The following is a 57,036-nucleotide window of genomic DNA, read 5'->3' on the forward strand; positions in this document are numbered from 1 at the left end:
AGCACTGGTCAACACAGTCTTCAATGGCTGGTTCTCCCCTGCATGCTCGGGCATCTCCCCGGACAGTCCCTTCGCCACCGCAGCAAGCAACGCGTGTGTCGATTACGATCCCGAGGCCGCGAAGAAGCTTCTCGAAGACGCCGGAGTCGACCTTCCGCTCAAGGTGAATATGAAGGTCTCGAACACCCAGGACACGCTTCGCTTCGCTCAAGCCGTGCAGGCAGCCACCAAAGAAGCCGGATTCGACATCACAGTCCAGCCGATGGAATATACGGCGCTGCTCGATGCCCAGGACCGTGGCGACTACGAGCTCCTCCAACTGGGCTGGTCAGGTCGCGTCGACCCGCACGGAAACCTCTACACCTTCCATTACCCAGGTGCTGGCAACAACGTCACCGGAGTCGACGACGACAAACTCAGCAATCTGCTTACCCGAGCCAGTGAAGCCACAGACATGGATGAGCGCAAGAAGCTCTACGGTGAGGCCTCACAGCGGACCGGCGAGCTCAATTCAATCATCTATCTCTACCGCCAGAAGAACCTCACCGCCTTCACCGACAACGTGTCAGGCATAGATGTGTTCTCCGACGGTGTTGTCCATCTCTCCGAAGCCGGATTTCTGAAGAAGGACGCTCAGTGATGACCCGATTCGTGCTCACCAAAATATTCCACGCCATCATCACATTCGTGCTCTCAGGCATCGTCATCTTCTTCGGTGTCCGCATGCTTCCCGGCGACCCGGCACTGGCCATGGCCGGTGAAGAGGCGACCCCCGAGCGGCTCGACGCTATCCGTGCAGACCTCGGTCTCGACCAGCCTCTGATCGTCCAATTCCTCAAGTTCCTGGGCGACATCATCACCGGCGACCTCGGCGAATCCACACGGACAGGTCTGGCCGTGACCGAGATGATCGCGACCACACTGCCGGTGACATTGTGGCTGTCGCTCTACGCGATCATCGTCGCCGTCATCGTCGGCATCACCCTCGGCATGGTGGCAGAACGCTTCCGCGGGAAATGGCCGGAGCTGGGCAGCAATTTCATCGCTCTCCTCGGACTCTCGGTCCCAAACTTCTGGCTCGGGCTCCTGGCGATCATGGGTCTGGCCGTCATCCTCGGCTGGTTCCCCGCCTCGGGGTACGTCGACGTCCTCTCCGATCCGATCCGCGGCATCTACTACCTCACGTTGCCGGCGGTGATCCTGGGCACCAGCCTGGCTGCGGTCATCACTCGGCAGACGCGGGCGTCGATGATCGAAAGCATGGGCACCGATTACGTGCGCATGGCGCGAGCAAAGGGGTTGTCCAGACCACGGGTCCTCTTCCGCTACGGATTGCGCAACTCACTCATCGTCCTCGTCACGATCATCGGTCTGCAATTGGGTGGTCTGATTTCCGGCGCCGTGGTCACAGAGAGGATCTTCGCTCTGCCGGGCCTCGGCAAGCTCACACTCGATGCGGTCTTCTCTCGCGACTATCCGGTCATCCAGGCCGTCGTCCTGGTCATCACCGCCTCCTACATTCTCATCAACCTGGCCGTCGACATCCTCTATTCGGTCATCAACCCACAGATCCGAGTCAGCGAGGACGCCTCATGACCACGCCCATCGTCACGAACTCCGACAAGAACGCGCAAGGGCTCGACCCTGAATTCCAGACCTCGAACAACCGCGCCTGGTGGCTGCTGCGCTCAATCCTGTCCAACCCGATGGGACTCATCGGCTCCGTTATGGTCGCCATCGTCGTACTCATCGGACTTTTCGCACCTCTCATCGCCCCCTATGGGTTCGCACAGACGAACTTTCAGGCACCCTTCCAGGTTCCGGGCACGATCGGCTACGTCTTCGGCACCGACGACCTGGGACGTGACATCCTCTCCAGGCTCGCCTTCGGAGTTCGCGCCTCCCTGCAGGTCGGACTCCTTGCCGTTGCATTGGCCGTCATCGTCGGTACGCCCCTGGGCCTGCTGGCGGGATATTTCAGAGGTCTCGACGCGATCATCTCTAGGCTGACTGATGTCACCCTGGCGTTCCCGTTCCTCATCATCGCCGTCGGACTCGCCGCCATTTCCGGGCCCAGCCTGGCCAATGCGGCGATCGCCCTCGGCATCTCTCAGGTTCCTACTATGATCCGCGTCGTCAGAGGCGAGACGATGCGGCTGAAATCGGCCGACTTCGTCAAGGCAGCAATCGCCACCGACGCCTCGAAGACACGTATTCTGGGCATGCACATCCTGCCCAATATCGCCTCGGCGATCATCGTGCAGGCCACTGTCATCATCCCCACCGCCGTGATCGGAGAATCAATCCTCTCCTTCCTCGGCCTGGGCATCCAGCCACCCTCACCCAGCTTGGGAATCATGCTCTCCGACGCGCAGCAGTACATCTTCCGCGCACCGTCGACCGCACTGTTCCCCGGTCTTGCGATCTTGGTCATCTGCTTGGCCTTCAACCTCTTCGGGGACGCCCTGCGCGACGCCCTCGACCCCAACTCGAAGAAGGGACACTGATATGTCGTTCACCCCACCCGCCACCTTCACCACCCGGCCCACCCTGGAGGGACATTTCGGGATGGCCGCCTCCACACATTGGCTGGCGACAGCGGCATCGCAGGCTGTCCTGGAACGCGGCGGCAACGCCTTCGACGCAGCCGTGGCAGGAGCCTTCCTCCTCCACGTCGTCGAACCTCATCTCAACGGCCCAGGCGGTGACATGACAGGGGTCTTTGCCACCGCCGAAGACCCCGCGAATCCGCAGATCATGATGGGCCAAGGCCCAGCACCAGCTGCTGCCACCATCGACCACTACCGCGGTGAAGGGCTCGACATGGTCCCCGGAGCCGGAGCGCTCGCCGCAGCAGTCCCCGGAGCCGTCGACTCCTGGCTCAACCTGCTCGAACACCACGGCACCTGGGAACTCGCCGACGTCCTCGACTTCGCCATCGACTATGCCGAGAACGGCCACCCAGTCCTCGGCCGGGTCGTAGGCACCATCGAACGCGTCCAAGAGCTGTTCACCGACCACTGGCCCACGTCCGCAGCTCAGTGGATGCCGGAGGGAACAATCCCGAAAACCGGTGACCTCGTCTACAACCGTCCCTATGCCGAGGTCCTGAGGAGACTCATCAATGCAGGCGAGGGCGTGGAAGGTCGTGCCGCCAGAGTTGCCGCGGCACGTCGGGAATGGAAGTCCGGCTTCGTCGCCGAGGCGATCGCACAGTTCATCTCGGCCCCGCACCGGCACTCGACCGGCGGTGACCACACGGGTGTGATGACGGCCGCCGACTTCGCCGGATTCGACGCCCACTTCGAAGATCCGGTGACGATCGACTTCCGTGGCTATTCGATTGCGAAGATCCGGGCCTGGGGCCAGGGTCCTGTGCTGCTGCAGACTCTGAAGATCCTCGACGGATTCGACGACGAGCGACTCGACCCCTCGACAGAGATCGGTGCGCACACGATCCTCGAAGCACTCAAACTGGCGATGGCCGACCGAGACACCTACTACGGTGACGCAGACGTCGACCTCGATTGGCTGCTCAGCGAAGACTACGCGGCCAGCCGCCGCGAACTCATCACCGAGAAGGCTTCACTCGAATTCCGACCTGGCGCCGATCGGACAGGTGCTGTCCCGACCTTCACCCCGCCACTCGTGCTCGAGGGCGCGGACAAGGAGGCCATGGCCAAGGCCGGCATCGGCGAACCCACCGTGCAGAAGAACGGTGTCAACAACGGCGACACCTGCCACATCGACGTCGTCGACCGCTGGGGAAACATCATCTCAGCCACACCCTCGGGCGGGTGGCTGCAGTCCTCGCCGGTCGTCCCGGAACTTGGATTCTGCTTGGGCACCCGCCTGCAGATGATGTGGCTCGACGAGACGGCACCCTCGGCTCTGACCCCGGGCAAGCGCCCCCGCACCACGCTGACTCCGACTCTGATCTCGAAGGACGGGCAACCGGTCATCGCACTCGGTTCACCAGGCGGTGACCAGCAGGAACAGTGGCAGCTGCTGCTCATCCTGCGGATGCTCATCGGCGGATACGCACCGCAGCAGGCGATCGACGCGCCCGCACTGCACACGACCGCTCTGGCCGGGTCGTTCTGGCCACGCACCTGGGTGCCAGGTGGAGCAGTCGTCGAGGACCGCCTCGGCGAGGACGTCATCAACGGACTTATCAGCCGCGGTCACGTGGTGACCAAAGCCGGCGATTGGGAACTGGGCAGGCTCTCCTGCGTCACCCGCGACCCTGCCACCGGCCGAGTCACCGCCGGGGCGAACCCGCGCGGTGCCCAGGGATATGCGGCGGGACGATGATGAGCACCGAGACCAGCAGCAGCGTGGAACTCGCAGAATTCGTCCTCGAGGTCTCCGGCCTCGAAGTCTCCTATGAGGCCCCTGTACTCCACGATGTCGGGTTCACTCTGGCGCCGGGGGAGCGATTGGCCCTCGTCGGGCAGTCGGGATCAGGTAAGTCCACGACGATCAGCGCGATCCTCGGGCTCCTACCGGGAGCAGGGCACGTCAGCTCCGGATCCGTGAAGTACCGCGGTGAGGAGCTCGTCCGGGCAGACGGGCAGCGCCTCCAGACTCTGCGCGGTCGTTCGATCGCGTTGGTGCCGCAGGACCCCATGGCCAGCCTCAATCCGAGCATGCGCGTGGGCGACCAGATCGCCGACGCTCTGCGCACGTATGGAATGTCGAATTCCGCCGAGGTGACTCGCAACGTCGTACGACTGATGACCGAAGCGGGAATCCCGGAAGCGGAGAACCGGAGACGGTCCTATCCGCACGAATTCTCCGGCGGTATGCGACAGCGGATTCTCATCGCGATCGCCTTGTCCGGGGAGCCCGACCTCATCATCGCCGACGAACCGACTTCCGCTCTCGACGTGACGGTGCAGAAGCAGATCCTCGATCATCTGCAGAAACTCGTCACCGAGCGGGGGACCTCGCTGCTCTTCGTCACCCACGACTTGGGTGTCGCAGGCGAGCGGACCGACACCATTCTCGTGATGAATGACGGTCGAGTGGTGGAACGGGGAACACCGCAGCAGGTGCTGGGTAACCCGCAGGACGATTACACGAAAGCCCTGGTCAAAGCCGCCCCCAGCATTGTTGTCGATCGAGAGTCGAGCCCTGTCCACGGGACTGTGGGATCAACTCCGGACGCACGAATCGGCGAAGGCAGTCCCGAGGGTGGGGCCACCTCGGCGAATGTGCTCGAGATCAACGATCTGCACAAAATCTACAAGCTGCGCGGCCGCGGCAGAGAGGTGCACGCGCTCAACGGGGTGAGCTTCACGGCCAAGCGCGGGCAGACGACCGCAGTGATCGGCGAATCCGGATCCGGAAAGTCGACGATCGCGAAGATCGTGCTCGGCCTCGAGAAGGCCACCAGCGGGGAGGTCCTTGCCGGAGGCCGCAACGTCGATGCCACCTCGCGGGCCGAACGGAGTACTCTGCGCCGGTTCAGTCAGCCGGTGTTCCAAGATCCGTTCTCCTCCCTTAACCCGATGTGGGGTATCGAGCGGATCATCCGTGAGCCTCTCGACGTGTTCAAGATCGGCACCCAGGCCGAGCGGAGACGGAAGGTCGCCGAGGTGCTCGATCAGGTGGCTCTGCCAGCGTCGATGCTCGAGCGTCGACCTGCTGACCTCTCCGGTGGCCAGCGACAGAGGATCGCGATCGCCCGGGCACTGATCAGCGAGCCGGAGCTGCTCATCTGTGATGAGGCGGTGTCGGCTCTCGACGTCCTCGTGCAGGAGCAGATCCTCGAACTTCTGCGTGAGCTGCAGTCAGGACTCGGTGTGAGCTGCCTGTTCATCACGCACGATCTTGCAGTTGTCGCGAACTTGGCAGACGATGTTGTAGTGATGAAGAACGGAGAGGTCGTCGAGGCAGGCGCGACGAGAGAGGTCATTGATCGTCCCGCCGCGGAGTACACGCAGAAGCTGTTGGCCGCCGTGCCCGGTTCCGGTCTGCTCAATGCCTGAACCTGGTTCTTCACAGCGGCCGAGTTCGACCCTGAAGTCGAGCGCGGCTTCGACCTCGAACAGCATCGCCGTCGGGGCGCATATCCGCCACGACATCATCAAGGGCGTGCACCCACCCGGTGGCAAGCTCCGCGAAGCGGCGCTGGCGAAGCAGTATGACGTCTCACGGATCCCGATTAGAGAGGCGCTTCGTTCCCTCGAGTCAGAAGGGCTCGTCGAGTCACGGCCCTACAGTGGCAGCATGGTCGCCCCGTCACCGGTCGAGGACGCCGAGGATCTGTTCGAAATCCGCATCGTCTTAGAATCCGCGACTGCCAAACGGGCGGCGAAGCGCGCCGCGCTACAGAGCAACGGTGAGGCCCCGGATGAGCGGTGGCGGGCGATCCGCAAGGAGATCAACGAGATCCTCGACGCCGGTGACATCGTCATCGGGGAGGAGCGCTACGAAGACCTCGCGGTGCTCAACATGCGCTTCCACTTCGCCATCGCCGAACTCAGCGGCAGCCTCTCCTTCGTCAGCCTGCTGCGCCAGATCTCGGGCAAGATCGAATGGCTCTACTCACTCAATGTCACCCGTCGCGGACCGCAGGCCTGGCCCGAGCATCGCGACATCATCGCCGCCATCGACGCGGGCCAGGAAACGAAGGCCGCCGAGGTGATGGGACAGCACGTGCGCCGCAGTCGCGACTCGTACTTCGCCATGATGGCCGAGTCGCCCTCCTAGTCGGGTCGGCCGCCGTCGTAGCAGAGCGGTCTTAGGTGTAAGGGGGCTCAGACCTCGACGATCATCTCGATCTCGACCGGAACATCCAGCGGCAGGACCGCCACACCCACAGCGCTGCGGGCATGGACTCCGACGTCGCCGAAGACCTCGCCGAGGAGCTCGCTGGCACCATTGATCACCTGCGGCTGAGCAGTGAAGTCCGGTGTGCTGGCGACGAAGCCCGTGACCTTGACGATGCGTTTGATCGCAGACAGATCACCGGTGATCGCGCGGATGGCGGCCAGTGCGTTGAGGGTGCACTGGCGGGCCGCGGCCTGGGCGTCTTCGAGACTGACCTCGGCACCGACCTTGCCCGTGTGGATCGGCTGCCCGTTCTGCACGGGAAGCTGGCCCGAGGTGTAGATGAATTGACCTGTACGCACGGCGGGAACATAGGCGGCCACGGGCGCGGCAACATCGGGGATCGCCAGTCCGCGCTGGTCGAGGCGTGCTTCGGGTGTGATTGTCGATTCGCTGCTCATCTGAGGACTCCTGTCGTCATGAATTCGTCGAGGCGTTCACGGTAGCCGGTGGTGTCGATCGCGGCTTCGGACAGCCATTGGGCTGAGTAGTACTTGTCGAGATAGCGCTCGCCGGGGTCGCAGATCAGCGACACCAGGCTTCCCGTCTGTCCGGCCGCTTTCATCTGCGACACGATGCGGAATGCGGCCCACAGGCCGGTGCCCGTCGACGCCCCGGCACGGCGCCCCATCAGTGTCTCGAGCAGCTGGATGGATGCGATGGCGGCAGCGTCGGGAACGTGCATCATCCGGTCGATGCTCGACGCGATGAAGCTCGCCTCGACCCGCTGTCGTCCGATGCCCTCGATCCGAGACCCCTGATCAGTCGTCGCTGCTGGATCATGGTCGCGCCAGCCGGCGAAGAAGGCCGAATTGTCCGGATCGGCCACGCAGATGCCGGTGGCCCGACCGGTGTAGCGAACATACCTGGCCAGGGTCGCCGAGGTGCCGCCCGTGCCGGCGGTGGCGATGATCCAGGAGGGTTCGGGATGAGTCTCACTCGACATCTGATCGAAGATCGACTCGGCGATATTGTTGTTGCCGCGCCAGTCCGTGGCTCGTTCGGCATAGGTGAACTGGTCCATGTAATGACCGCCGGACTCCGCAGCCAGATCAGCAGCGACCTCGTAGACCTCATTGGCGTTGTCGACGAAATGGCAGGTGCCGCCGTAGAACTCGATGAGGGAGATCTTCTGAGCACTCGTCGATCGAGCCATGACAGCGATGAACGGGACGCCGATGAGTTGAGCGAAATACGCCTCAGAGACCGCAGTCGATCCGCTCGAGGCCTCCACGACCGGGCGACCAGGGCGAATCCAGCCGTTGCACAGTGCGTGGAGGAAGAGCGAGCGAGCCAAGCGGTGTTTGAGTGACCCGGTGGGATGGCTCGACTCGTCTTTGAGATAGAGGTCGATTCCCCAGTCGGAAGGCAGCGGCACATGCAGCAGGTGCGTGTCCGAGGATCTGTTGGCATCTGACTTCACCGCTCTGATGGCGCCGGCCAGCCACCGGCGAGCTTGCGGATCGTAGCGGTCGATGTCGTCGTCGACAGCGGCGAACGCGTGATCGTGGGTGTCGGTCATGACTGTCCTTCCGGAGCTTTGCCTTGGAGCTCGTTGATGTAGTTGTAGATCGTGTAGCGGGTGACGTCCAACGCCGAGGCGACTCCGGCCACGGCTTCTTTGACTTGGAAGACTCCACGGCGGTCGAGTTCAGCGACGACCTCGAGCTTGTGGGACTTCTTCATCAGTTCGACGGGGACATCGGCACTCTCGATCACCTCGGCGACGATCTGAGACGTCAGTTCGCTGACCGTGTGGGGGAAGACCTCACCGGTATCGGGTTCATCGCTGGTCTCGGCGACCGCAGGTGGAGTCGAGAGCAGCGAGCCGAGCAGCTCGTGGGCGACTCTGACGTTGGTGACGTCGATGTTGAGACACAGGGCAGCCATCGGAGTGCCCGATTCCGGCTCCCGAATGATGATCGTGCTCGACCGCCCGGTGCGACCGCCGGGCAGCGACGTCGGATAGCCGATGACATCGCCCTGCGCCCCGCTGAGCACGTGCTGCAGGAGCAGGTTGGTCGGCGGAGCGCCCACCTCACGGCCGGTGACTCCGCCCGCGATGGCGAAGACCGAGTTATCGAGGTTAGTGAGGTCGTGGACGACGACCTCGCAGCCCTCGCCCAGGGCCCGAGCAAGAGGCTCGCTGATCCCCGCCAGCAGGTCGAGGGTCTCCCGAACCTTCTGGTCAAAGCGATCCGAATTGAGCGCTGTCACTGGTGTTCTCCTCTGCGCGGTGAGCAAATTTCAACTTCTAGTGGAAGTCTTGCACATCACTTCATTATGTGCGAATGTGGATTCGCTCACTTAGATTTCCACACACAGTTGAAATCTTCAAATTATTAGGAGAACTATGTCAGCGCTTGGCAATGACGCCACGGCCTCAGGCAATCTCAAGAGGACCATTGGGATTCCCGGAGCCCTCGGAATCACGTTCAACCAGATCGTCGGCGGCGGAGTCATCGCCCTCACGGGCACGGCCATCGCCGTCACCGGAGGCGGGACGCCGCTGGCCTATATCCTCGCCACGGCAGTGGTCATGCTGGTCACCGCGCCCATCGCGGCCTTGGGTGCCGCGATGCCGACGACAGGCGGGGCCTTCACCTATGCCTCCAGGCTGATCCATCCGGTCGCGGGGTTCGCAAATATGTGGCTGTGGACTCTGGGTAACCTGTCCATCAGCATCTACGGTCTGGCGGCAGGGCAGTACCTGCATTCGCTCGTTCCGGCCATTGACCCGGTGGTCATCGCACTGGCGATGCTCGCGATCTTCTTCGTGGTCAATCTGCTGGGAGCCTCTGCCTCGTCCTTCGTCGGAATCATCATCGGGGTGCTGATGATGTCCGCCTTCGCGCTGTTCGTCGTCGTGGGCATGTTCCATGTCGAGTGGACGGTCTTCGCCGAGCCGATGCCTCATGGTGCGCTCGAACTGTTCAAGGCCGCGGCACTGCTCTCGTTCGCGACCCGCGGCGGGCAGGTGATCGCCGAGATGGGCGATGAGCTGAAGAATCCCGGTCGGGCGATTCCGATCGCGGCCCTCGGCGGGACACTGCTCTCGGGCCTGCTCTACGTGGTGCTGGCGATCCCGGCCACCGGAGTACTGCCCATCGACCAGGTTGCCGGGCAGCCGATGACTCTCGTCGCCGAGCACATCCTCAATCCGGCAGGGCTTGGCTTCTTCATCTTCGGGGGAGCCGTCCTCGCCCTCGTCGGGTCGCTGAACTCGAACATGCTGTGGGGTACGAAGGCGATCCTCGCGGCGGTCGAGGCCGGATGGTTTCCCGGCTGGCTCGGTTCCGTCAACCGTCGCTTCGGCACCCCGCATTGGCTGCTGACTCTGTGTTCCTCATCGGAGTGGCCCCGATCCTGCTGTCACTGGACATGGCGAACATCGCCAATGCCGCCTCGGCGCTGCAGCAGATCAACGCGGTGATCATCCTCATCGCCTCCATCCGACTGCGGAAGCTGTTTCCGCAGCTGCACGCGGCATCGACCTTCACCATCAACCTCGGCGTGCACAAGATCCTGCTCGTCGTCGGCATCGCTGTCTCATGCCTGCAGTTCGTCCTGCTGACCTCGGATCTCACCGGCACGGTGATCCTCTCTGCCCTGATCTGGGTCGGCGCGGGAGCCGGCTGGTGTGCCTGGCGCTACCCGCGACTATCGCGTGGACCTGAATTGTCGTCCGCACCCTACAGGCCCCTCGCCGAGGTGGGTGATGGTTCGCCCGAGCGCTGAGCGACCGTGTATCCCGAACGAACGCACTAACTCGAATTCCGATGGAAGGACAACACAATATGTCAGCAATCACCGTCTACGGCACCGAATGGTGCTCGGACTGCATGCGCAGCAAGCGCTACTTCACCACCCACAACGTCGGCTTCGACTTCATCGACGTCGAGGCTGACCCCGGGGCAGAAGAAGAGGTGCGCAGGCTGCAGGGAGGCGAGCGGAGGATTCCCACCGTGGTCTTCGCAGATGGCACTCACCTCATCGAACCGACCCACCAGGAGATCGGGGAGAAGCTGGGCATCATTCCCTGGGCACACCGTGAAGAGTACGACCTCGTGGTCATCGGGGGAGGCCCGACGGGGCTGACAGCCGCGATCTACGCCGGACGGCAAGGGCTGTCCACGCTCGTCGTCGATTCGGCCAGCTTCGGCGGTCAGGCGGCAACGACGAAGCGCATCGACAACTATCCGGGCTTCCCCGACGGCATCGGCGGCGGGAGCCTGGCTGAAACCTTCTTGACGCACGCCGAGGGGGAGAACACGGAGCTGCTCTCGGCGACCACTGTCCTCGAACTGCTGGAAGCGGGCGACGAACGGGTCGAACTCGCCTTGTCGAACGGGCAGCAGATCCGAGCCAGAAGCGTCATTGTGGCAACTGGGACGACCTATCGCACTCTCGGCGCACCGGGGGAGGAGCCTCTGTTGGGGAGCCGAATCCACTTCTGCTCGACGTGCGACGGACCGGCGTACAAGGGTCGGTCGACGCTTGTCGTCGTCGGCGGGGGAAACAGCGCCTGCGAGGAGGCTCTCTACCTTGCGACGCTGGTCGACGAGGTGGTCATGCTGCAGAACCTGCCCGAGCTGACCGCCGACATCGTTCTGCGTGAACGGGTGCTGGCCGACCCTAAGATCACCGTCGTCACCGACACCGCGATCACCGGATTCGCCGAGGTGGATTCCTCGGCCCCCGGGACCGCTTCGGTTGGGGCTGCCACGGTAGAGGCCGCCTCGGTGAGCGTGGATTTCGTCCACGGACCCGAACGCCTCGCGGCGCGCGTGAGCGCCGATGCGGTCTTCGAGTTCATCGGGCTGCGGGCCAATAGTGCGAACTTCACTTCGAGCCTCGAAGTGGACGGGCAGGGCTATATCCTCACCGGAGCCGACCATGGAACATCCATGGATCGTGTCTACGCCGCAGGTGATGTTCGCGCCGGCAGCACGAAGCAGCTCGTCGCGGCCGCCGGTGACGCCGTCTCCTGCTTCCTGGCCATCCGGGACCGTGTCCTCGCGGAGAAGGAGCGAAGCCTCGAGTTGGCCTAAGCGGCGAGACCCTGCCGGAACTGCTCGGATTCGGCGGCTGTAGTCCGACTCAGCAACATTGCGGGCACTGAGCAACCTTTAGCGAGGTTGCTCAGCGCCCGCAAAGTTGCCGGGGCAGTTCTGGAACGGGGAACTTCACCCTTCCGCGAGCATCTTCTCGAGCTTGTCATAGCCCTCGCGAATTCCGTGCTCCATCCCGGAGGCGACCATTCCGTCGCGCGATTCGAGTGAGTCGAAGACCGATGTCGACTGCAGGCGGGTCCGCCCATCGCCGAGGTCGGTGAGCGTGAGGATCTCGAGGTTCACGGCATCCGGGAAGCCTTCGAAGGTAAAGGTCTGGACGATGCGCTCGTTCTCCCGCACCTCGTGGAAGGAGCCGAAGAATCCGTACTCACCGTTGTCGTCGGTCGAGACGAAGCTCCACTTCCCGCCGGTCTGCGCGTCCCATTCGCGAATCGTGTTCGTGATCGTGTCGGGTCCGGACCATTTCACGAAGAGCTCAGGATCGGTGTGGGCCCGGAACACCTTGTCCGGAGTGGCCTTGAAGTCACGAGTGATCGAGACGGTCTGAATTCCCTCGGGGACGTCGAGCTGCAGAGTCGAATAGTCGGTGTCATTGGTGGTGGTCATGTCATGCTCCTTTGCTTGATTCTTGTGCGGATCCCCTCGCCGAGGTGGCTGTGAGGTCCGTGTTCTCTGAGTCCTCGTCCGCGTTCATCTCATCGAGTACGGCGTCGAGGCGTTGGTAGCGTTCTTCGGCCTGTTGTCTGTATCTCTCGATCCATTTCGTCATCAGATCGAACACATTGTCTTCGAGGTGGACTGGTCTGCGTTGGGCGTCACGGGTGCGAGTGACCAGACCGGAGTCCTCGAGCACCTTGAGGTGTTTCGACACGGCCTGAACGCTGACTTCGTAGGGTTCGGCGAGTTCGTTGACCGTGGCGTCGGCGATGGACAGCCTGGCGACCATGTCTCGTCGAGTCGGGTCGGCCAGGGCTGCGAACACCTTTGTCAGCTGATCTGCCACTGGACCTCCGTTCTGTATTCAACTTTGTGGTTGATTACAAATCTAGGCCTGGTTCGATTCTTTGTCAACCGTTGGGTTGAATAAATTTGCGCCCGCGCCCGCACTCGTAGTCGTAGTCTCAGCTTCTGCGTAGGCGATCCTCGCCTGCATGCGTGGCATTGCCGCTGTGAGCCAGCCGCAGATCCCGATCGACAGCCCGCTGCTGATCCAAAAGACGCCGGGCAGCCCCATGGTTTCGACGCCGAGGGCGGCAAGTGCTGCGCCGAGCGGAAGGGCTCCCCAGCTGACGACGCGGGAGGCGGAGTAGACCCTGCCGATGAGGTGGTTGGGTGTCGTCTGCTGTCGGATGACGGCGACGAGGATCCTCCAGATCGTTGAGCCTGCTCCAGCTGTGACGAGCCCGACGATGATGATCGGCAGGGGCGCGCCGAGCGCGGCCGGGAGCACGAGGCCGAGCGTGCCGATTGCATCGATGAAGAGCAGCGCGGACGTCGAGAATCTCGCCTGCAGTCGCTCGGTGAGGGCTGAGGAGATGATGCCGCCGATCGCCATTGCGGTGAGCAGCCAGCCGTAGGCAGCACTGCTGAGGTTGAGCGGGCCAGGAGTGACTGCATAAAGGACGAATGTTGCGGTCCATGCGCCCCAGACTAAGCTCATGGCCGCGGTCAGCAGTGTGAGCTCGCGTTGCAGGCGATGCCTCCAGAGGAAACGCATGCCTTCCCTGACCCTCTGCAGGCCGCGCTGATTCGAGGTGTCTCGCGCGGATTTTGAACGTGAGCTTCCGGGCGTGCGGCCACTGTCGGTGTCATGGTTGGCGTTGCAGTCGCCCGGTGCGCGGCGGTGCATCGAGCGGATCAGACCGATGCCGGCGATTGCAGCGAGTGCATACAGTCCGCCGCCCGATGCTGCGGCGAGGAGTCCGGTGGCGCCGAGGAGCAGGCCTGCAAGGGGTGGACCGGCGAGCTGATTCGCGATGTTGATGGTCGCTTCGATGCGTGAGTTCGCGCCGGTGAGCTTGGTTCGCGAGACCGTGCGGGGAATGCCGGCGATGAGGGATGTGTCGACCAGGGTCTCCGCCAGGCCGTAGACGAAGGCCGCTGCGAAGACGGCGATCGTGACTGAGGAGTCGAAGGCGATGGTGGCCGACAGTCCGACAAGTGCGAGCGCACGCAATCCGTTGACCGCGGCAAGCAGCCGTTGGGGTGAGAGGCGGTCGACGAGCCATCCTGCGTGCAGTCCGAAGACTGGCCACGCGATGGTTGCGACCGTCGTTACGAGTGCGACTTCGCCCGGTCCTGCGCCCGCAGCAAGAGAGATGAGGGGCAGTGCCGTGAGGGTGATGCCGTCGCCGAGGTTCGACAGGCCTGCCCCGGTCCACAGCCAGCGGAATGGTGAGTTCATGATGATCAACCCTTAACCGGTGAACAATAGTTAGGAGGTCAAGTCTTATGCGTGAAATCTCACCTGTCAATAGAAGTTAGGTGGTAAAGTGAGATAATGGATTTTGAACACGTCGGCAATGCGCACTGCTTGGAACTCGCCAACTCGATCCCCGACCGGCAGGAGACCGGTGAACGAGATTGGCTGAGGTCCGCAGAGATCGCAGGCGAATGGGCCCGATCGCTTGACCTCGCTCTGGCATCTCCGCCGTCGAGCCGAGAGCTCGCAGACCTGCGCGCCTTCAGGGAAGACGTCTTCGCGACATTCACGGCGATCGCCTCGGGGGCGGAGGTGCCGCAGCACGGTCTGGACTCCATTGCCGCTGCGCAGGCCCGGGGCCTGAAAGTTCGGGGATATCGGCCGTCGGGGCGAGCGATCGTCCGTGCCTGGCCACAGACGTGGGGTGTGCCGGACCTTATTGCTCGCTTCGCGGATTCGGCGCTGACAGAGCTGACCGGCGATCGACTTGATCGGGTCAAGTCGTGTCCGAGCTGCGGATGGCTCTTCTTCGACACATCACGCAATCGCAGTCGACGCTGGTGTTCGATGCAGACCTGCGGAGGTCGCGACAAGGCGCTGCGGCACTACCGGAAGACTCGCGACTGACAAGGGTTCGCCACTGACAAGGGCTGTTGGCCTTGGCGTGAGATCGTGCTCCTATCCGAAAATCCTTCCCGCCGGCTCCTCCAATCGCCCCTGGTTGTCGTATGGTCGCAATAGCGACAGTGCCGGATCAGGTCTGGCGGTCATCCCCGATGATCGATGGCCCCGGTACTCATTGGCAGGAAAGACGACGAAGTCTGGAGAATGACAATGGCAACTTTGCGACAGCAGCTGTTCCGAGTGAAACCGGTCCCGCAGCAGGGCGAGAGTCCGGAGAGCGACCTCAAACGTACGATCGGCCTGTTCTCTCTGACCATGATCGGCGTCGGATCGACCATCGGCACCGGCATCTTCTTCATCCTCTCCGAGTCGGTGCCCGTGGCCGGACCCGCAGTGATCTGGTCCTTCGTCATCGCCGGCCTCGTCGCCGGCCTCGCGGTCATCTGCTATGCGGAGCTGGCCGGCAGTGTGCCGGTGTCTGGGTCCTCCTACTCCTACGCCTATGCGACGCTCGGCGAGCTGCCAGCCATGGGAGTCGCGGCCTGTCTCCTCCTCGAATACGGGGTCGCGGGTGCCGCGGTCGCCGTCGGCTGGTCACAGTACGTCAACCAGCTGCTGTTCAACCTCTTCGGCTTCGAGATCCCCCACGCCCTGGCCTACGCGCCGGAAGAAGGCGGGATCGTCAACCTGCCCGCGATCCTGCTGCTGGTCATGTGCTGCTTCCTGCTGGTCCGCGGCACCGGGGAATCGGTCGTCATCAACACCGTCATGGTGTGCACGAAGATCGGCGTCCTCCTGTTCTTCGTACTTGTCGGAGTCACCGGCTGGAACGTCGACAACTTCGCCGACTTCGCGCCCTTCGGATTCTCCGGGGTGGTGGCAGGCTCGGGCCTCATCTTCTTCAGCTACGTCGGCATGGATGCAGTCGCCACGGCCGGCGATGAGACGAAGAACCCGAAGAAGACCATGCCCCGGGCGCTCATCGCCGCCCTCATCATCGTCACCACTGTCTACGTTCTGGTCGCCGTCGCGGCTCTGTCGGCTCAGCCCTGGCAGGAGTTCGAGGGGCAGACGGCCGGGCTGTCGGCGATTCTTGAGAACATCGTCGGCGCCCAGTGGCCAGGCACCGTCGTCGCCGCCGGTGCCGTGATCTCGATCTTCTCCGTCACGCTCGTCTCGATCTACGGCCAGACCCGCATCCTGTTCACGATGTCACGCGACGGAATGATGCCCAAGCTCTTCGGCGAGGTCAATCCCCGTACGCTCACCCCGGTCAAGGGCACGATCGTCGTGACCGTGGTCATCGCCATCCTGGCCGGGTTCATTCCGCTGAACTTCCTCGCCGAGATGACGAGCATCGGCACCCTCGTGGCCTTCGTCGTCGTGTCCATGGCCGTCATCATCCTGCGTGTGCGCGAACCCAATCTGGAGCGCGGCTTCAAGGTGCCCTTCTACCCGGTCCTGCCGGTGCTCGCGATCATCGGCTGCCTGTGGATCATCAGCAACCTGCAGGTCATCACGATCGTCGTCTTCCTCATCTGGACGGCGGTCATCCTCGGCCTGTACTTCATCTTCGGTCGCAAGTCCTCGGTGCTCGGCAAGCAGCGGGCAGAACAAGAACGCATTGGCGGATCCGATCCTGCGGGAGGGAAACTATGAGTATCGTCGTCGGCATCGCACCAAGTCAGGACAATAGGCCAGCCGTGGAGCTGGGGATCGTACTCGCACGGTCATACGGACACAGACTGGTGGCTGTAGCCATCGACTCCGCCGCCTGGCCGATGAGTCCCGCACTCTTCGAAAGCGAATACCAGAAGAAGCTGCGCAACGTCGCCGAGGCTGCCCTGGACGAGGTGCGGGCGCTCCTTCCCGATGACATCGAGTCCGAATGCCTCGTCCACAGTGCCCGTTCATCGCGACGGGGACTGCTCGAGATGTGCCAGAAGGAGAATGCGTTCCGCCTCGTCGTGGGTCCCGCCGCTGACGGGAAGCCGGGACGGATCGCCTTGGGCTCCGTCTCCACCGGGCTGCTGCACAGCGCCAGCCTGCCCGTGGCACTTGCCCCGGTCGGATACCGGGTTGTCCCGGAGGCTCGCCTGCGCAGGCTCACTGCCGCGTACAGCGGATCGTCGACCTCGGCGGACCTCATCCTCGGGGCCGCAGTGGTCTCTGCCGAATCCGGTGTGCCTTTCCGCATCGCCTCGTTCGCACCCCGGTCGCGGGTGATTTCGGCAGCCGGTGTGGGACTCGATGTCGAGTCCAGCGTGATCGATGAGTGGGCCAATGTGATCCGGCGAGACACCGACGAGATCCTGTGCTCGATCGATCGTCTCCAGATCAAGCCCGGCGAGACCGATGTCGCCATCGGGACAGGATCGGACTGGGAGAGCGCACTGTCCGCGGTCGAGTGGGAGGATCCCGAGATCATGATGCTCGGTTCCTCCGGCCTCGGGGCGCTCAAGCGGGTGTCATTGGGCAGCCACGCGATGCGGATTCTGCAGCACTCACCGGTGCCCATCGTCGTCGTGCCCCGCCGGGCGAAGTCTGATTACACCTCGGTGGCCGTCTGAGTTCCGGAGACAGCGGCCGTCTGACGGCTGGGGGAGTCGGGGCAGGGCGCTGAATTCAATTTTTGGGTTATCGGCCACAGCCAGCCCCCGGCGCTATCGCCCCACAGGCATAGGGCCGCATGGTGGTCGCATCGCGCTGTGATGGCTTACCGGCATGCTCATAAAAGCCAGCCGAGCCGATACTTCTGCTCCCCGCCACCAGTGAATACATTCCTATTAATGTTGCTTAACACGCTTTGACCGCTCTCTAATTGGATTGCCCCACGCCGCAATGAAGCGAATTCGTAGTGCCGACCAGAGTAGGTACGAGCACCGCGCTTCTTTGCGTTCTGGTAGTGAACAAAGGAGCGGATCAGAGTGGCTGAAAAGATCGAAGTGCTATTAGATGTCAAGACAAAATTGGGTGAAGGTCCGGTATGGGATGCGGCTTCACAGCGGCTGCACTGGGTCGACAGCGCAGATGGAAGAATCTTTCGTTCCACGGCACAAGGGACAGAGCTGAGAGCGTGGGAGGTCGGAGAGCCCATTGGTTCAATTGCCGTTGGTGCCGATAACAGCTACTTTCTCGCAGCACTTCAGAGCGGGCTGTATCGCATTGATGTGGAGAGCGGCGCCAAAGAACTTCTCGTGGATCCTGAACCCGATCAGCCGAAGAACCGACTCAATGACGGAAAGGTGGACCGTCAAGGTCGGTTTGTATTCGGTTCTATGGACACGCTCGAAGAAGAGCCGAGCGGCAAGCTCTACTCATATGACGTGGATGGCTGTCTCTCTGTCCTGGATACGGGGATCATCTGTTCGAACGGACCTTGTTTCAGTCCTGATGGGACAATTCTTTATTTCTCCGACACCTGGACAGGCGAGATTTGGGCCTATGACTACGACGCCTCGAGTGGGGGAGCGTCTTTGCGACGTACGTTCACGAAAGTGGACACCAGTGGCGGCGGGGCTGCTGACGGGGCCACTGTCGATTCTGAAGGCTATCTTTGGCAGGCGCTGGTCTACAGCGGAACTATCGTTCGCTACTCGCCAGACGGAAAAATCGACCGACTACTCGAGATGCCGGTACTTAAAGCGACCAGTCTTACCTTCGGCGGCCCCAACCTGGACGTTTTGTACGTCACTTCCATGTCTAAGCCGCCGCTTCCGCGCTTCCCCGAAGATGGGCAACTGCGAGGATCTCTTTTTGCAGTGACAGGTCTGGGAGTCACCGGTGTTGCCGAGCCCCGGTACGGAAAGTGAGGACCGCCAGATGAAATCAGGTCTCTTCAAATCCCTTGGCTCCATACACCGATACTCGTGGATCTCCCTTCTTGTGTGCTGGGTGATCTGGATTATCAACGCTTACGATCGTGAGATTATCCTGCGCCTGGGGCCGTCTATTTCAGAATCCCTTGACCTATCTCCCGACACGTGGGGGATCATTGCCTCTCTAATCATGCTCTCGCTGGCAATTATGCCGATCCCTGGTTCGGCCTTGAGCGATAAGTACGGCGGTGGAGAGAAGCGCGCGAAGTTTCAAGTGCCGCTCGTGATCGGCATGGCCGTCCTGTCTTTTATCTCGGGGCTAAAACTCATCAGCAGCAATATTGTGTTGTTTTTGGCGCTCAGGTTTGGAGTCAACCTTGGTGCAGGTTGGGGCGAGCCAGTTGGTGTCAGTAATACTGCAGAATGGTGGCCGAAGGAGAAGCGCGGGTTTGCGCTTGGTGCTCACCACACTGGCTACCCAATAGGCTCCCTGCTTTCGGGGGTTATGGCGGCGGCCGTACTTAGCTGGTTCGGTGCCGACGGATGGTCGTATGCCTTCTTCCTTGCTGTATTCATTGCTGTGCCTGTGATGCTCTTTTGGTCGAAATACTCGACGAAGGACAAGATCGTAGCTCTCTACCAGGATTTCGATGCCAAGGGACTGACTCGACCTGATGCGATTGAGAACCTGGAGGGCCGCGCCAAGGGTCTGCTAAGAAAAACTGTGATGACTCCCGCAATCACAATTACCGCGGTGACAACGATGCTTACGCAGATCGTGTACATGGGAGTGAATACCGTGCTGCCTCCGTACCTGTACAACATCGTGGGACTTTCTCTCGCAGAATCCGCGGGATTGAGCGTCGTGTTCGCCTTGACAGGAATATTCGGGCAGATTATCTGGCCGAGTCTGTCCGACAAGATCGGGCGGAAACCTACTATTATCATCTGCGGAATTTGGATGTCGGTGAGCGTAGCCGCACTGTATTTCGCGACAACATCACTGCTGGTTGTGATCGTTCAGTTGATCTTCGGCTTAGTAGCAAATGCTGTGTGGCCAATCTATTATGCTGCAGCGTCAGATTCTGCTCCCGACGGAGGCACTTCAACCGCCAACGGTGTCATTACAACGGCCATGTTTATCGGCGGAGGGATCGCCCCCGTGCTCATCGGTCGTCTCGTCACCATTGGAGGCGGATGGGAAGCTAGCGCGGGGTATGTGTATTGTTTCCTGACCATGGCTGGGTTCGCGCTTTTGGGGGCCGTGGTTCAGATGTTCGTCAGGCAGCCCGGCAGACTTCGGGTCTGAAAGCACCTGTTTTTAGACGCATGAAGCCACAGTTCTGACGCGACACTTGTGCGGGAGTGTGCTCGGAAAGCATCGTCCATAAACTTAACGTTGCTTAACGATGCCGAGTGGGAGTCCAATGGCTGTGTTCAGTCTGCACAGGGACGTGGAGGAATCAGGTGTCAATGATGCAAGAGGTAGAGCACGGCGAGTTGTCTCGTCCTCGTGTTTCAGCAGCCCAAGTCGCGCGTGCCTGTGGAGTATCGACTGCGACAGTCAGCTACGTCTTCAATGGAAAGACGGGCGTGTCATCAGCTGTTCGCCGGCAGATCATCGAGAAGGCAAACGAACTCGGATACAGGTCACCGCTGACATCGGCGATGCACAATCGGTCGTTGACGCGTGTGATCGGACTGATTGTTCCTTCGATGGTGAACTACATGCACATGCATTGGGCGCAGGCCATTATCGAGGCGGCAGCGGAGGAAGGGTACGACGTCTTCGTTTCCACCACCGGAGACGATCCGGAACGATTGGACCACGTTGCGTCGACATTGTCAGCCCGTAATGTCGACGGCGTTATCTCCACTGGCGGTATGCGACTCGACGCGCGATCGTACGGGACTTTGAATAGCGCCAGGATCCCGGTAGTCAATCTCTCTCGTAAGGTCGAGCATGCCAGCGCAAGCTTCATCGGCATTGACGATGCCTTGGCCGCGCGCGAACTTATGACACATGTCCTGGGACACGGGGTTACGAGGATCGCAACGGTCATCGGCCCACGTTTCTCTACAGCTTCGGCCGACCGAGAAAAAGCGTTCATAGAGACAGCGGCTGAACATGGAATCTCCATCCCCGGTGATTGGAAGGTGAGCACTCGATTGCACCGGAACGGCGGAAGGATTGCGGCGGAGGAGCTACTTGGCGATCCAGACAACCGGCCAGAGGCCATCGTGTGCGGTTCCGACGAGGTGGCGCTGGGCGTCATCGAACACTCGGTTGTCAATGGAATCAGCATTCCCGATGATCTCATCGTTGTCGGAAGCGATGGTCTTGCCCGCTCCCGATCACCGCTGATGGGGATGACGACAATTGTTCAACCAGTCGCGGAGATGGCGAAGGCGGCGTTCTCCGTACTGCTCGACCATATCGAGGACCCAGGTGCGCCAACTCGTGAAGTGATCTGTCGCCACCAAATTCACACAGGAACCAGCTGTGGTTGCCACCCCGATTCATTCAATGCTCTAAGTACAACCAGAGATTGAGCGTCTAGTTCCAAGAACTGCCAGTGTGCTCACTCTCGAAATATTAAGGAAAACCATGTCGAAATCAGCGACGCTGCGGTCGCCGGAAGTGTTGAATCGAGTGATCTTCGCTCGGCTCATGCCATTGCTCATTGCCGCTTATATTTTGGCTTTTCTCGATCGAAGCAACATCGGAATGGCCAAAGAACGGCTGGAAATTGATCTGGGAATCTCCGCCACGGCATACGGCATTGGTGCTGGGCTATTTTTCCTAACCTACGCGGTATGCGAGATCCCTTCGAACATGATCATGCACAAGGTCGGTGCTCGATGGTGGATCATGCGCATCATGATCACTTGGGGCTTGATCTCAGCGGCGATGATGTTCGTCCAAGGTGAGTGGTCTTTCTACATTTTGCGTATGTTGCTCGGCGTCGCCGAAGCTGGGCTTTTTCCCGGCGTCATGTATTACCTGACTAAATGGTTCACCGTCAAAGACCGGGCCAAGGCCAATGGTGCGTTCCTGTTGGGAGTCTCGATTGCCAACATAGTTGGGGCTCCTATCGGCGGCGTGCTTCTGACGATGGACGGTTTTCTAGGCTTGCACGGCTGGCAGTGGATGTTCCTCATCGAAGGCGTGCCTGCATGCTTCCTGGCGCTCCTGGTTTGGAAATTCTTACCAGACAGCCCGAAGCAGGCCAAGTTTCTCAGTGCCGAAGAAGCTGAATGGCTCGAAAGTACCATTGACGCGGAAGAACAAGCCGGAGCCTCAGGGGCATCAAATCATCGTCTCGCTGATATCGTTCGCGATCCGCAGATACTTCTGGTCGTCGGCGTCTATTTCGGGCACCAGCTCGCCGTTTATGCGCTCAACTTCTTCCTTCCTTCGATCATCGGCGGCTGGGGCGAGTTGAGCTCAATCCAGATCGGGCTGTTGACCGCGATCCCGTGGGTGTTCTCCGCGGTCGGTGCATTGCTGTTACCGCGTTTCGCCAAAACAGCCAGCACCTCGAAGAAGATCGCTCTGGGTTCCATGATCGGAATCATCGTAGGGTTCATCATCGGTGCACTAGGTGGGCCAGTGCTTGGTCTTATCGGCTTCTGCTTGGCGGCATTTAACTTTTTCGCGCTCCAGCCGATTCTGTTCACGTACCCGGCGACGCGACTTTCCGGAGTCGGATTGGCTGCCGGACTTGCGCTCGTCAATACGGTTGGGCTCCTCGGAGGATTCCTTGGGCCATACATCATGGGCTTCATGGAAGACGTCACCGGATCAGGCGTTTCAGGGCTGTGGCTGATCGTCGGAGTTTGCATAATCGGTGCCTTCCTCATCCCGTTCCTCAAGCAAGGGCACGAGTCCAATGCCGAGGAAGCACAGAATTCCGGCTCCACTCAACCTCCTACAAACTCGGAAAAATGAAATGAAAGGCAGAAGTATGAGCATGCTCGGAGTCGAAGGTAGACGCGTTCTGATCACTGCAGGGGCTGCTGGAATCGGTCGGGCCATCGCCCAACGATTCACAGAGGCTGGTGCAGAAGTATGGGTGACCGACATTGTGGAATCCGCAGTCGATTCTGCCCGAAGCGATGGGATGAAAGCTTCCGTGTCGAATGCGTCTGATGAAGGGCAGGTCGCAGATTTTGCTGCTGAAATTGAGAAAGAGTGGGGGACTCTCGACGTCCTCGTCAATAACGCTGGGATTGCAGGGCCCACAGGTGCCATCGAAAATCTAGAGTCGAAAGCGTGGCTGGCGACCTTTGATGTGAACATCCACAGCCAGTTCTATTGCGTCAAATATTTTCTGCCTTTACTGCGAACCAGCTCATCTGCCGCGATCGTCAATTTGTCCTCGGCTGCAGGGCGGCTGGGCATGGCTGGCCGCAGTCCCTATTCAGCAACAAAGTGGGCAGTAGTCGGGTTGACGAAGACCCTCGCAATCGAACTCGGTGGTGAGAACATCCGCTGCAACGCAATATGTCCTGGTGCAGTTGGTGGACCTCGGATCGAGGGGGTTATCGAGTCCAAAGCCGAAATGCTGGGGAAGGCCGTCGAAGAAGTTACTGGTCTATACACGGGCCAGTCCTCGCTGAACAAACTCGCAGACGCCAACGACATTGGAAACATGGCTGTATTCCTGGCTTCCGACATGGCCTCTCATGTCAACGGCCAGGCCATGGCAGTCGACGGTAATACAGAAAAGCTCTACTGAGAATTAGGGGACACACTTATGGCACAGACACGAAAAGTCATCATCACCTCGGCGGTTACAGGAGCCATCCACACGCCAACGATGTCGCCTCATCTGCCGATCACTCAGGACGAAATCGCCGACGCGGCGATCGGTGCTGCAGAGGCGGGCGCAGCGATCCTTCACCTGCATACCCGGGACCCTGAAGATGGTCGACCTTCCCAGAACCCGGAGCATTTCGAGCCCGTCCTGCAGAAAGTTGCGAGCAACACGGATGCGGTCGTCAATATCACCACTGGCGGGTCGCCGCATATGAGCGTCGAAGAGCGAATGCAGCCGGTCACAACTTTCAAGCCGGAACTCGCAAGCCTCAATATGGGCTCGATGAACTTCGGGCTCTTCCCAATGCTCGATAAATACTCAACGTTCAAGAACGACTGGGAACGCGAGCACCTTGAAAACTCCCGGGACCTCGTTTTCAAGAACACATTCGCTGATATCGAACGGATCCTCGAGATTGGGAATTCAAATGGCACCCGCTTCGAATTCGAGTGCTATGACATCTCGCATCTATACAATCTGGCCCACTTCCAAGCGCGAGGTCTGGCCAAAGGCCCTCTCTTCGTGCAGTCGGTGTTTGGTCTGCTCGGCGGGATCGGCGGACATCCGGAGGACCTTATGCATATGCACCGCACAGCAGAGCGACTCCTCGAAGACTTTCAATGGTCGATCCTCGGTGCTGGTAAGAACCAGCAGCCCTTAGCAACTATGGGGGCAACTATGGGTTCACACATTCGTGTCGGGCTGGAAGATTCCCTCTGGATCGGCCCGGGAAAGCTTGCGGAATCGAATGCGGCTCAAGTGACAAAGATGCGCACGATCGTCGAAGAGCTGGGGATGGAGGTTGCGACTCCAGACGAGGCTCGGGCGATGCTCGGGCTTAAAGGTGCAGATCACGTGTCGTTCTAAGGGGCGCCAGAATTCGGTGTGCGGCTGATAGTCGTCAATTCTGGCTCTCAACCGCACGCCGATCTGACGCGTGGGCCTTGTGCTTGAGTCCGCCGAGCGCCCGCAATTCCGCAGTGCGGAAGAGATTGTGCGATGGTCCACAAAACTGATGTCCAATACTTGAACGATTCCAACCTAGGATGTGAGACGCCGCTAGCGTGGGCCCACAGGCTCACATAGCGCGTCCGTCCAACGACGGCCGGATGCGGAAGCCTGGTGAACAAGGAAGGAACCGTATGGAATTGCTGCGTTTGGGCCCCATCGGGCACGAGATCCCGGTCGTGCGTGACAACGACGTCCACTACGATCTGCGCCCCCTGACCACCGACATCACTCCAGAGTTCTTTGCCGACGACGGCATCGGACGAGTCCGCACCGCACTGGACGAAGGCAGCCTCGAACCCCTCGAGGGAGCGGCGGATCTGCGCATCGGAGCGCCTGTCGCTCGTCCCTCGGCAGTAGTGTGCGTGGGCATGAATTACGCGGCGCATGCTCGAGAGGCAGGGGCAGAGCCGCCCGCGGCGCCCGTCGTCTTCTTCAAGATGCCATCGACGATCGCCGGTCCCTACGATGCGCTCGAGTTGCCGCCCTACGCCACGAAGGCCGACTGGGAAGTCGAGCTGGGACTGGTCATCGGCAGCCGAGCCTTCAGAGTCGCCTCGGCGGAGGACGCGTATTCGCACGTGGCCGGCTATATGCTGGCCAACGACCTGTCCGAACGCAGGTTCCAGATCGAGGAATCCGGCGGTCAGTGGTCGAAGGGGAAGAACCTCCCCGGCTTCACCCCTCTGGGCCCGTGGATCAGGCCCGCCGCCGAGGTGGATCCCGGATCCCTGCGACTGCGCAGTTGGGTCAATGGTGAAGTCCGCCAGGATTCGTCGACGCGTGACCTGATCTTCGACGTCGGGCAGATCATCTATCAACTCAGCCAGACGATGCCCTTCGAGCCCGGGGATGTGATCCTCACCGGAACGCCGCAGGGCGTGGCAATGTCGGGGAAGTTCCCGTTCCTGGCTGCCGATGATGTCGTCGAGATGGAGATCGAGGGCCTCGGTCGACACCGTCAGGCCGTGACCGTCACTCAGTGACGGAAGCGTAATACCGCCGAGGTGGTCGCGGGCTCCAGGGTCGAGTCACGGAGTCAGAGCCGAGTCACAGAAGTGGGGCGGTACTCCCGATCGGGAGTACCGCCCCACTTCGATTACTGCCTAGAGCTGTGGGAATCAGCGCTGCTGGTCGAAGCCGCCCTGTTCCTGACCGCCCTGCTGGCCGCCGAAGTCGCCGCCGCCCTGCTGGCCGCCCTGATCTCCGCCTCCGAAGCCGCCGCCCTGCTGGTCGCCGCCACCCTGGCCGCCTTCGCTGCGCTCGTTGTCGCCGCCGCCGAAGCCGCCCTGTTCCTGGCCGCCCTGGGACTGCTGTCCGCCCTGGCTGCCTTCGTTGTCGCCACCGAAGCCACCCTGCTCGGACTGCTGGCCGCCACGCTCGTTGTCGCCGCCGCCGAATCCGCCGGACTCCTGGCCACCCTGCTGGCCACCTTCGCTGCGCTCGTTGTCGCCGCCGAAGCCGCCCTGCTGCTGGTCGTTGTCGCCGCCGAAGCCGCCCTGGTCGCCGCCCTGCTGCTGGTTACCCTGCTGCTGGCCACCCTGCTGTTCCTGGCCGCCACCGAAGCCGCCGCCCTGCTGCTCCTGGTCGCCGCCGCCGAAGTTCTCGTTGTCCTGTCCAAAGTTTTCCGACATGTTTAGCTCCTTGGTTGATGACATACGGCCGCGTCCTGCGGCTTGGTTGCCAGTCTTAAACATCAACAGTCCTGACACAAGAGGGAACAAGGAAAATTGCGTGAAATTGGCTCAAGTCTCAGAGGCTGTTCATTTCCTGCCGATCTTCACAGCAAGCTCTGAGAAAACAGTCGCGGTGAATGACGTTTCAACAAGATAGGGTCATCGCTTCCGCCTCCCGCCACCGACCCGACGGCGTCCAGACCTTCCGAAATGTCGCCGTTGATTGTGCTGACCTGGCACTATTGCAGAGAGACAGAAACCCGCATCGACTAGTGCAGCAATAAGTGGTGCGGGAGAAACCGGCACCGGCCAGCAGGCAGGTCCGGGAACAGCCAGGTCCGAGCCCAGATCGCTTGGAGACCAGACTGGCCCGAGCCCGATCGACGAACAGGAGCATCGACATGACAGCACGTCGTCTTCCACTGAGCGGTGTGCGAGTCCTCGAACTCGGCAACTACATCGCGGCGCCCACCACAGGGCGCATGCTTGCCGACTTCGGTGCGGAGGTCATCAAGATCGAGCGCCCCGAGAGCGGCGACGAACTCCGCAACTGGCGCCTCAAGCAGGGCACCACCTCGATGCTCTATCGCACCATCAACCGCAATAAGAAGTCCGTTGTCCTCGACCTCCGCTCGGAGGAAGGCAGAGCCTCGGCCCTTGAGCTCGTGCGCCGCAGTGATATCGTGCTGGAGAACTTCCGCCCCGGAACCATTGAGAAATGGGGTCTTGGGCCTGAGGTCCTCGAAGAGGCCAACCCCGACATCATCCTGGTTCGCATCTCCGCCTTCGGCCAGACCGGTCCCATGTCCGAACGTCCCGGTTTCGCCGCCGTCGCCGAAGGCTACTCCGGCTTCCGCGAGCTCGTCGGTGACCCCGACCGGCCCCCGGTGCGCGTGGGCATCTCGATCGGTGACTCCATCGCCGGCATGCAGGCCGCCTTCGGCGCCGTGATGATGCTCTTCGATCGTCAGCGCCAGAAGATCACCGGGGCCGCCGAGGCTGTCGTCGGCTCCGATCACAGCTTCGAAGGCCGGGGTTCCCTGGCTGATCGCACGGTCGACGTCGCGCTGAATGAGGCCATGTTCTCCGTCATGGAGTCCCTTGTCCCTGACTACTCCGCCTTCGGCGAGACTCGCACGCGCACCGGCGGACGGATGGAGGGCATCGCCCCGTCGAACGGCTACCTCTGCGCCGGCGGAAAGTCCGTGGTCATCGCCGGCAACGGCGACGGAATCTACAAACGCCTGATGGATGCCGTTGACCGCCCGGACCTTGGTGAAGACCCCGACCTGCAGACCAATGCCGGACGGTGGGAGCGACGAGAGGAACTCGATGAGGCCATCGGAGCCTGGTGCGCGAAGCGCGATGTCGCCGAGGTGGTCGAGACTCTGGATGCCGCGGGCGTTCCCGCCGGGCCGATCTACACCGCCGAAGACCTCGTGGCCGATGAGCAGCTGGCAGCGCGCGGCATGATCCAGCACCTCGACGTCTCGACCGGCGAAGAGACGCTCAGTGATGTCGCTTTCCCGGGAATCACCCCGGTCATCGGCGGCTCATCGATCCCGATCGACCACCTCGGCCCGGATCTGGGCGAGCACACCGACGAAGTGCTCGAGCAGCTCGGCGGGAAACTGCCCGAGCGCGACTGAACAGTCACGACAGTCTGCTGAGCAATCACGACAGTCGTGGTCGACGCCTCAGACCGGGACCAAATACGTGCCTCCGAACTGCCGAGAACATAAGTCCCATTAAACGGGAGTGACCGTCTTCACTTCACGTCCGCTTCTCACATAGCGAACAATTTCCGTCCGCGCTCACCACAGGGGGCCGACGAAAGGCTATGTTGATGGCAGGCGGCAGCACGCAATGGTGCGTGAGGCCGATCTCTTCCCGCTGTCCGGGAATGAGGCAGGTCAAAGAAGGAGCTCTCACCATGGTTCGGCCCACATCGGTCACGATTCTCGACACAACGCTGCGCGACGGTCTCCAGATCGAGGACGCCATCGTTCCCACCGACGCCAAGGTCGCACTCGGCGAGCAGCTCATCGCCGCAGGACTCAAGGAGATCGAGGTCGGATCGTTCGTCAATCCGAAGAAGGTCCCACAGATGGCCGACACCGGAGAGGTCCTGCAGCGCCTCCAGGCCCACGAGGCCGAAGGCGTCGACTTCTTCACACTCGTCTTCAACCTCAAGGGCGCCCAGCGAGCCGTCGATGCCGGGGCGAAGAACATCAAACTCGTCCTCTCCGCCTCCGAAGGTCACTCGCAGGCGAACTCCGACGCCCCGATCGCCCAGGCCACACAGCGTCTCCTCGAAGCTGCTGACTTCGCCCGTGACAACGGCGTGCGCTTCGACATCGCCACCGCGGTCAGCTTCATCTGCCCCTTCGACGGCATCACCGATGCCGACCACCTCGTCGAGGTCCTGCGTCCCTTCGTCGATGCCGGAGCACACGGGGTCGGGGTCGCAGACACCATCGGAAACGCCAACCCATCGCTGGTGGCCAGGAATACCTCGGCGGTCATCGAAGCCTTCCCGGGCAAACCGGTCAACCTGCACCTGCACGACACCTACAACTTCGGGATGGCCAACGTCATCGCCGCACTCGACCTCGGGATCTCGAACTTCGACGCGGCCATGGGCGGCCTCGGCGGCTGCCCCTTCGCCCCGGGCGCGGCCGGAAACATCGGCACCGACGACCTCGTCCACCTCCTGCACCGCGAAGGCGTGAACACCGGCGTCGACGTCGAGGCACTCTCGGCAATCCGGGAGCCGTTGACCTCTGCCGTCGGCCACGAACTGACCTCCAGCCTCTCCGCGATCCCCGCCGTCCCGGCGGCCTACCATGCTTGAGCAGGGCGAATCCTCGACTGTGGGCGCGGAGGAGTTGCCGCTGGCGGGCATCCGCGTCATCGAGTTCTCCCACATGGTCATGGGACCCAGCTGCGGGATGATCCTTGCCGACCTCGGCGCCGAAGTGATCAAGGTCGAACCGCGCGGCGCCGGGGACAAGACCCGATACCTGCCCGGTTCGGGTTCGGGGCTCTTCCCCGCCTTCAACCGCAACAAGCAGTCCGTGCAACTCGATATCGCCGAGGCGGCCGACCGTGACGTCGCCCTGTCCCTCATCGATTCCGCCGATGTTCTCCTCGAGAACTTCCGAGTCGGGAAGATGGAATCCATGGGCTACGGCTACGAGGAACTCGCGCAGCGCAATCCGCGCCTCATCTACTGCTCCCTCAAGGGATTCCTGTCCGGACCCTATGGTCAACGCACTGCCCTCGACGAGGTCGTGCAGATGCTCGGCGGCCTGGCGTATATGACCGGCCCACCCGGACAGCCGCTTCGCGCCGGAGCCAGCGTCAACGACATCATGGGCGGCATGTTCGGCGTCATCGGCGTGCTCTCTGCACTGCGTGTGCGCGAACGTACCGGAGAAGGGCAGGTCATCAATTCCGCCCTGTTCGAGAACAACGCCTTCCTCGTCGGCACGCACATGGCGCAGGCTCAGATCAGCGGGGAACCGCTGCGGCCGATGCCCACCCGCCGGGCCACCTGGGCCGTCTACGACATCTTCCGCGACAAGCACGATGACCAGATCTTCGTCGCCGCCGTCAGCGACGGGCAATGGCATGACCTCTGCGACGAGTTCGACTTAAGCCAGCTCGCCGGCGATCCCGAGCTCGAGACGAACCAGGGACGAGTCGACCAGCGCGATCGCATCCACCGCGAACTGCAGGCGGCACTGTCCCGACTCGACCTCGCCGAGATCGAGGAGAAGTGCACCCGCCGCGGACTGCCGGTCGCCCCGGTCAACACCCCGGCCGACCTCACCACCGACGCCCACCTCGTCGCCTCCGGGGCCCTGGCCAGCACCGGCCTGCCCAGCGGCGACCAGGTCGACGTGCCGCTGCTGCCGCTGACCTTCGGCGGCCGTCGACTCGGACTGCGCAGCGATGTACCCACACCCGGCGAGCACAACAACCGCTACCGCGACGGACCAGCTGACACCTCGGCGACGGACGCCGGCCTCGAGTCGGATCCGAGAGACGAACCCGTCGACGCCGAAGTCGGCGAATCGAAGACACAGTCTCAGTAACACCCCGGTGCCCGGGCTCGCCCCAGGCCTCAGCAGCACTCCCGCTGTCACCAGCACAGTCATTCCACCACAGCAGATATCAGTTGCATTCGAAGGAGAAGCAATGCGGTCAACGGCGATCACAGGACAAGGACGGGCCACCTCGGCGAGGCAGAAGGGGAGAGCATTGAAACCGGCTTTCAAAGTCGGTGCGGTGCTTGCCTCGCTGGCGCTCGTGGCCACGGGATGCGGGAACAAGGCTCAGCCTCCGGGGGAGGGCAGCGACTACCCGAAGGGCCCGGTCACGGTCAACGTCCCGTCGGAACCCGGCTCCGGTTGGGACACCACCGCGCGTGCCCTCGTCGAAGCCCTGCAGAAGGAAGAGATCGTCTCCACCCCGTTGCCGGTCCAGAACAAGCCCGGCGGCACGGGCTGCACCTGGATGACATCGATGATGCAGCAGGAGAAGGGCAAGGACGACCAGATCGCGATCACCTCTCTGGCCAGCCAGACGATGAAGGCTCGCGGACTCTGCGAATTCGGTCCCGAGGACACCACCCTCATCGCTACGATGTACGTCGAGGACTTCATGGTCGTCACACCCGACAAGGGCGACATCAAATCGGTCGAAGACCTGGTCAAGGCGCTGAAGAAGGACCCGCAGAAGGTCACTGTGGCCGCCTCAGGCGATGACACGTTGCCCTTCGCACTCTTCGCCAAGGAAGCCGGAGTCGACCCGGCCGACATCAACTTCGTCAACTACGAAGGCGGCGGCGAGCAGACCACCGCCATGCTCAACGGAGATGCGAAGGTCGCCATCGCCGGGCTGAGCGAATTCCGCTCGGTACTGGAATCCGGTGACATCAAACCGCTCGTGACCTTCGCCAAGAAACCGCTGCAGGCCCCGTACGACTCGGTTCCCACCGCAGCGGATGCCGGCTATGACGTGACCCTGGGCAACTGGCGTGGAGTCTACGGACCGGCCGAAATGCCACAGGATGCCGTCGACTATTGGGCCAAGACCCTCGAAGAGGTCAGCGAGACGAAGACCTGGAAGGACACCCTGGAGAAGAACCAGTGGGCTCCGGAGTTCCTCACCGGCGACGAGGCCAAGAAGTACGCCGAAGACGCTGCAGCCACCGTTGAGGAGGGCGTCAAAGAGACCGATCTGGGCAACAGCAAATGAGAACGCTGACTCCGGCGCTGAGGGGTGATGTCATCACCGGCATCGCCGTCACTCTCGTCGGCGCGGTCTACTACATCGCGACGTTCTGGGTCCAGGAGACGAAGAACATCGTCACCCCGCGGACCTTCCCCGCGATCGTGGGCATTGCGCTCATCGTGCTCGGCCTCTTCCTCATCGGTCAAGCCGTGTACCGGAGCCGGAAACTCGCCGAGGTGGTCCCCGCTGGGGCCGCCTCGGCGAGTGGCGGTGCCGAGGCTGAGGTGGCCGCCAGCGGTGCGTCGGATGGCGTTGAGGGGGTCAGCGGTGCGACGGATGGCGTTGTGGAAGACGAGCCCGCGGGGGTCGTTCTCGAAGCTCCCGAGGAACCGAAGTCGAAGCAGGTCGTGCTGCAGTTCGCCCTCTTCTTCATCTACCTCGGAATCCTCATCCCGGTCGGCTTCCTGCTCTCCACAGCAGCCTTCCTGATGACGATGACCAGCATCTATGCCCCGAACAGGTGGATTCGCAACCTCATATTCTCGGTGCTCTTCTCCGTCATCATCTACGTCGCGTTCGTCTACGGGCTGGCCGTGTACCTGCCCGTCGGAATCCTGGGCTAGGGGCCGAGCATGGACACACTCATCGATCTGGGCGGCGGCTTCGCCTCGGCGCTCGAACCCTTAAGCCTCGCCTTCGCCCTCCTCGGCGTCCTACTGGGCACCGTCGTCGGCGTGCTGCCGGGCATCGGCCCGATCTCCGCGATCGCAATCCTCATCCCGGTGTCCTTCGGGATGGAACCGGTGCACGGACTCATCCTGCTCTGCGGCATCTACTACGGGTCGATGTACGGCGGCTCGATCACCGCCACACTCATCAAAACCCCTGGTGAGATTGCCAGTGCGGTGACCGCCATCGAAGGCTACGAAATGGCTCGCCGAGGTCGGGGCAAGGCCGCGCTCGCGACCGCCGCGATCGGGTCCTTCCTCGCCGGCACCCTGGCGATCATCGGGCTGACGTTCCTGTCACCTGTGCTGGTGCAATTGGCGAATGTCTTCGGCTCCACCGAATACTTCCTGCTCATGGCCACAGCACTCCTGTTGGCCTCGACGATGTCGTCGGGCTCGCGGGCGAAAGCCCTCATCTCGATCTTCATCGGACTGGCTGTCGGCCTCGTCGGTCTCGACTTCCAGACGGGCCTGCCGCGCCAGACCTTCGGCATGAGTCTGCTCTCCGACGGCATCGACTTCACGATCTTCGCCATGGCGCTCTTCGCGATCCCAGAGGCGATCCGCAACCTCGCACTGGGACGCGGCGCCAAAGATGTGATCCAGAGCTTCGGGGACGACAAATGGATGTCGAAGCAGGACTGGCAGCGTTCGGCCATGCCCTGGGCCCGCGGCTCGGTGCTCGGCTTCATCATCGGCATCCTGCCCGGAGTCGGCCCGTCCCTGGCCTCGTTCATGTCCTACATCATGGAGAAACGGATTTCGAAGCGGAAGTCCGAATTCGGCCATGGCGCCATCGAAGGCGTCGCCGGACCCGAGGCCGCGAACAACGCCGGAGTCGGCGGTGCCATGATTCCGCTCTTCAGTCTGGGCATTCCGGGATCGGCGACCACGGCCCTGCTGCTCTTCGTCTTCACCATGTACGGGCTGCAGCCGGGACCACTGATCTTCCGCGACGAGTCGGGTCTGATCTGGACGATCATTGCCAGCATGTACATCGGCAACGTAGCCCTGATCATCCTCAACCTGCCGCTCGTCGGTGTCTTCGTCAAGCTGTTGAAGATGCCCAAGGAGATCCTATTCTCAGCGATTCTCGTGCTCGTGGCCATCGGCGCCTATGCGATCGAGTTCAGCCTCTTCGGACTCATGCTCCTCGGCATCTTCGGAGTCATCGGCTATCTCATGGACAAGGGCGGAATCCCGCTGGCACCGTCCATCCTGGCACTCGTTCTGGTGCCGCTGCTGGAAGACAACTTCCGGCGCATGCTCCAGATCTCGGGCGGATCGTTCATGCCGCTGCTGACTCGGCCCGTGTCGCTGTCGATCATCGTGCTCATGGTCCTGGGTATCGTCGGACCGATCATCTTCCGCTGGTGGGTGCGTCGCCGCCAGCTGCTCGCCGATGTGAGTGTGGGATGAAGGAGAACCATATGACCGAAACGACTGACACCTCAGGCACTTCCGGTGCGTCTGCCGCGTCTGGTGGCACCACCTCGTCTGGCACCGCCTCGGCGAAGGAGATCGGCGTCATCGACCGCAGCGCCGCGATCCTCACCGCGCTGCAGGACACTCCGTTGACCGCTGCCGAGGTGTGCCGTCGGCTGGGGTATTCCAAGTCCACGACCTACCGCTTGCTGGCAGATCTGCGCACGCACCGTTTCATCGTCCGCGACAATAACGGGCTGCTGCGCCTAGGGCCGTTCCCCGGCAGACGCAGCATCGCAACGACGAATTCCGTGCTCGAGCATCTGCGCACCCTGACGAGTGAATCGGTGCAGCTGTGGGTTCGTGTCGGCGAGGACCGGGTGTGCGTGCGCAATGTTGAAGCCGACCACGAACTCCGCGTCTCCCGCAGCGTCGGCACCGTCCTCCCGCTCGTCGACGGCGGATCTGGCGCGCTGGCACTGTGCGGGCCAGGCAACCCGCAGGAGTTCTACGCCACGAAACAGGCTCGGGTGAAGGGAACCGCCTCGGCGAGTGTGGCCTTCACCGTAGGGGGTGCCATCCTCGCGCTCTGCGTGTCCTACCCGCTGACCCGGGAGCCAGACAACGTCGCGGGAGCTTACCGAACCGTGCTGGGCCAGGCCGCGGTCGAGCTCAAGGCGCTGCTCGATGACAGCGAAGAGTTCGCAGTGCTCCGGGATATCGCGCGGTTGGCGCTAGGGGCACGTCGGTCTGAATGAGGGGTGGTCCGGGCATGAGGTGCTGCTCGGCCCTTCGCCCATGTTCATGGACGCCTATGGCGAGTCCGGCGTCTGAGACTGCGCGGCGTGATCAGGCCGGGGGCTGGCCGAGGTAGAAGCCGGTGGTGCGCTCGGCCGCCGCAGCGGCATCGGCCTCAGGTGTTCCCTCTTTTGCCGATGCTTCGCCCCAGCGCCTGCTGGATTCGCGGACGAGCGTCTCTCCCGCTTCCGACTGGATGAAGGCCTCTTCGTCTTCGGGTCTGCCCGTTCCTGCCATCAGGTGCAGGGCGAGACCGAGGAACGCTAGGTCCCAACCCACCCCCGTGGCGCCGGGGCCGAACTGGGTCCAGAAATCTGAACCGGCCTCGGCCGAATGGGAGTGCTCCAGCGTCATGCGGGCACGGTCGCCATCCTCTTCGACTCTCACGGTGACCTGACTCGAGTCTCCTCCGAACTCCCAGGTGATGCTGTAGGACTGCGGCGGCTCGCAGGCGGTCACCGTGCCGGAGGCGTTGCCCTCGATGTCGTAGCGGCCGCCGAGCTCGAGGTTCCCGCTGACGGGTGCGAACCAGCGTTCCAGCCGCTCGGAATTCGTGCACGCGTCCCAGAGGTCATCGACCGTGGTCGGGTATGACTGGCTGATCGACTGGACCGTGTGCTGGGTGCCGTTGTCGAGTTCGATGGACAGGCCCCGATCGACGTTCTCGGCCTGTGCTGCGATGATCTCATTCTGGTCGGTCATGATCTCTCCTCTGGGGTGGCGGGTGGAGTTGTCGAATCGGTGGATCGACCCGGTGGATCGGTCAGTCGTCTCTGCCTCTTGCCGCGCGCGATCTCGGTCGACAATGCGTCGAGCTTCGGCGCCCAGAATCGTTTGAAAGGATCCATCCATTGGTCGACGGCCTTGAGCGGCGTCGGATCTAAGGAATACAAGCGTCTCGTGCCTTCGGCTCGCTGGGTGGCGAACCCGGCTTCGCGGAGCAGCTTGAGATGCTGCGACACGGCCGGCTGGCTGATGCCGAACTCCTCTCCGACCGCGCTGACGACATCGCCTGCGCTCAGTTCGCCTTCCCTGAGGAGTTCGATGATTCTCCTCCGGACGGGATCGCCGAGGATGTCGAAAGCGTGCATATCTGAATTATAAGCATGCGTCAATATAAGTCAATGGTGATTTATGGAACCAAGGGTCTGTGGAGAGGGCCCGCTGTGGAGTCGCGGTGGATGACGTGGGTCTCGACTGATTGCTGGAGTGCATCGGATTCTTCGGCCGAAGCGGCCGCAGTGTGAATTCCTTCTGCGTGAAGGATTCGGCCATCGCCTCGTGAGTCGGATGGTTCGAGGGCGCGAGTGAGCAGGCGCATGCAGGCGCGGCCGAACTCGCGGGGCCGCAGATCAACAGCAGTCACCGGCGGATCCATATAGCCGAGAACGGGCGAGTCGACGGCGGCTGCGACGAGGAGGTCAGAACCCAACGTGCGCCCGTGGTTGGCGGCAGAGGTGACGACAGTGAGAACAGATCCGTCGGTCAGGGCCAGGATCGCATCGACTTCCCCGGAATCGAGCAGCCTTTTCGTTGCGCGCCGGGTCGTTTCTGCCATGCCCTCGAGGGAAGCGGACTCGATACGTGCGTCGACGCCGTGGTCACCGCACCACTGCCGGTAGGCATCCTCGATTGCCATTGACCAGGACATGCGCTCCTCAGGGGAGATGATGGCAGGAGAGTGGGCGCCTGCTGCGGCGAAGGCGTCGAGGATCTCCTCTGTCGATCCGGCATGATCCGAGGTCACGGTGCCGGCCACTTGGGCAGACTCCTGTGGCATCTCTTCTCCGCTGATGACGGGCAGCCCGAGTTCGAGCAGGCGCGGGATGACGGGATCGTCGAGGGTCGGATCGAGGATGATGATCCCGTCGGCACGCAGCCGGGCGACCGACTCAGCAGAATGCGGGACGAATGTGACCGTGTGGTCGGAGAGCTCGGCCTCATCGATGATGCCGAAGGTCGCCTCCATGTAGTAACTGAGGACGCTGACGTCCTTCGGCAGATACACGGCGACAATGCCCGTCCGAGCCGAGCGGAGATTCTGCGCCGTCCGATTCGGGAAGTACCCGAGCTCGGCGGCAATCGCGAGCACCCTCGAACGGGTCGATTCGGAAACGCCGGGACGCCCGGAGAGCGCAAACGACGCCGCTGACCGGGACACCTGCGCTCGGTCAGCAACCTGCTGCAGGGTCACGGGCCGCGAAGTCGTCATGAGCCGACCGTAGCAGAGTCTTCTACTGCTGTTGCGCATGTCACTAAACCGATTTAGTATTGAGATCCGAAGCGCCGCAATTCGCAGTCCCGCACCACCCGCAGTCCCGCACCCAGCACCACCCATGAAGCAGAACGACTCAAAGGAGAGCATCGTGTCTCAGGAATCGCCCCCGCAGCTGAGAAGAGCTCTCGGCCTCGTCGGACTCACCCTCTTCGGGCTGTCCTATATGGCCGTAGCCACCGTGTTCACCACCTACGGGATCGTCAACCAGGTCACCGACGGGCGCCTGCCGCTGGCCTATGTCGTCGCCCTCATCACCATGATCTTCACCGCCCTGAGCTACGCCGCAATGGTGCACCGATTCCCAGTGGCGGGCTCGGCCTACACCTTCGTCCAGCAGTCATTCGGCGGCACGGCCGGATTCCTCACCGGCTGGCTGCTTCTGCTCGACTACCTCTTCATCCCGATGATCAACTTCATGATCCTCGGCCTCTACGTCGGCACTCAGTTCCCGAGCATCCCGACTCAGGTGTTCTCCCTGGCCGCCGTGATCATCGTCTACGTGTTCAACGTGCTCGGCATCAAACTCGCCAACCGCTTCAACATCGCCACCATCGCGATCTCCGTGGCCACGGTCATCGTCTTCGCGATCCTCGCACTCAAGATGGCGATCAGCGATCCCAACGCTCCCGGTCTCCTCGAGCCCTTCACCATCGGAGCCGAGGGCTTCAGCCCGATCCTCACCGGCGCCGGCATCCTCGCGCTGTCGTTCCTCGGGTTCGACGCCGTATCGACGCTGTCCGAAGAAGCCAAGCATCCCAAGCGGGACATTCCGCGCGCCATCCTCCTCACCACGCTGCTCGGCGGAGGAATCTTCATCATCGTCTCCTGGGTGGGTGCGCTCGCCTATCATCCCGACGATTGGACCAGCGTCCCGCAGCAACTCCTCGACGCGGCCGGCGTCGTCCTCGCCGACCACGTGGGCGGTCAGGTGCTGGCGGTCGTGATGGTCATCTCCTCGATCGCTGGATGCCTGGGATCTGGACTGGCCGGCCAGGTCTCGGTCTCGCGAATCCTGTACTCCATGGGCCGCGACGGCACCCTGCCGCGAGTGCTCGGCAAACTGTCCGCGCGGTTCAAGACACCAGCAGTCGCAACCACCGCAGTCTCCATCGTTGCTCTGTCCTGCCTGTTCCTATCCCTCGACCAGGCGGCCTTCATGATCAGTTTCGGCGCACTCGCCGCCTTCAGCATGGTCAACTTGTCCGTCGTCCGCGCCTATATCTTCCCAGCATCCGGCGAGGCACACCGGAGCCCCTGGGGCATCATCCGCTACGGAGTCATGCCGCTCATCGGCTTCGGACTCAGCATCTGGCTGTGGACCTCGCTGGAGCCCTTCACCTGGGTGATCGGTGCCGTCTGGGCCGTGATCGGTGTCGCCATCCTGCTCGCCAGGACCCGCTTCTTCCGCCGACCCGTCCCGACCTTGAACTTCACCGAAGACGACCCGAGCGACACCGAACCAGCAGTGACGAAACAGGAGCAGAAGTGAGCGCAGGAACCATTCCGGAGATCATCGTCCGCGCGAACAACGTGCACACGATGAACTCGAATGCAGGCAACGACAGCGAGAACGACACACCCGAGGGTGTCTCAGCGATTGCCGTGTCAGGCGGACTGATCACGGCGATGGGCGCACGATCCGAGATCGAGGCTCTGGCCACCTCGGCGACTGAGGTCATCGATGTTCCGGGTACGATCGTGCCCGCCTTCACCGATGCGCATGCTCACCCGATCATGAGCCTGTCGATGACCAGGGGCGTCGACCTCTCCGCCTGCCGGAACCAGGACCAGGTCGCCGAGGCTCTCCGCGAGGAAGCTGCCGACCGGGGCCCGGATGAGTGGGTGCTGGGCTGGGGGCTCGACCCCAATGTCTTCGCTGATGAGGCCATCACTAATGCCGTCATCCATCGTGCTCTCGGCACAGAGACGAAAGCTTTCCTGTCCCTTTTCGACGCCCACTCGGCAATCGCCTCCGAGCCCGCACTGGCAGAAGCGGGCATCTTCGAGGCGCGCACCTATCCCGGGAACTCCTCGGTCGTCGTCGATGAGTCGGGACGGCCCACCGGACACCTGCTGGAATTCGCGGCAATGGAGGAGATCCGCTCGATCATCCCCGCACTGAGCTTCAAGGAGCAGGTCGATGCCCTGATCGACCTGCTCAACGCGATGGCGGCTCAGGGCATCGCCGCCATGCACGTCATGGACATGAACGACCCCGAAACCGTCGACCTGCTCACCGCCGCCGAGGCGCGAGGACCGCTGCCGGTGAAACTCAGGTTCTCGCCCTGGTGCGCTCCGACGACGACCGACGCTGAAGTCGCCGAGCTCGTCGAGTCCCAGAGCCAAGGCGGCGACCGATGGCACATCGGGGGAGTGAAGCTCTTCATCGACGGCACGGTCGAAGGCGGAACCGCCTGGCTCGAAACGCCGGACTCGAAAGGTGAGTCGACCACCTCGGCATGGGCCGCCATCGGTGACTACGCGACTCGTGTGCGCGAACTCAACGCAGCGGGAGTGCCTACCGCGACCCACGCGATCGGGGAACGAGGCATCCGTGAGGTCGTCGAGACCCTGGCCGCGCTGCCCGACACCGGAGTGCAGCACCGGGTTGAGCACATCGAATCCGTGGCCAAGGACGTCATCGACCAGCTGGGTGCGGCGGGAATCGCGGCGAGCATGCAGCCGACCCACTGCACCCATTACACGGCGGCAGACGGCAGCGACGATTGGTCGCAGCGCCTGGGCGAGGTGCGCGCCGCGCGTGCGTGGTGCACCCGCGACGTCATCGACGCCGGGGGAGTGCTGGCGCTGGGCTCCGACTACCCGGTCGCCCCGTTCTCAGCACTGCCGATCATGGCTGATGCCCAGCTGCGCCGCCCGGTCGAGGATGCCGACGTTGCGCCTGTGCTGCCGGAGCAGGGACTGAGCCCCGCCGAGGCGCTGGCCGGGTACACGACCGAGCCCTACGCTGCGATCGGAGAAGTGGGAGGCTTCCTTGCCGTGGGGCGAGCGGCGACCTTCACCGTCCTCGACGTCGATCCGCTCGCGGCCGCACCGGAGGATCTGGGGCAGGGGCAGGTGCTGCTGACGGTCTCCGATGGGATCATCACTCACCGCAGGAGGTGATTGGGACGAGTTCGCGCTGGTCAACGAGGTGAGCTTCCGTAAAGTGGTGGTGGAGGACATACCTAATCCTCGGGCGACGAAGAAGGAGACCCACCTTGCCACGCACCGTCTACTACACCGCAACGACCCTTGACGGCTACATTGCGGACCCGAGCGATTCCCTCGAGTGGCTGCTGAGGCAGCCCAACGATGAGTCGGACGACAACTTCTTCGCCGGCATCGGGGCGACGGTCATGGGTGCGACGACCTATGAATGGCTGCTGCGCAATCACGAGGGTAAGTGGCCGTATTCCATACCAACGTGGGTGATGACCCATCGAGATCTGCCGAAGCCGTCGAAGGACGAAGGCTCTGAGGATCCGGACATCCGTTTTGCCAAAGGCTCGGTCGCCGACCACTACGTGGAGATGTGCATGGCCACAGGAGACCACGACCTGTGGATCATGGGCGGTGGTGGCGTAGCCGGGCAGTTCGTCGACGAGGGACTCCTCGACGAGATCATCACCTGGACGGCACCGGTGACCTTAGGATCGGGGCGCCCACTGCTTCCGCGCCGACTCGACCTTGAGCTCCTCGACGTCGATTGGAAGGGACCGTTCGTGGTCTCCCGGCACAAGGTGGTCGGGGCACTGGCAGAGGACCAATAGGGGGCGGTTCCGCGTAGTCAACGATGTTCGAGACTGAGAAGCGGACCTCCCAATGTTCGGGAGATCCGCTTCTCAGCCGAGTGCATTTATCAGGGACCGAAGGTCAGCCGACCTGCAGCTCTCCCATTTCGTCCCAGCCGTCTCCGTCGATCTGGCGCGAGATGATCTTCGGCGTTGAGGCAAGAGCGCTGTTCATCGGCCCGCCGTCTGCGGTCGCCTTCTGGAAATGATCGGACTTCACGTGCGCTTCGGCGGCGTCGTCATCGAAGGCTTCGACGAGGACGTACTCATTGGGGTCATCGAGACTCCGTGACCAGTCGAACCATTTGTTTCCCGGTTCTGCTCGGGTCGCCTCGGTGAATTCCTTGGTGATCTGTGGCCATTCTTCGGCCTTCTCGGGCTTGACCTGGAACTTGACGACGATGAAAATCATGTGGATCCTTTCGTAGCTGATTGGGTTGGCGGTGTCTTCGCCAGCTCTGGTGTTGGTGTGGGCGCGGAGTGGTTTATGAGAACTGCATGCCGCCGTCGACGAGCATGGTCTGGCCGGTGATGTAATCCGAGTCCTCGCTGGACAGGAACGACACGAGGTTCGCGACATCCTCGGGAACCGATACACGTCCGAGGAGAATGTCTCCTGCGTACTTCTTGATCGCTTCCCCTTTGGCCAGTCCCTCCTGTTCTCCGAGTTTCTCATCGATGAGGTCCCACATCGAGGTTCCCACAATGCCTGGTCCGTAGGCGTTGACGGTGATCCCGTGTTTCGCCCACTCCATCGCGGCACCCTGAGTCAGCCCACGCACAGCCCACTTCGTGGCTGAATAGGGCGAGAGCAGTGCGAACGGGCGGAAGGCGACGATCGACGCCGCGCCGATGATCTTTCCGCCGTTGCCCTGTGCGATCATCTGCTTGGCAGCGGCCTGGTAGGACAGAAACACACCGGTGATGTTGACGTTGAGGATCTTCTCGAAATCCTCTTTCGAGTAGTCGATCAGGGGTTCGACCTGAGCGATGCCGGCATTGGCCACGAAGACGTCGAGCTTCCCGCCCACCTCGACGGCCTTCTTGACCAGTGCTTCGACCGAGGCCTCATCGGTGACGTCGACCTCGGTTCCGGTGGCCTTGCCACCGGCGGCTTCGATGGTCGCTACCGTCTCCTGCACCCCCTCCTGCATTACGGGTAGGTCTGCCACGATGACGTGGTGGCCGTCGGCGCCGAGGCGCTGTGCAATGCCCTGTCCGATTCCTCGTGCTGATCCCGTGACGACAGCGACGCTGGTGGTCGTGCTCATGGTTGTACTCCTTCGTGTCTCGTCGTTGAGTGAGTACGCTCATTCTGTGCGCGAGGGACCCCCGGAAAATACGGTCCTTCTCATGTGGCGAGAAACTGAGCTCGCCGAGGTGGGTCTCGGCTTCTCAGCGGGAGCCGCCGCGCAGGTACCGCGAGCACAGCCCCGCGTGCTCACGCAGCGCGGTGTCGAATGCCTTCGCTCGTCCCGTCGCCTTGGTCGAAGGGGTGCTGATCGCGATGGCTCCGACCTGCATGCCTGTGCCGTTGTGGACTGGCACCGCCGCGCAGGTCTGGCGCGGCAGGAACTCGTCGTGTTCCCAGGCGATCCCGCGTGTGGCCACCTCGTCGAGGTGGGTGTCGAGCAGGTCCCGGCGCACGATCGTGTGTGGGGTGAGCACGGGCATTCCGCGGGCGTCGAGATACTCGGTGCGCTGCGTCTCCGGCATGGCAGAGAGCAGGATCTTGCCGAAGGCGGTGGCATGTGCGGCCTCGTTGAAGCCGAACCGAAGCGGGCGGAGGCGGGGGTGCTTCTCGCAGTCGGAGGAGTAGGTCAGCAGAATGTCCGACCCTCGGTAGATCGCAAAATAGGCGGCCGTGCCCAGGCTGCGATGCAGTTCATCGGTGATCTGACGGATGGGCTGCGGAGCGATGAGGCGCTGTTGGAATGAGAGCCCGAGCTCAAAGCACTTCGGCCCGAGCTCGAAGCTCTTTTCGTCCTTGAGGTAGACGAGGTAGCTGCTGTCCTCGAGCTCGTGGAGCAGACGATAAACAGTGGGGAGAGGGATCTCGAGACGATCGGCCACGGCCTTCGCTGAAACACTTCCCGAGGAGGACACCGCCTCGAGCACGGAGAAGACTCGGTTGATGACGGTGCTGTTCGACATTCGCGCTCCCATGTTTATCGTCTCGTGAGAATAAGGATAGTGCCCGGTGGTCCAGATCACATAGGTTGCTTATGACCGGTTCGGCAATGGTGCCCGGGACCCCCGGGGCATCAGCAGAGGAGCAAAGGAGCACCCACATGGCATTCCCCGCCAAATTTCCGTCGCTGAACGCGATGGAGATGACCGATGAGGCCCGACAGACTCTTGTCAGAGTGCTGCGCGTGGCATTTCCACACGAGAATTTTCCCGATGGCCCCTACGAGCGGACTGCCGATAAGATCCTCGTCGAAGCCGACGCCGAGACCTGGTTTCGGGTGGCTCTCATCCAAGGGCTGCAGTCGCTCGACCAGCTCTCCGACAAGAGCTTCTGCTCATTGGACGATGACGAAGCCCTGCGGGTGCTGCGCCGCGTCGAAGGCACAGAGTTTTTCGGATTCGTCCGACGCACCGCAGCGCTGAGCCTCTACGACGATGAAGAGGTATGGGAGATCCTGGGCTACCAAGGACCATCGTTCGACCAGGGCGGCTACGTCAATCGAGGATTCAACGATCTCGACTGGCTGCCCGAACCGCGCATCCTCTATCCGGAGGGAGAGGAGCTGCCGGAACTGGGTCCCGGCGCTCACGTGGGACCGCAGATTGTCAACGCGGCCGACACATCGACGAATCAGCCCAGTGCCGAGCAGGCAGACATGGGCGAGGTGAAGAAGTGATGGCAGCGAAGCCAGCGTCCGGTGGCAGCGTCACCGGCTACAGCATTGACCAGACCGAAGAAGCGGTCGTCATCATCGGGTCCGGTGCCGGTGGCGGCACACTCGCCTATGAGCTGACCGCCAAGGGCATCCCGGTCGTCGTCCTCGAAGCAGGTCCCTATCTGGGACACGACGACTACGTCAACAACGAATGGGAAGCGTTCAACCAGATGGCCTGGCTGGATCCGCGGACGACGACCGGATCATGGCAAGTCTCCAGGGACTTCCCCAACCTGCCCGCATGGATCGTCAAGGCGGTGGGCGGGACGACCACCCATTGGTCCGGAGCCACCCCGCGTTTCAAGAACCATGAGTTCCGTGCCCGCAGTGCCTATGGACGCATCGAGGGAGCCAATCTCCTCGACTGGCCGATCACCCTCGACGAGATGGCTCCTTATTACGACCGAGCTGAGAAGTCGATGGGCTCGACTCACGTCCACGGTCGACCACCGCTGCCGGCGAACAACAACTACAAGGTCTTCGCCAACGGTGCGAAAGAGGTCGGGTACCGCTACTACGCGACTGGCCCCTATGCCACCAATGCCGAGGAATACGACGGCCGTCCCGCTTCGATCCAGGATGGCTTCAACTTCCAGGGGGACAAGAACAAGTCGAAATGGTCGACCCTGGTCAGGGAGATACCACGAGCAGCGGAGACGGGTCTGCTCGATCTGCGACCCGATTCTCAGGCTGTCCAGATCACCCATGATTCAGAAGGCAACGCCGACGCCGTCCTCTACCTCGACGGGGACGGCAATCTGCAGCGTCAGGCCGCGAAACTGGTGTGCGTGGCCGGCAACTCGATCGAAACTCCCAGGCTGCTGCTCCTCTCAGGCACACCGAGTTTCCCAGACGGGCTCGCGAACTCCTCGGGCCAGGTGGGACGCAACTACATGCGCCATCTCACCGGGACAGTGTGGGGCCACTTCGACAAGCCGGTGCGCATGTACCGCGGTGAGACCATGGCAGGCGTCATCGCCGACGAGTCGATCCACGATCCCGACCGTGGATTCGCAGGCGGCTACTACATGGAGACGATCTCACTGGGCCCGGCCTTCATGTCGGCATTCGTCGAACCCGGCGCCTGGGGCCCTGACTTCGCCGCACTCATGGACCGCTACCTCAACACGGCGGGCATGTGGATCGTCGGGGAGGACCTGCCGCAGGAGTCCAACCGGATCACACTGAACACCACGGTCAAGGACCAGCACGGTCTGCCCGTCCCGAACGTCCACTACGACGATCACGCGAATGATCTGGCGATGCGCGAACACGGATACGCTGCAGGTGAAAGCGTCTACAAGGCGGTCGGGGCCCAGACCTCTCACCGCACGCCGCCGTATCCGTCGACGCACAATCTGGGCACTGCGAGAATGAGCGAACGACCCGAGGACGGTGTGGTCGACAAATGGGGTCGCGCCCATGATGTGAAGAACCTCTTCATCTCCGACGGTTCGGTCTTCACCTCAAGTGCGGCGGCCAATCCGACTCTGACCATCGTCGCGCTCGCGATCCGGCAGGCGGAATACATCGCCGAACAGCTGCGCACTCAGCAGCTTTAGGAAGGAACCACATGTCCCTGCTTTCTCCTGTCGACACGGGACTCATCGACCAATTGCGGGCCGCAGTCGATGAGGTCGGTGCTCGTGCCAGCGACCGTCTGGCCGCGGCACATGATGCTTCCCACTACCTGCTGACACCGCAGGCTGTGGTGAAGCCCCGCAGCCGCGAGGAGGTGGCGGCACTGTTCTCGGCCTCACGGCGCAGTGGGGTGCCGATGACCTTCCGCTCCGGTGGAACCAGTCTGTCCGGGCAGTCCGTCTCGGATGCGGTGCTCGTCGACACGCGAAGGCATTTCAGGGCTATCGACGTCCTCGACGACGGTGCCCGGGTCCGCTGCGGGCCCGGGGCCGTGGTCAGGGCTGTGAATGCGCGACTGCTGCGGCACGGGCGCAAACTCGGTCCCGACCCGGCCAGTGAGGTGGCCTGCACCATCGGCGGGGTCGTTGCCAACAACTCCTCGGGCATGGCCTGCGGGATCGAAGCGAACACCTATCGGACGCTTGACTCGGCAGTTCTCGTTCTTCCCAGTGGAACCGTGCTGGACACCTCGGCGACGGACGCTGATGAACAGCTGCGGACACGAGAGCCAGTTCTCCACGCGGGTCTGCTTGAGCTCCGAGATCGGATCCGGACCGACGCCGAGGCGGTCGAGACGATCACCCGGCTCCACTCCATCAAGAACACCATGGGATACGGCCTCAACTCGTTCATCGACCACGATGACCCGGTGCGCATCCTCGAACATCTCGTCATCGGCAGCGAGGGGACTCTCGCCTTCGTCGCCGAGGCGACCTTCCTCACCGTGCCGCTGCTGGCCCACGCCTCGACAGGACTGCTCGTCTTCGACGATCTGCCCGCGGCCACCTCGGTGCTCCCGGAGATCATCGCTACGGGCGCTGCCACGGTCGAACTCCTCGATGCCACGAGTCTGCGGGTCGCCCAACGCGACGAGAAGTGCCCGGAGGAGATCCGGGATCTCGACGTGGACGCCCACTGCGCCCTGCTCGTGGAATTCCAGGAGGAGACGAAGGAAGGCCTCGGCCGGGCAGTGTCGACGGCGTTGCCTGTCTTCGAAGCATTCTCATTGAGCCGACCAGCCGAGCTCACGGTCGACCCGCGACGGCGATCTGCTCTGTGGCACACTCGCAAGGGCCTGTTCACAGCCGTCGCCGGCAACCGTCCTTCAGGGACCGCGGCACTGCTCGAGGACATCGCTGTCCCGGTCGATCGCCTCGGCGAGACCTGCACTGGGTTGAGCGAGCTGTTCGACCAATACGACTACGCCGATGCCGTGATCTTCGGGCACGCGAAGGACGGCAACATCCACTTCATGATCACCGAGGAATTCGGGAGTGGAACCGGCGGCGAGGACTTCGACCTCGACCGATACGAAGCATTCACCGAGAAGATGGTCGACCTCGTCCTCTCCCGCGGGGGAACGCTCAAGGCCGAACACGGCACGGGGCGGATCATGGCCCCATTCGTCAGGCGTCAGGTCGGTGACGATCTCTATGCCGTGATGAAGCGGGTCAAGGCACTGGTCGATCCGCAGTCTCTGCTCAACCCGGGTGTCCTGCTCAGCGATGATCCGAAGGCGCATCTGCGCGATCTCAAGACCACCCCGACCACAGAGGCGGAGGTCGACCGCTGCGTCGAATGCGGATATTGCGAACCTGTGTGCCCGAGCCGCGACCTCACCTTGACTCCGCGCGAACGCATCGTTCTGCGACGCGAAGTCGCCCGCGCCGAGGCGGCAGGGGACGAAGAGCTGACCCGGACGCTGCGCAGTGAGTACGATTACGACGGGATTGAGACCTGTGCCGTCGACGGCATGTGCCAGACGGCGTGCCCGGTCTTCATCAACACCGGAGACCTCGTGCGCAGGCTGCGCCAGGAGAACACGAACACGATCGAAGAAGCCGGCTGGAACGCTGCCGCCAAGGCGTGGGGGCTGGCCAGCTCGGCCGGGGGAGTGGCATTGAGCTCCGCGAAGGCGATGCCCACGCAGGTGTCCGCAGCGGCCACGGGAATCGGTCGCAAGATCTTGGGTGATGACACCGTGCCCAGCTACTCTGCTGATCTGCCGGCCGGGGGTTCCAAACGTGTGGCTGTCTCGGCGTCGAATCCGGATGTCGTGTGGTTCTCCAGCTGCACGAACACGATGTTCGGACCAGAAGACGGTGGCAGCGGAGATGGGGTGGCCGGTGCCTTCCGCCGCCTGTGCGAACGAGCCGGGATCTCGCTGCGCACTCCGCGGGGCATTCCCTCTCTGTGCTGCGGCACCCCGTGGAAGTCGAAGGGGATGGCCGAGGGATATGCCACGATGCGCAAGTATGTGCGCAGAGAGCTGTGGGCGGCCACCGACGGCGGACGAATCCCCATCGTCTGTGACGCGTCCTCCTGCACAGAGGGGCTGCGCGTACTTCTCGGTGACGCGACGGAGTCGACCGACGAGGGCGGCGCGAACGACGGGGCCGACGCGACGGACAGGGGTGACGCAACGGAGGATTTCGAGATCATCGACGCTGTGGCCTTCGCCACGCAGACTCTGCTCCCTGCACTGCAGGATCGGGGCGTGGTCTCGACCGGACACCGTCTGGCCTCGATCACCCTCCACCCCACATGCTCGTCGACCCAGCTGGGAATCAACGAGGACCTGAGCGCGCTCGCCGGGTCCATCGCAGAGGAGGTCAGCGTGCCCGATTCCTGGGGCTGCTGTGCCTTCGCGGGGGATCGGGGAATGCTCCATCCTGAGCTCACCGCCTCGGCGACGAAGGACGAGGCTGCCGAGGTCGAATCGATCGGCGCGGACATTCACGCGTCGACGAACAGAACGTGTGAGATCGGGATGACCCGGGCGACGGGGAAGCCCTATCGCCACATCCTTGAAGCCCTCGACGAGCTCGTGGATCAGGCCTGAATCTGAGGCAGCCCGGCGTTCATCCGGATGCCGGGCATCCCTGGCATCAGCGAGCCGCGTGTGATTCGATGCACATATGACTCAAGCATTGGAAACGCATCGCGCTCGCCTCGCCGCCGGAGAGATCTACAATGGACTGTGGATGATGTCGACGAGCCAGGAGCTGGCGAAGATCGGCTCGGCCGCAGGGTATGACTATGTGTGCCTTGACATGCAGCACGGCTTCACTCGTCCGACTGACGTTCTGCGCCTGAGCGATGCCATCCGGGCCAGTGGATCTGCCCTGGTCACCGCAAGGGTCTCAGCAAACCGCTTCACCGAGATCGGCATGCTCGCCGACGCCGGCGTCGAAGCCGTCATCGTGCCGCTCGTGTCCAACGTCGCCGAGGCGGAAGCTGCCGTTTCCGCACTCGACTACCCGAGCCGCGGCGGCGACCGTTCCTGGGGCCCGACCGCCGAACTCATGCACAACGCGGTCCAAGACACCCGAGACGAGCGTCCGCTCTTGTTCGTGATGATCGAGAACAAGGAGGGTCTGGCCAACGTCGAGAATATCTGCGAAGTCCCAGGCATCGACGGTGTGTACGTCGGTCCCGCCGACCTCGCTTTCGCCGTCGACGCGCTGCCCGGTCAGCCCAATGACGCCCACGCCGAGGCGCTCGTGCGGATCCGCACGGCAGCTGACAAAGCCGGCATCGTTCCCGGTATCCACTGTGGTGACGGTGCGGAAGCCAAGGCTCGGAAGGAACTGGGATTCCGCTTCATCACCTCGGCGGGGGACATCGGTGCCGCTGGGCGCGCGTTCCGGGAGGACCTGGCGACGGCGCGAGGCTGAACACAGTGACGTCTCATGCCTAACGTCAGCAGAGGGCCGGGGATCTCGAGGAAAAGTTCGAGATCCCCGGCCCTCTGTTTCGGCAATGAAGCAGTCGGCAGTCGTGGTGAGAAGTCAATATGTAGTGATTCCTACAGGGTATTGAAACATGCGAAAACAATCTTGGACAGGCATCACTAATTCACGAATACTGGAACGCACCACAGTTGTTCCACGTCACCTACGCATTGCCAACTTTGTTCATGGACCAGAACCCAATGGAGGGATCGCCGATGACCACCACACCTCGCATCGAAGCCGATGCAGTTCAACCCGTGGAGGCCGACTCGCCGCCAGTGAAGCCGCCGAAGCGGCCGAAGCCATCGCTGATCAAATCTGAGTCAGTTTCCGCAGGCATCAAAGCCGTTGTCGGGCTTGTCGCGTTGTTCGCGCTGTGGGAACTCATGGTCGTCATCTTCGATTTCCCGAAGTATCTGCTCGTCGGCCCTATCTCTGCGTTTGAAGAACTGTTCACTAATCCTGGCTATTTCGCCGTCAACGCTCTCACCACCTTGCAAGAGGGCTTGGCAGGTTTTGCGCTCGGAACCGCCCTGGGCGTGCTCTGCGGAGCGATGCTCTACTACGCCGCGTTCCTCCGGCCCTTCCTCTACCCGGCACTCATCGCCATCGATACGATCCCTAAGGTTGCCTTGGCACCGCTGTTCATCGTGTGGTTTGGGTTCGGCTTCGAATCGAAGGCCTTTGTAGCAATGGCCATCGCGTTCTTCCCCCTCGTCATCAACACGTTCGACGGTTTGAACTCCGTTCCGCATGAGCTGCGAGACCTGGCGCGCATCAACCGTGCGTCAAAGCTGAAGAAGATGATGAAGATCGACTTCATCTATGCGCTTCCGTCGATTTTCACGGGAGCCAAGATCTCGATCTCCCTGGCGGTCGGCGGTGCCGTCGTCGGCGAGTTCATCGCGGGATCCAAGGGGCTCGGCTATGTCATTCTCCTCGCCAATGCGCAGGTGGACCTGCCGTCCATGTTCGCGGCATTCATCGTTCTCGCAGCCATCGCGCTTCTGCTCTTCTTCATCCTCGACCTTGTATCGAAGAAGCTGCTGCCGTGGAAGAACTACACGAAATGAGAGGCAGCGCTATGCACATCATGAAGAAACTTCTCGTCGCTCCGCTTCTCCTTTCCGTTGTCGGTCTGGCAGGATGCGCACCCGAGGACGGTCTCGACGACTTCAACCTCATGGTCGATGTCGCCTACCTGCCCAAGCACGCACCATTTTTCGCCGCCGAGGCGGAGGGGTTCTTTGAGGAAGAAGGCTTCGACGTTGCTCTTATGCCAGGGTCGGGTTCGACGAACACGGTGACCTCGGTCGAAACGGGTCGAGTCGATGCCGGGTGGGCCGACTTCGGTGCCACAATCCTCAGCCAGGGCAAAGGAGCGCACGTCAAACAGGTGAACCTGCTCCAAGCACGCTCGGCCTATGCAACGATCGCGCTCGAAAGTTCAGGCATTGAGTCCTGGGAAGATATGAAGGGCAAAACCGTCGCCACCGAAGGCGCCGGAGCCATGACAGCCATGTGGCCGCTCGCGATCGAACGAAGCGGACTCAAAGAGGAAGACGTCAACGTCGTCCACGCGACAGGTGAATCGAAGATACCCGGACTCCTGGCAGACCGATGGGATGCGAACCTTGCTCTCTACGTCTCGGATGAGCCGGCGCTGATGGCACTCGGTGAGAAGGCGAACATACTCAAGTGGTCCGATGTCGGAATAGATCTCTATGGCAATGGAATCGTGGTCTCAGACGAGGCTCTCGCCAACGACCCTGACCGAGTCAAGAGGTTCAACAGGGCCATGCAGAAAGGATTCCTGTGGGCATGTGCGAATCCCGATCAGACGGCCGAGGACTTCACGAAGGAAGTCCAGGGTTATGAAGCAGATACTGTGACCTATGCGCTCAAATCTCAATGCGAACTGAACTGGGCCACCGGAGATGCCGATGATCAGTTCGGCACGATGAGCGACAAAGGTGTGGAGCAGATGCTCACCGTGGCCACCGACTTCCTGGGCCTCGAAGATTCGTCCGAGATCACAGTTGATGACATCTATTCGAATGACTACATCGATCCGATTCGCCACGACGAAGACGTCGCGGCCCCCACCAAGTGAATGGAGAACGACCATGACCACTGATTACGCCATTTCAGTCAACAACGTCGGCAAGACATACACCTCTCGAGACGGCCAGGAGAATGTGGTCCTCAAGGGACTCGACTTCCACGTCAACCCGGGAGAATTCGTCTCAATCGTCGGGCAATCCGGCAGTGGAAAGACCACGCTGCTCAATACGATCTCCGGGCTCCAAGAAGCGTCGGAGGGAGAGATCCTCATCCGCGGCCGCGAGATCAGCGCGGCACTCAAAGACATCGGCATGGTGTTCCAGAGCCCTGTCCTACTGCCGTGGCGCAACAACCTCGACAACGTGCTGTTGCCTCTCGAATTCCGCGATGCAGTCACTCCGGAGTCCAAGGACCACGCAATGGAGCTGCTGCACATGGTCGGACTTGGGGAGAAGGCGACTCGGTATTCCTATGAACTCAGTGGGGGTATGCAGCAGCGAGTCGCCATCTGCCGTGCACTGGTGTCGCGTCCGGAGATCCTTCTCATGGATGAGCCCTTCGGTGCGCTCGACGCCATGACACGCGATTCTATGAACTTCGAGATCCAGAGAATCTGGCGCCGCACCGGCTGCAGCGTCCTCTTCGTCACCCACAGCATCTCCGAAGCCGTGTGGCTGGCTGACCGTGTCGTTGTCGTCGGTGACCGTCCTGGGCGAATTGTCGCCGACGTCAAGGTCGACATAGAACGCCCCCGTGCGAAGGAACACAAATTCTCCGACAATTTCGCCAGATACGTGGCAGAGATCGAATCACACATCGGAGTGACGGCAGGAATCAGCTGAGCGGAACGTCGACTCAGCCCGATGAACACACCACACGAGGCGAACAGGTCTCACGAAGCAAATATGGAGTTGAAAACGCAATGATCAAACTGACAACAGACAAGACACGCCTGGCTGATTCCTTCGGATTGGATGCCCAGAAAAGTCTGCTGTTCTCTGCGATTCGTCTGGATTCGAGTCCCTTGGTCGCACCGATCGTCGCTGATACGGCCGAGGGTGAGGTGCTGCTCGTACGTCAGCAGGAGCAGGGAAACGCCCTGTCCGCCGGTGTGCCGAAAGACCGAATGAGGTTCTACGCGCCATGGGTGACGATCGATCCGCGGATCGTCGCCGACACCCCAGCGTCTGCATCGCTGACAACCCTGGTGGGCGAGCTGGCTGATGGCGAACAGATCGGTCTCGCATCTGATGTCGTCATGAAGCACTACTCAGCCCTGTCGGAGAGCCTCGATGTTGTTGCCGACAAACAGCCGACCACTCCGGTCGTTGCCTACGAGGTTGACACCGAGGCTGTGCTCGAACGGTTCGCACAGTGGCGCAGACTCGGAGCCGAGACCGCCAAGAGGCTCATTCAGGACGTCGACCATCTCTCGGGCCTCGACAAGGAGATCCAGTCGGATACCGATACCCGCTATACGGCATTGCAGTCTCTGGCGAAGGACGAGGGGCTTGATGCCGTCCTCATCTCCGCGCCCCCGAACTTCAGCGAGCTCGTCGGGGCTCGGCAGGGCGGGGACCAGCTGGCCCTCTGGTCTGCACGCGATGAAAAGCTCTATGTGCTCGCACCCGAAACCGTTCACGGAGTGGGAGGGACTCCGGTTGGTCGGTTCGCCGGATACGGTGCCGGGGCCGTGGCGCTTGCACACGGCACACATATCGGGGTGGAAGAAGAATGGATCCCGACCGGACTGCTGCTCGAACTGGAATCCGAAGGCGCCAACGTGAGCGAGCTGTCGACCCCGCTCGGACACTGGCGAGACATCCGCGACCACGAAGATCTGGGATTCCAAATCGTTGCTGCCAGATGCAGCGTCTTCGCCATCGAGGAAGCGCTGAGTTGGGCCACCGACTCTTTGGCAGCCGGCGAAGAATTCACCGAACTCGACATCTACGCACGTTACGTCGATAAGATCGTCGAATTCAGGACGGATAATGCAATACCCTTCGCGATCGAGCCCTATTTCACGAATCTGCACTCCTCGAACCGGATGCTCTTCCCCGGGCCCCCGGTCGATTACCCGATCAACGACGAAACCACGTGCATCCAGCTCGACGCCGGTGTCCGCATCACCTTCGACGACATTACCGTGGCGACATCTGACATGGCACGCTCGCTGCCTCGCACCGAGGGTGCGAAACGGGCTTATGAGTTCTTCTTCGATGTTGTCCGTAAGGGCATCATCGGTCAGCTGAAGCCTGGAGTGGTCTGCGAAGACGTCCACGAAGGGACATTGGACTACCTCGCGCCTCACCTCGAGCGGATGATTGAGATCGGCATGCTTGGAGAGGACGTGGACTTCAACACGGAATACCGCAAGCGCAACGTCGGGCACCTCATGGGCAAGCAGGAATCGTTCGCCAACGAACTGCGGCCCGGGTACAAGCATGTGCTGCAAGTCGGATCCTTCGGAGCGGCGGAGATTCCCTGGCGCTACGGAAACGTCGCGATCGGCACAGAGGACCTCTGGTACGTCGGCAACGATCGGACATACATCCTCTCGAAGCGCTGAAGCTGACGGGCCGCGCGTAGGCAGAATACGCGTGGTGAGAAGCATTCAGGGCGGGCGCTCCACACTGGAGCGCCCGCCCTGAAAGCGTTCAGTTGAAAAGATCGTGCGGGACGGCGATGACAGTCGTCGCAGGCGCAGGCGCAGGCGCAGGTGAATGATGAAGCGGTCCGGTCGACACATCGACCGGACCGCTTCACTGGTGCGCTGGCAGCATGAGTGCTGATCAGCTGGTGCTCAATGCAGATCAGCCCTTGAGGTTGACGACTGCTTCGATTTCGACCGGGGAGTTCGCCGGGAGGCGGGGAACTCCCAGCGCGGTCCGTGCATGCCGACCGACTTCACCCAGCGCGTCGACGAGGAGCTTAGATGCGCCCTCTGCGACGATCGGATGCTTGCTGAAGTGGGCTGGGCTGGCCACATAGACGTTGAGTTTGGCGATGCTCTCGACGTTCTCAAGACCGAGGTTGGTCTCCAGCTGAGCGATGAGGTTGACCGCACACAGCTGAGCAGCGGCGATACCGTCCTCGACACTCAGGTCATCACCGACGACGCCTTGGACTGGGACCACCCCGCCCTGCTTGGCGATCTGTCCCGAAACGAAGGCGAGATGCCCCGCGACAGTGACTGTCTTGTAGCTGTAGCTGGCAGGATTCGCCTCGGGAAGGTCGAAACCGAGATCGCCGAGGCGACGACGCACTCCGTCAGAGATCGACTCTCTCACAGTGTTCGCAGGAGTGTCCTCTCGTCGATCCCCGACCGTCCCCGCGATGTACTTGCCATCGATGGTGCGACCGATGCTCCAGGGATTCGACGCTTGGAGAGCTGATGGCAGAATCGCATCGGGGATGTTCTGGTAAGCAACAGGTCGAAGGAAGCGATCGATCGCGGTGGCACCCACCGAGGTGGTCTGGGGAGCCGAAGTCGCAGGGAAGGGGCCCCCGTGGATCATCGCGTGGCCGACTTCGACACCAGTCGGCCAGCCGTTGACGATGATGCGGCCGACGGTGAGCTCGAGCTCCTGCACCAGGGCGTTCGCGATGTCGATGTCCTGGTCACTCATCTGCAGAGTCGCGGTCAGCTGCCCCTCTAGAGCCCAGACCACGTCGAGCAGTTGGTCGGAGGAGTCGTAGCGCACAATGAGAGCGGCCGACCCGAAGATCTCGTTCTGCAGTTCTGCGTTCGAAGAGAAGTCAGTGACCGAGATCGTGAAGACGCGCGGTCCCGGTGCGTTAGCGGTGTCCCCGGTACGACCTTGTGCGAGTGCTGAGACGCCAGACTGAGCCGCAAGCTGGTCAACGCCGTGCTGCCATGAGTCGGCGATAGCCGGAGTGAGCATGGTCTGACCGGCGGCATCGTTGAAATCCTTCGCGATGCGCGCTTCCAGTTCATCGCCGCGTTCACCCGTGGGGATGAACAGGAGGCCGGGGGAGGTGCACAACTGTCCTGAGGACCCTGTCACGGCAGTGAAGAAGCCTCGGGACACCTCGGCGACGTCATCTGAGATGGCGCCCGGGAGCACGAAGACAGGGTTGATCGAGCTCATCTCGGCAAAGACGGGGATCGGCACCGGGCGAGCCGCGGCGGTGGCGGACAGCGACAGTCCGGCGGTCCTAGAACCTGTGAAGCCGACGGCAGCGATCCGGGGATCGGCAGCCAGCTGTTGTCCCACCTGCGCGCCGGGGCCGTAGACGAGCGAGAAGACACCGGGGTGGAGGTCATTGTCCGCAATGGCGCGGGTGATGGCGGCCCCGACCAGCTCATTTGTGCCGGGGTGAGCGTTGTGTGCCTTGACGACGACCGAGCAGCCTGCGGCCAGCGCCGAAGCAGTGTCCCCGCCTGCTGTTGAAAAGGCAAGTGGGAAGTTGCTGGCGCCGAAGACCGCTACGGGCCCCAGCGGCACTTGGCGCTGGCGAATATCAGGGCGCGGCAGTGGTGAGCGATCGGGGAGCGCGGGATCGATGCGTGCTCCGTGGGCATCTCCGAGGACGACGACCGAGGCGAACAGACGCAGCTGGTTGGCGGTTCTGGTGATCTCTCCGTTCAGGCGCCCTGCGGGAAGACCTGTCTCCTGCCCAGCTCGTTCGACGATGCGCCCTGCATCGGCTTCGATGTTCGCGGCGATGTCTTCGAGGAACTTCGCCCGCAGCGTCGGCGAGATTCTGCGATAGGACGCGAACGCAGACTGTGCCTCAGCGATGGCCGTGGAAACCTGTTCCTCGGTCAGCAGGGTGAATGCGGGCTCCAGCTCCTCGCCTGTCGCGGGATTGACGGCGTGTGCGGTGCCGCCCTGCCCTGGTGTGGTCGTGCCGGCGATGATCGATGAGCCGGAGAGACTCGAGCGTGATGATTCGACGCCCGTGGCGGTTGTCGTGTCGGTGAGCTGTGTCGTCATGAGTGACCTCTGTTCCTGGTAGCGATGTCGGCGCCGACCGGCTCATGCCGATCGGCGCCGATCTCTGGGTTAGCTGCTGTATCGGTGGCGCCTGCGCGAATATGCAGATCAGGCGACCGCGTTGGTTGTGCGATCGAGTCGGATGCCAGCTGCTGCCATGACCTGTTCCAGATCCTGCAGGTCTGCCTGTGTGAGGTTCTGGAGCGGAGGACGGACCGGACCGCAGTCGCGACCGATGACTTTGAGACCGCCCTTGACGATCGAGACTCCATAACCGGCGACTCGATCTCGGATCTGGGAGTAGGGAAGCACGAAGGAATTGAGCTTCTCGGTGACTGCGGCGCGATCCTGTCGGCGGACCGCGGAGTAGAAGTCGAGAGCGAACTCGGGCGCGAAGTTGAACATCGCCGACGAGTAGGTGCTCATTCCCAACTGGAGCAGGGGCAAGGCATAGACCTCTGCAGTGGGAAGGCCGCCGAGGTAGAAGAGGCGTTCACCAGTGCGAGCGTAGACCTTGGTGAGCTGTTCGATGTCACCGAGGGCATCCTTGAACCCGATGAAGTTCTCGTGGGTGTCAGCGAGGCGCTCGACCGTTTCGGGTGAGTAGATCGCGTTGGCCCGGTTGTAGACGATGACACCGGTCTTGGTGGCCGCGCAGATGGCTGAGACGTGTTCGAAGAGGCCGTCCTGGCTGCACTCGGTGAGGTACGGCGGGAGGACGAGAAGACCTTCGGCACCAACCGCCTCGGCATCGATCGCATTCTGCACTGCGTGAGCGGTGGCTCCACCCGCTGAAGCGAGTACCGGCACTTCAGGACGGGAGGTTGAGACGGCCAGGCTGACTACGTCTTTCGCCTCCGGGGGAGTGAGGCTGAATCCCTCACCGGTGCCGCCAGCGGCGAAGAGTCCCGCGACGTCGAAGCTTGACTGCCAGGCGATGTGATCCGAATATGCTTCGGCGTTGATCGTCAGGTCTGTATTGAATGCGGTTGCGGGGAAGGAGAGCAGGCCGTCCTTGAGGCGGTCGGCAAGTTCTTGGGGCAGGTAGTTGGCCACGGAATGACGTCCTTGTTAGTCGGGATGATGACTCCACTGTAGGAACGTCGAGTGATTCCTGTCCAAGATTATTTATATATGCTTTGATGCTCTAGGGGTATCGCTCTCATGTTGCCTGAATGAG

General features: G+C 62.2%; 53 protein-coding genes (2 of these 53 only partly in view). 38 read left to right on the forward strand and 15 right to left on the reverse strand.

Translation table 11 applies throughout. The annotated features are described in order from the left end of the window. The 6 genes in view from LQ788_RS01040 to LQ788_RS01065 are tightly spaced (at most 1 nt apart) and all read left to right on the forward strand, a layout consistent with a single transcriptional unit that may run on beyond the window. Nucleotides 1-640, forward strand: partial view of an ABC transporter substrate-binding protein gene (locus LQ788_RS01040; protein WP_231444416.1) — the 3' portion only. The gene continues 971 nt to the left of window position 1, outside the view; only the last 640 of its 1,611 coding nucleotides appear in the window; the start codon falls outside the window, past its left edge; it ends in the stop codon at nt 638-640. Then, nucleotides 640-1,596 carry an ABC transporter permease gene (locus LQ788_RS01045; protein WP_231447516.1) on the forward strand — a complete coding sequence of 319 codons (957 nt, stop codon included), beginning with the start codon at nt 640-642 and terminating at the stop codon, nt 1,594-1,596. Before LQ788_RS01040 ends, LQ788_RS01045 begins: the two co-directional genes overlap by 1 nt. After that, nucleotides 1,593-2,507: an ABC transporter permease gene (locus LQ788_RS01050; RefSeq protein WP_231444418.1), complete on the forward strand. Its 915-nt coding sequence runs from the start codon at nt 1,593-1,595 to the stop codon at nt 2,505-2,507. Before LQ788_RS01045 ends, LQ788_RS01050 begins: the two co-directional genes overlap by 4 nt. A gap of 1 nt (nt 2,508) precedes the next feature. Next, the gene (locus tag LQ788_RS01055; RefSeq protein WP_231444419.1) at nt 2,509-4,314 is read left to right on the forward strand and encodes a gamma-glutamyltransferase family protein; all 1,806 of its coding nucleotides are present in this window, start codon (nt 2,509-2,511) and stop codon (nt 4,312-4,314) included. Then, nucleotides 4,311-5,993, forward strand: a complete 1,683-nt coding sequence (locus tag LQ788_RS01060; RefSeq protein ID WP_231444421.1) for a dipeptide ABC transporter ATP-binding protein — start codon at nt 4,311-4,313, stop codon at nt 5,991-5,993. The genes LQ788_RS01055 and LQ788_RS01060 overlap by 4 nt, the downstream gene beginning before the upstream one ends. Next, a complete protein-coding gene (locus LQ788_RS01065; protein ID WP_231444423.1) occupies nt 5,986-6,717 on the forward strand; it encodes a GntR family transcriptional regulator in 732 nt (243 codons plus the stop codon). Before LQ788_RS01060 ends, LQ788_RS01065 begins: the two co-directional genes overlap by 8 nt. A gap of 47 nt (nt 6,718-6,764) precedes the next feature. Here the strand turns inward: LQ788_RS01065 and LQ788_RS01070 are convergent, their stop codons facing one another. The 3 genes from LQ788_RS01070 to LQ788_RS01080 are packed head-to-tail and all read right to left on the reverse strand — an operon-like array spanning nt 6,765 to nt 9,054. After that, entirely contained in the window at nt 6,765-7,238 is a 474-nt protein-coding gene (locus LQ788_RS01070; RefSeq protein ID WP_231444425.1) for a RidA family protein, read from the reverse strand. Beyond that, complete coding sequence (locus tag LQ788_RS01075; protein ID WP_231444427.1) at nt 7,235-8,359, reverse strand: PLP-dependent cysteine synthase family protein; 1,125 nt, start codon at nt 8,357-8,359, stop codon at nt 7,235-7,237. Before LQ788_RS01075 ends, LQ788_RS01070 begins: the two co-directional genes overlap by 4 nt. Then, the gene (locus LQ788_RS01080) at nt 8,356-9,054 is read right to left on the reverse strand and encodes a helix-turn-helix transcriptional regulator (RefSeq protein ID WP_231444429.1); all 699 of its coding nucleotides are present in this window, start codon (nt 9,052-9,054) and stop codon (nt 8,356-8,358) included. The genes LQ788_RS01075 and LQ788_RS01080 overlap by 4 nt, the downstream gene beginning before the upstream one ends. 136 nt (nt 9,055-9,190) lie before the next feature. Between LQ788_RS01080 and LQ788_RS01085 the strand changes: the two genes are divergently transcribed. From LQ788_RS01085 to LQ788_RS01095, 3 genes are read left to right on the forward strand one after another with little or no spacing between them, the layout of a single operon-like run. Next, nucleotides 9,191-10,270, forward strand: coding sequence for an APC family permease (locus LQ788_RS01085; RefSeq protein ID WP_231444430.1), 1,080 nt, complete (start codon nt 9,191-9,193; stop codon nt 10,268-10,270). Beyond that, nucleotides 10,219-10,575: a hypothetical protein gene (locus LQ788_RS01090; protein WP_231444432.1), complete on the forward strand. Its 357-nt coding sequence runs from the start codon at nt 10,219-10,221 to the stop codon at nt 10,573-10,575. The genes LQ788_RS01085 and LQ788_RS01090 overlap by 52 nt, the downstream gene beginning before the upstream one ends. A gap of 59 nt (nt 10,576-10,634) precedes the next feature. After that, entirely contained in the window at nt 10,635-11,888 is a 1,254-nt protein-coding gene (locus tag LQ788_RS01095) for an FAD-dependent oxidoreductase (RefSeq protein WP_231444434.1), read from the forward strand. Nucleotides 11,889-12,023: 135 nt separating this feature from the next. On the opposite strand, the gene LQ788_RS01100 is transcribed toward LQ788_RS01095, so the two are convergent. The 3 genes from LQ788_RS01100 to LQ788_RS01110 are packed head-to-tail and all read right to left on the reverse strand — an operon-like array spanning nt 12,024 to nt 14,316. Next, entirely contained in the window at nt 12,024-12,518 is a 495-nt protein-coding gene (locus LQ788_RS01100; protein WP_231444436.1) for an SRPBCC family protein, read from the reverse strand. Between the two features lies 1 nt (nt 12,519). Beyond that, on the reverse strand, nt 12,520-12,915 hold the full coding sequence (locus LQ788_RS01105; RefSeq protein WP_231444438.1) for an ArsR/SmtB family transcription factor: 396 nt from the start codon (nt 12,913-12,915) through the stop codon (nt 12,520-12,522). 42 nt (nt 12,916-12,957) lie between these two features. Then, nucleotides 12,958-14,316, reverse strand: coding sequence for an MFS transporter (locus LQ788_RS01110; protein WP_231444441.1), 1,359 nt, complete (start codon nt 14,314-14,316; stop codon nt 12,958-12,960). A 96-nt stretch (nt 14,317-14,412) separates the two neighbouring features. Here LQ788_RS01110 and LQ788_RS01115 point away from each other — a divergent pair, with 96 nt between their 5' ends. The 18 genes from LQ788_RS01115 to LQ788_RS01200 all read left to right on the forward strand — a co-directional run bounded on the left by LQ788_RS01115 (nt 14,413) and on the right by LQ788_RS01200 (nt 34,435). Beyond that, nucleotides 14,413-14,961, forward strand: a complete 549-nt coding sequence (locus LQ788_RS01115; RefSeq protein ID WP_231444443.1) for a CGNR zinc finger domain-containing protein — start codon at nt 14,413-14,415, stop codon at nt 14,959-14,961. A gap of 201 nt (nt 14,962-15,162) precedes the next feature. Then, nucleotides 15,163-16,617 (forward strand): APC family permease, encoded by a 1,455-nt coding sequence (locus LQ788_RS01120; protein WP_394801322.1) that lies wholly within the window; start codon nt 15,163-15,165, stop codon nt 16,615-16,617. After that, complete coding sequence (locus LQ788_RS01125) at nt 16,614-17,528, forward strand: universal stress protein (RefSeq protein ID WP_231444447.1); 915 nt, start codon at nt 16,614-16,616, stop codon at nt 17,526-17,528. The genes LQ788_RS01120 and LQ788_RS01125 overlap by 4 nt, the downstream gene beginning before the upstream one ends. A 357-nt stretch (nt 17,529-17,885) precedes the next feature. After that, nucleotides 17,886-18,770, forward strand: a complete 885-nt coding sequence (locus LQ788_RS01130) for an SMP-30/gluconolactonase/LRE family protein (RefSeq protein WP_231444456.1) — start codon at nt 17,886-17,888, stop codon at nt 18,768-18,770. A gap of 10 nt (nt 18,771-18,780) precedes the next feature. Continuing rightward, nucleotides 18,781-20,085 (forward strand): MFS transporter, encoded by a 1,305-nt coding sequence (locus LQ788_RS01135; protein ID WP_231444458.1) that lies wholly within the window; start codon nt 18,781-18,783, stop codon nt 20,083-20,085. Nucleotides 20,086-20,249: 164 nt separating this feature from the next. After that, entirely contained in the window at nt 20,250-21,329 is a 1,080-nt protein-coding gene (locus tag LQ788_RS01140) for a LacI family DNA-binding transcriptional regulator (protein WP_231444460.1), read from the forward strand. Nucleotides 21,330-21,384: 55 nt separating this feature from the next. After that, complete coding sequence (locus tag LQ788_RS01145; RefSeq protein ID WP_231444470.1) at nt 21,385-22,728, forward strand: MFS transporter; 1,344 nt, start codon at nt 21,385-21,387, stop codon at nt 22,726-22,728. Between the two features lie 22 nt (nt 22,729-22,750). Beyond that, entirely contained in the window at nt 22,751-23,518 is a 768-nt protein-coding gene (locus LQ788_RS01150) for an SDR family oxidoreductase (protein ID WP_231447518.1), read from the forward strand. Nucleotides 23,519-23,536: 18 nt separating this feature from the next. Further along, the gene (locus LQ788_RS01155) at nt 23,537-24,466 is read left to right on the forward strand and encodes a BKACE family enzyme (RefSeq protein WP_231444472.1); all 930 of its coding nucleotides are present in this window, start codon (nt 23,537-23,539) and stop codon (nt 24,464-24,466) included. Between the two features lie 275 nt (nt 24,467-24,741). Next, the gene (locus LQ788_RS01160; RefSeq protein ID WP_231444474.1) at nt 24,742-25,593 is read left to right on the forward strand and encodes a fumarylacetoacetate hydrolase family protein; all 852 of its coding nucleotides are present in this window, start codon (nt 24,742-24,744) and stop codon (nt 25,591-25,593) included. Nucleotides 25,594-25,665: 72 nt separating this feature from the next. Then, complete coding sequence (locus tag LQ788_RS01165) at nt 25,666-26,247, forward strand: hypothetical protein (RefSeq protein ID WP_231447538.1); 582 nt, start codon at nt 25,666-25,668, stop codon at nt 26,245-26,247. A 437-nt stretch (nt 26,248-26,684) separates the two neighbouring features. Then, nucleotides 26,685-27,932 (forward strand): CaiB/BaiF CoA transferase family protein, encoded by a 1,248-nt coding sequence (locus tag LQ788_RS01170; protein ID WP_231444476.1) that lies wholly within the window; start codon nt 26,685-26,687, stop codon nt 27,930-27,932. Nucleotides 27,933-28,216: 284 nt separating this feature from the next. Next, complete coding sequence (locus LQ788_RS01175) at nt 28,217-29,137, forward strand: hydroxymethylglutaryl-CoA lyase (RefSeq protein WP_231444478.1); 921 nt, start codon at nt 28,217-28,219, stop codon at nt 29,135-29,137. Beyond that, nucleotides 29,130-30,383, forward strand: a complete 1,254-nt coding sequence (locus LQ788_RS01180) for a CaiB/BaiF CoA transferase family protein (RefSeq protein WP_231444480.1) — start codon at nt 29,130-29,132, stop codon at nt 30,381-30,383. The genes LQ788_RS01175 and LQ788_RS01180 overlap by 8 nt, the downstream gene beginning before the upstream one ends. Nucleotides 30,384-30,486: 103 nt before the next feature. Then, nucleotides 30,487-31,548, forward strand: a complete 1,062-nt coding sequence (locus LQ788_RS01185; RefSeq protein ID WP_231444481.1) for a Bug family tripartite tricarboxylate transporter substrate binding protein — start codon at nt 30,487-30,489, stop codon at nt 31,546-31,548. Then, nucleotides 31,545-32,147 carry a tripartite tricarboxylate transporter TctB family protein gene (locus LQ788_RS01190; protein WP_231444483.1) on the forward strand — a complete coding sequence of 201 codons (603 nt, stop codon included), beginning with the start codon at nt 31,545-31,547 and terminating at the stop codon, nt 32,145-32,147. Before LQ788_RS01185 ends, LQ788_RS01190 begins: the two co-directional genes overlap by 4 nt. A gap of 9 nt (nt 32,148-32,156) precedes the next feature. Then, a complete protein-coding gene (locus tag LQ788_RS01195; RefSeq protein WP_231444485.1) occupies nt 32,157-33,671 on the forward strand; it encodes a tripartite tricarboxylate transporter permease in 1,515 nt (504 codons plus the stop codon). A gap of 11 nt (nt 33,672-33,682) precedes the next feature. Further along, nucleotides 33,683-34,435, forward strand: coding sequence for a helix-turn-helix domain-containing protein (locus tag LQ788_RS01200; protein WP_231444487.1), 753 nt, complete (start codon nt 33,683-33,685; stop codon nt 34,433-34,435). A gap of 91 nt (nt 34,436-34,526) precedes the next feature. Here the strand turns inward: LQ788_RS01200 and LQ788_RS01205 are convergent, their stop codons facing one another. From LQ788_RS01205 to LQ788_RS01215, 3 genes are read right to left on the reverse strand one after another with little or no spacing between them, the layout of a single operon-like run. Then, complete coding sequence (locus LQ788_RS01205) at nt 34,527-35,177, reverse strand: SRPBCC family protein (RefSeq protein WP_231444488.1); 651 nt, start codon at nt 35,175-35,177, stop codon at nt 34,527-34,529. Then, nucleotides 35,174-35,566 (reverse strand): ArsR/SmtB family transcription factor, encoded by a 393-nt coding sequence (locus LQ788_RS01210; RefSeq protein WP_231444490.1) that lies wholly within the window; start codon nt 35,564-35,566, stop codon nt 35,174-35,176. The genes LQ788_RS01205 and LQ788_RS01210 overlap by 4 nt, the downstream gene beginning before the upstream one ends. Nucleotides 35,567-35,607: 41 nt before the next feature. After that, nucleotides 35,608-36,687 (reverse strand): LacI family DNA-binding transcriptional regulator, encoded by a 1,080-nt coding sequence (locus LQ788_RS01215; protein ID WP_231444492.1) that lies wholly within the window; start codon nt 36,685-36,687, stop codon nt 35,608-35,610. A 154-nt stretch (nt 36,688-36,841) separates the two neighbouring features. On the opposite strand from LQ788_RS01215, the gene LQ788_RS01220 reads away from it, so the two are divergent. The 3 genes from LQ788_RS01220 to LQ788_RS01230 all read left to right on the forward strand — a co-directional run bounded on the left by LQ788_RS01220 (nt 36,842) and on the right by LQ788_RS01230 (nt 40,526). Beyond that, nucleotides 36,842-38,242 carry an APC family permease gene (locus LQ788_RS01220; RefSeq protein WP_231444494.1) on the forward strand — a complete coding sequence of 467 codons (1,401 nt, stop codon included), beginning with the start codon at nt 36,842-36,844 and terminating at the stop codon, nt 38,240-38,242. Next, nucleotides 38,239-39,879 carry an amidohydrolase gene (locus LQ788_RS01225; RefSeq protein ID WP_231444496.1) on the forward strand — a complete coding sequence of 547 codons (1,641 nt, stop codon included), beginning with the start codon at nt 38,239-38,241 and terminating at the stop codon, nt 39,877-39,879. The genes LQ788_RS01220 and LQ788_RS01225 overlap by 4 nt, the downstream gene beginning before the upstream one ends. A 95-nt stretch (nt 39,880-39,974) precedes the next feature. After that, nucleotides 39,975-40,526: a dihydrofolate reductase family protein gene (locus LQ788_RS01230; RefSeq protein ID WP_231444498.1), complete on the forward strand. Its 552-nt coding sequence runs from the start codon at nt 39,975-39,977 to the stop codon at nt 40,524-40,526. Nucleotides 40,527-40,629: 103 nt separating this feature from the next. Here LQ788_RS01230 and LQ788_RS01235 read toward each other — a convergent pair whose 3' ends face one another. From LQ788_RS01235 to LQ788_RS01245, 3 genes are all read right to left on the reverse strand, one after another. Continuing rightward, the gene (locus tag LQ788_RS01235; protein WP_101557359.1) at nt 40,630-40,959 is read right to left on the reverse strand and encodes a putative quinol monooxygenase; all 330 of its coding nucleotides are present in this window, start codon (nt 40,957-40,959) and stop codon (nt 40,630-40,632) included. 73 nt (nt 40,960-41,032) lie between these two features. Beyond that, nucleotides 41,033-41,818, reverse strand: a complete 786-nt coding sequence (locus LQ788_RS01240) for an acetoin reductase (protein WP_231444499.1) — start codon at nt 41,816-41,818, stop codon at nt 41,033-41,035. Nucleotides 41,819-41,942: 124 nt separating this feature from the next. After that, the gene (locus LQ788_RS01245) at nt 41,943-42,701 is read right to left on the reverse strand and encodes an IclR family transcriptional regulator (protein WP_164513773.1); all 759 of its coding nucleotides are present in this window, start codon (nt 42,699-42,701) and stop codon (nt 41,943-41,945) included. A 137-nt stretch (nt 42,702-42,838) separates the two neighbouring features. On the opposite strand from LQ788_RS01245, the gene LQ788_RS01250 reads away from it, so the two are divergent. The 8 genes from LQ788_RS01250 (at nt 42,839) to LQ788_RS01285 (ending at nt 53,464) form a co-directional block, all read left to right on the forward strand. Then, on the forward strand, nt 42,839-43,414 hold the full coding sequence (locus tag LQ788_RS01250; RefSeq protein ID WP_231444501.1) for a hypothetical protein: 576 nt from the start codon (nt 42,839-42,841) through the stop codon (nt 43,412-43,414). Continuing rightward, on the forward strand, nt 43,414-45,015 hold the full coding sequence (locus LQ788_RS01255; protein WP_231444504.1) for a GMC family oxidoreductase: 1,602 nt from the start codon (nt 43,414-43,416) through the stop codon (nt 45,013-45,015). The genes LQ788_RS01250 and LQ788_RS01255 overlap by 1 nt, the downstream gene beginning before the upstream one ends. A gap of 11 nt (nt 45,016-45,026) precedes the next feature. Further along, the gene (locus LQ788_RS01260; protein ID WP_231444506.1) at nt 45,027-47,936 is read left to right on the forward strand and encodes an FAD-binding and (Fe-S)-binding domain-containing protein; all 2,910 of its coding nucleotides are present in this window, start codon (nt 45,027-45,029) and stop codon (nt 47,934-47,936) included. Between the two features lie 76 nt (nt 47,937-48,012). Next, nucleotides 48,013-48,771, forward strand: coding sequence for an HpcH/HpaI aldolase family protein (locus LQ788_RS01265; protein WP_231444508.1), 759 nt, complete (start codon nt 48,013-48,015; stop codon nt 48,769-48,771). Between the two features lie 242 nt (nt 48,772-49,013). Then, entirely contained in the window at nt 49,014-49,901 is an 888-nt protein-coding gene (locus LQ788_RS01270) for an ABC transporter permease (RefSeq protein WP_231444510.1), read from the forward strand. Beyond that, nucleotides 49,898-50,941 (forward strand): ABC transporter substrate-binding protein, encoded by a 1,044-nt coding sequence (locus tag LQ788_RS01275; protein WP_231444512.1) that lies wholly within the window; start codon nt 49,898-49,900, stop codon nt 50,939-50,941. Before LQ788_RS01270 ends, LQ788_RS01275 begins: the two co-directional genes overlap by 4 nt. Nucleotides 50,942-50,954: 13 nt before the next feature. Continuing rightward, nucleotides 50,955-51,734: an ABC transporter ATP-binding protein gene (locus LQ788_RS01280; protein ID WP_231444514.1), complete on the forward strand. Its 780-nt coding sequence runs from the start codon at nt 50,955-50,957 to the stop codon at nt 51,732-51,734. A gap of 80 nt (nt 51,735-51,814) precedes the next feature. Further along, nucleotides 51,815-53,464, forward strand: coding sequence for a M24 family metallopeptidase (locus tag LQ788_RS01285; RefSeq protein WP_231444516.1), 1,650 nt, complete (start codon nt 51,815-51,817; stop codon nt 53,462-53,464). A 244-nt stretch (nt 53,465-53,708) separates the two neighbouring features. On the opposite strand, the gene LQ788_RS01295 is transcribed toward LQ788_RS01285, so the two are convergent. From LQ788_RS01295 to LQ788_RS01305, 3 genes are all read right to left on the reverse strand, one after another. Beyond that, nucleotides 53,709-55,856 (reverse strand): aldehyde dehydrogenase family protein, encoded by a 2,148-nt coding sequence (locus tag LQ788_RS01295; protein ID WP_317207057.1) that lies wholly within the window; start codon nt 55,854-55,856, stop codon nt 53,709-53,711. A gap of 108 nt (nt 55,857-55,964) precedes the next feature. Continuing rightward, nucleotides 55,965-56,912, reverse strand: coding sequence for a 5-dehydro-4-deoxyglucarate dehydratase (locus tag LQ788_RS01300; protein WP_231444518.1), 948 nt, complete (start codon nt 56,910-56,912; stop codon nt 55,965-55,967). A gap of 106 nt (nt 56,913-57,018) precedes the next feature. Continuing rightward, nucleotides 57,019-57,036, reverse strand: the 3' portion of a protein-coding gene (locus LQ788_RS01305) for a LysR family transcriptional regulator (RefSeq protein ID WP_231444520.1). It continues 861 nt past the right edge of the window; only the last 18 of its 879 coding nucleotides appear in the window; its start codon lies off the right edge, out of view; its stop codon occupies nt 57,019-57,021.

This window comes from Brevibacterium zhoupengii (assembly GCF_021117425.1).
GTDB lineage: Bacteria > Actinomycetota > Actinomycetes > Actinomycetales > Brevibacteriaceae > Brevibacterium > Brevibacterium zhoupengii.

What these genes read in the sequence shown, in the direction of transcription:
- LQ788_RS01235 (WP_101557359.1), bottom strand. Translation starts at nt 40,959, where the DNA reads ATGATTTTCATCGTCGTCAAGTTCCAGGTCAAGCCCGAGAAGGCCGAA.
- LQ788_RS01185 (WP_231444481.1), top strand. Translation starts at nt 30,487, where the DNA reads ATGCGGTCAACGGCGATCACAGGACAAGGACGGGCCACCTCGGCGAGG.
- LQ788_RS01150 (WP_231447518.1), top strand. Translation starts at nt 22,751, where the DNA reads ATGCTCGGAGTCGAAGGTAGACGCGTTCTGATCACTGCAGGGGCTGCT.
- LQ788_RS01110 (WP_231444441.1), bottom strand. Translation starts at nt 14,316, where the DNA reads ATGAACTCACCATTCCGCTGGCTGTGGACCGGGGCAGGCCTGTCGAAC.
- LQ788_RS01170 (WP_231444476.1), top strand. Translation starts at nt 26,685, where the DNA reads ATGACAGCACGTCGTCTTCCACTGAGCGGTGTGCGAGTCCTCGAACTC.
- LQ788_RS01250 (WP_231444501.1), top strand. Translation starts at nt 42,839, where the DNA reads ATGGCATTCCCCGCCAAATTTCCGTCGCTGAACGCGATGGAGATGACC.
- LQ788_RS01050 (WP_231444418.1), top strand. Translation starts at nt 1,593, where the DNA reads ATGACCACGCCCATCGTCACGAACTCCGACAAGAACGCGCAAGGGCTC.
- LQ788_RS01090 (WP_231444432.1), top strand. Translation starts at nt 10,219, where the DNA reads ATGGCGAACATCGCCAATGCCGCCTCGGCGCTGCAGCAGATCAACGCG.
- LQ788_RS01255 (WP_231444504.1), top strand. Translation starts at nt 43,414, where the DNA reads ATGGCAGCGAAGCCAGCGTCCGGTGGCAGCGTCACCGGCTACAGCATT.
- LQ788_RS01245 (WP_164513773.1), bottom strand. Translation starts at nt 42,701, where the DNA reads ATGTCGAACAGCACCGTCATCAACCGAGTCTTCTCCGTGCTCGAGGCG.
- LQ788_RS01155 (WP_231444472.1), top strand. Translation starts at nt 23,537, where the DNA reads ATGGCACAGACACGAAAAGTCATCATCACCTCGGCGGTTACAGGAGCC.
- LQ788_RS01095 (WP_231444434.1), top strand. Translation starts at nt 10,635, where the DNA reads ATGTCAGCAATCACCGTCTACGGCACCGAATGGTGCTCGGACTGCATG.
- LQ788_RS01100 (WP_231444436.1), bottom strand. Translation starts at nt 12,518, where the DNA reads ATGACCACCACCAATGACACCGACTATTCGACTCTGCAGCTCGACGTC.
- LQ788_RS01240 (WP_231444499.1), bottom strand. Translation starts at nt 41,818, where the DNA reads ATGAGCACGACCACCAGCGTCGCTGTCGTCACGGGATCAGCACGAGGA.
- LQ788_RS01215 (WP_231444492.1), bottom strand. Translation starts at nt 36,687, where the DNA reads ATGACGACTTCGCGGCCCGTGACCCTGCAGCAGGTTGCTGACCGAGCG.
- LQ788_RS01160 (WP_231444474.1), top strand. Translation starts at nt 24,742, where the DNA reads ATGGAATTGCTGCGTTTGGGCCCCATCGGGCACGAGATCCCGGTCGTG.
- LQ788_RS01135 (WP_231444458.1), top strand. Translation starts at nt 18,781, where the DNA reads ATGAAATCAGGTCTCTTCAAATCCCTTGGCTCCATACACCGATACTCG.
- LQ788_RS01070 (WP_231444425.1), bottom strand. Translation starts at nt 7,238, where the DNA reads ATGAGCAGCGAATCGACAATCACACCCGAAGCACGCCTCGACCAGCGC.
- LQ788_RS01285 (WP_231444516.1), top strand. Translation starts at nt 51,815, where the DNA reads ATGATCAAACTGACAACAGACAAGACACGCCTGGCTGATTCCTTCGGA.
- LQ788_RS01275 (WP_231444512.1), top strand. Translation starts at nt 49,898, where the DNA reads ATGAGAGGCAGCGCTATGCACATCATGAAGAAACTTCTCGTCGCTCCG.
- LQ788_RS01200 (WP_231444487.1), top strand. Translation starts at nt 33,683, where the DNA reads ATGACCGAAACGACTGACACCTCAGGCACTTCCGGTGCGTCTGCCGCG.
- LQ788_RS01295 (WP_317207057.1), bottom strand. Translation starts at nt 55,856, where the DNA reads ATGACGACACAGCTCACCGACACGACAACCGCCACGGGCGTCGAATCA.
- LQ788_RS01175 (WP_231444478.1), top strand. Translation starts at nt 28,217, where the DNA reads ATGGTTCGGCCCACATCGGTCACGATTCTCGACACAACGCTGCGCGAC.
- LQ788_RS01265 (WP_231444508.1), top strand. Translation starts at nt 48,013, where the DNA reads ATGACTCAAGCATTGGAAACGCATCGCGCTCGCCTCGCCGCCGGAGAG.
- LQ788_RS01205 (WP_231444488.1), bottom strand. Translation starts at nt 35,177, where the DNA reads ATGACCGACCAGAATGAGATCATCGCAGCACAGGCCGAGAACGTCGAT.
- LQ788_RS01075 (WP_231444427.1), bottom strand. Translation starts at nt 8,359, where the DNA reads ATGACCGACACCCACGATCACGCGTTCGCCGCTGTCGACGACGACATC.
- LQ788_RS01280 (WP_231444514.1), top strand. Translation starts at nt 50,955, where the DNA reads ATGACCACTGATTACGCCATTTCAGTCAACAACGTCGGCAAGACATAC.
- LQ788_RS01125 (WP_231444447.1), top strand. Translation starts at nt 16,614, where the DNA reads ATGAGTATCGTCGTCGGCATCGCACCAAGTCAGGACAATAGGCCAGCC.
- LQ788_RS01180 (WP_231444480.1), top strand. Translation starts at nt 29,130, where the DNA reads ATGCTTGAGCAGGGCGAATCCTCGACTGTGGGCGCGGAGGAGTTGCCG.
- LQ788_RS01085 (WP_231444430.1), top strand. Translation starts at nt 9,191, where the DNA reads ATGTCAGCGCTTGGCAATGACGCCACGGCCTCAGGCAATCTCAAGAGG.
- LQ788_RS01270 (WP_231444510.1), top strand. Translation starts at nt 49,014, where the DNA reads ATGGACCAGAACCCAATGGAGGGATCGCCGATGACCACCACACCTCGC.
- LQ788_RS01210 (WP_231444490.1), bottom strand. Translation starts at nt 35,566, where the DNA reads ATGCACGCTTTCGACATCCTCGGCGATCCCGTCCGGAGGAGAATCATC.
- LQ788_RS01195 (WP_231444485.1), top strand. Translation starts at nt 32,157, where the DNA reads ATGGACACACTCATCGATCTGGGCGGCGGCTTCGCCTCGGCGCTCGAA.
- LQ788_RS01060 (WP_231444421.1), top strand. Translation starts at nt 4,311, where the DNA reads ATGATGAGCACCGAGACCAGCAGCAGCGTGGAACTCGCAGAATTCGTC.
- LQ788_RS01190 (WP_231444483.1), top strand. Translation starts at nt 31,545, where the DNA reads ATGAGAACGCTGACTCCGGCGCTGAGGGGTGATGTCATCACCGGCATC.
- LQ788_RS01260 (WP_231444506.1), top strand. Translation starts at nt 45,027, where the DNA reads ATGTCCCTGCTTTCTCCTGTCGACACGGGACTCATCGACCAATTGCGG.
- LQ788_RS01055 (WP_231444419.1), top strand. Translation starts at nt 2,509, where the DNA reads ATGTCGTTCACCCCACCCGCCACCTTCACCACCCGGCCCACCCTGGAG.
- LQ788_RS01115 (WP_231444443.1), top strand. Translation starts at nt 14,413, where the DNA reads ATGGATTTTGAACACGTCGGCAATGCGCACTGCTTGGAACTCGCCAAC.
- LQ788_RS01145 (WP_231444470.1), top strand. Translation starts at nt 21,385, where the DNA reads ATGTCGAAATCAGCGACGCTGCGGTCGCCGGAAGTGTTGAATCGAGTG.
- LQ788_RS01140 (WP_231444460.1), top strand. Translation starts at nt 20,250, where the DNA reads ATGATGCAAGAGGTAGAGCACGGCGAGTTGTCTCGTCCTCGTGTTTCA.
- LQ788_RS01065 (WP_231444423.1), top strand. Translation starts at nt 5,986, where the DNA reads ATGCCTGAACCTGGTTCTTCACAGCGGCCGAGTTCGACCCTGAAGTCG.
- LQ788_RS01045 (WP_231447516.1), top strand. Translation starts at nt 640, where the DNA reads ATGACCCGATTCGTGCTCACCAAAATATTCCACGCCATCATCACATTC.
- LQ788_RS01120 (WP_394801322.1), top strand. Translation starts at nt 15,163, where the DNA reads ATGACAATGGCAACTTTGCGACAGCAGCTGTTCCGAGTGAAACCGGTC.